Annotated in this window: 55 protein-coding genes and 1 tRNA gene (2 of these 56 cut by a window edge); 26 read left to right on the top strand and 30 right to left on the bottom strand. The window is 35.3% G+C overall.

All coding sequences use genetic code 11. The annotated features are described in order from the left end of the window. The 7 genes from QY331_06515 to QY331_06485 form a co-directional block, all read right to left on the bottom strand. Nucleotides 1-2,906, bottom strand: the 5' portion of a protein-coding gene (locus QY331_06515; protein ID WKZ70901.1) for an efflux RND transporter permease subunit. 190 nt of this gene lie to the left of the window's left edge; the window shows 2,906 of its 3,096 coding nt (coding positions 1-2,906); its start codon is at nucleotides 2,904-2,906; its stop codon lies off the left edge, out of view. An 11-nt stretch (nucleotides 2,907-2,917) separates the two neighbouring features. Beyond that, entirely contained in the window at nucleotides 2,918-4,021 is a 1,104-nt protein-coding gene (locus QY331_06510) for an efflux RND transporter periplasmic adaptor subunit (GenBank protein WKZ70900.1), read from the bottom strand. A gap of 17 nt (nucleotides 4,022-4,038) precedes the next feature. After that, nucleotides 4,039-5,376, bottom strand: a complete 1,338-nt coding sequence (locus tag QY331_06505; protein WKZ70899.1) for a TolC family protein — start codon at nucleotides 5,374-5,376, stop codon at nucleotides 4,039-4,041. Nucleotides 5,377-5,389: 13 nt separating this feature from the next. Beyond that, nucleotides 5,390-5,992 (bottom strand): TetR/AcrR family transcriptional regulator, encoded by a 603-nt coding sequence (locus QY331_06500; protein WKZ70898.1) that lies wholly within the window; start codon nucleotides 5,990-5,992, stop codon nucleotides 5,390-5,392. A 155-nt stretch (nucleotides 5,993-6,147) separates the two neighbouring features. Further along, nucleotides 6,148-6,690 carry a hypothetical protein gene (locus QY331_06495; protein WKZ70897.1) on the bottom strand — a complete coding sequence of 181 codons (543 nt, stop codon included), beginning with the start codon at nucleotides 6,688-6,690 and terminating at the stop codon, nucleotides 6,148-6,150. A gap of 71 nt (nucleotides 6,691-6,761) precedes the next feature. Further along, complete coding sequence (locus QY331_06490; protein WKZ70896.1) at nucleotides 6,762-7,538, bottom strand: hypothetical protein; 777 nt, start codon at nucleotides 7,536-7,538, stop codon at nucleotides 6,762-6,764. Between the two features lie 29 nt (nucleotides 7,539-7,567). Continuing rightward, a complete protein-coding gene (locus tag QY331_06485) occupies nucleotides 7,568-8,767 on the bottom strand; it encodes a T9SS type A sorting domain-containing protein (GenBank protein WKZ70895.1) in 1,200 nt (399 codons plus the stop codon). A gap of 201 nt (nucleotides 8,768-8,968) precedes the next feature. Between QY331_06485 and QY331_06480 the strand changes: the two genes are divergently transcribed. After that, a complete protein-coding gene (locus tag QY331_06480; protein WKZ70894.1) occupies nucleotides 8,969-9,265 on the top strand; it encodes a hypothetical protein in 297 nt (98 codons plus the stop codon). A gap of 18 nt (nucleotides 9,266-9,283) precedes the next feature. Beyond that, the gene (locus QY331_06475) at nucleotides 9,284-10,114 is read left to right on the top strand and encodes a patatin-like phospholipase family protein (GenBank protein ID WKZ70893.1); all 831 of its coding nucleotides are present in this window, start codon (nucleotides 9,284-9,286) and stop codon (nucleotides 10,112-10,114) included. On the opposite strand, the gene QY331_06470 is transcribed toward QY331_06475, so the two are convergent. From QY331_06470 to acs, 4 genes are all read right to left on the bottom strand, one after another. Next, nucleotides 10,100-11,584 (bottom strand): PEGA domain-containing protein, encoded by a 1,485-nt coding sequence (locus tag QY331_06470; GenBank protein WKZ70892.1) that lies wholly within the window; start codon nucleotides 11,582-11,584, stop codon nucleotides 10,100-10,102. The two genes, QY331_06475 and QY331_06470, sit on opposite strands and share 15 nt — an antisense overlap. A 2-nt stretch (nucleotides 11,585-11,586) precedes the next feature. After that, on the bottom strand, nucleotides 11,587-12,546 hold the full coding sequence (locus QY331_06465) for a DUF4249 family protein (protein WKZ70891.1): 960 nt from the start codon (nucleotides 12,544-12,546) through the stop codon (nucleotides 11,587-11,589). Continuing rightward, the gene (locus QY331_06460; protein ID WKZ70890.1) at nucleotides 12,543-14,765 is read right to left on the bottom strand and encodes a TonB-dependent receptor; all 2,223 of its coding nucleotides are present in this window, start codon (nucleotides 14,763-14,765) and stop codon (nucleotides 12,543-12,545) included. Before QY331_06460 ends, QY331_06465 begins: the two co-directional genes overlap by 4 nt. Nucleotides 14,766-15,308: 543 nt before the next feature. Continuing rightward, nucleotides 15,309-17,201, bottom strand: coding sequence for an acetate--CoA ligase (gene acs, locus QY331_06455; protein ID WKZ70889.1), 1,893 nt, complete (start codon nucleotides 17,199-17,201; stop codon nucleotides 15,309-15,311). Between the two features lie 118 nt (nucleotides 17,202-17,319). On the opposite strand from acs, the gene QY331_06450 reads away from it, so the two are divergent. Next, nucleotides 17,320-17,565, top strand: coding sequence for a hypothetical protein (locus tag QY331_06450; protein WKZ70888.1), 246 nt, complete (start codon nucleotides 17,320-17,322; stop codon nucleotides 17,563-17,565). A 119-nt stretch (nucleotides 17,566-17,684) separates the two neighbouring features. Here the strand turns inward: QY331_06450 and QY331_06445 are convergent, their stop codons facing one another. Next, complete coding sequence (locus tag QY331_06445; protein ID WKZ70887.1) at nucleotides 17,685-18,341, bottom strand: hypothetical protein; 657 nt, start codon at nucleotides 18,339-18,341, stop codon at nucleotides 17,685-17,687. A gap of 217 nt (nucleotides 18,342-18,558) precedes the next feature. Between QY331_06445 and QY331_06440 the strand changes: the two genes are divergently transcribed. The 8 genes from QY331_06440 to QY331_06405 all read left to right on the top strand — a co-directional run bounded on the left by QY331_06440 (nucleotide 18,559) and on the right by QY331_06405 (nucleotide 23,227). After that, on the top strand, nucleotides 18,559-18,819 hold the full coding sequence (locus QY331_06440) for a hypothetical protein (protein ID WKZ70886.1): 261 nt from the start codon (nucleotides 18,559-18,561) through the stop codon (nucleotides 18,817-18,819). A gap of 354 nt (nucleotides 18,820-19,173) precedes the next feature. Next, entirely contained in the window at nucleotides 19,174-19,644 is a 471-nt protein-coding gene (locus tag QY331_06435) for a hypothetical protein (GenBank protein WKZ70885.1), read from the top strand. A gap of 246 nt (nucleotides 19,645-19,890) precedes the next feature. Continuing rightward, on the top strand, nucleotides 19,891-20,565 hold the full coding sequence (locus tag QY331_06430; GenBank protein ID WKZ70884.1) for an SIMPL domain-containing protein: 675 nt from the start codon (nucleotides 19,891-19,893) through the stop codon (nucleotides 20,563-20,565). A gap of 264 nt (nucleotides 20,566-20,829) precedes the next feature. Further along, the gene (locus tag QY331_06425) at nucleotides 20,830-21,198 is read left to right on the top strand and encodes a hypothetical protein (protein ID WKZ70883.1); all 369 of its coding nucleotides are present in this window, start codon (nucleotides 20,830-20,832) and stop codon (nucleotides 21,196-21,198) included. Between the two features lie 132 nt (nucleotides 21,199-21,330). Beyond that, entirely contained in the window at nucleotides 21,331-21,771 is a 441-nt protein-coding gene (locus QY331_06420; GenBank protein WKZ70882.1) for a helix-turn-helix domain-containing protein, read from the top strand. 145 nt (nucleotides 21,772-21,916) lie between these two features. Further along, nucleotides 21,917-22,216 (top strand): DUF1330 domain-containing protein, encoded by a 300-nt coding sequence (locus QY331_06415; GenBank protein WKZ70881.1) that lies wholly within the window; start codon nucleotides 21,917-21,919, stop codon nucleotides 22,214-22,216. A gap of 157 nt (nucleotides 22,217-22,373) precedes the next feature. Beyond that, nucleotides 22,374-22,817 carry a GNAT family N-acetyltransferase gene (locus tag QY331_06410; protein WKZ70880.1) on the top strand — a complete coding sequence of 148 codons (444 nt, stop codon included), beginning with the start codon at nucleotides 22,374-22,376 and terminating at the stop codon, nucleotides 22,815-22,817. 321 nt (nucleotides 22,818-23,138) lie between these two features. After that, nucleotides 23,139-23,227, top strand: a tRNA-Ser gene (locus tag QY331_06405). Nucleotides 23,228-23,297: 70 nt separating this feature from the next. Here the strand turns inward: QY331_06405 and QY331_06400 are convergent. The 12 genes from QY331_06400 to QY331_06345 all read right to left on the bottom strand — a co-directional run bounded on the left by QY331_06400 (nucleotide 23,298) and on the right by QY331_06345 (nucleotide 33,938). Beyond that, a complete protein-coding gene (locus QY331_06400; GenBank protein ID WKZ70879.1) occupies nucleotides 23,298-24,752 on the bottom strand; it encodes a class I SAM-dependent DNA methyltransferase in 1,455 nt (484 codons plus the stop codon). Between the two features lie 53 nt (nucleotides 24,753-24,805). Continuing rightward, nucleotides 24,806-25,801, bottom strand: coding sequence for a PD-(D/E)XK nuclease family protein (locus tag QY331_06395; protein ID WKZ70878.1), 996 nt, complete (start codon nucleotides 25,799-25,801; stop codon nucleotides 24,806-24,808). Between the two features lie 21 nt (nucleotides 25,802-25,822). After that, entirely contained in the window at nucleotides 25,823-27,460 is a 1,638-nt protein-coding gene (locus QY331_06390; GenBank protein WKZ70877.1) for a DUF262 domain-containing protein, read from the bottom strand. 69 nt (nucleotides 27,461-27,529) lie between these two features. Further along, nucleotides 27,530-28,723, bottom strand: a complete 1,194-nt coding sequence (locus QY331_06385; GenBank protein WKZ70876.1) for a restriction endonuclease subunit S — start codon at nucleotides 28,721-28,723, stop codon at nucleotides 27,530-27,532. Between the two features lie 4 nt (nucleotides 28,724-28,727). Then, a complete protein-coding gene (locus QY331_06380; protein ID WKZ70875.1) occupies nucleotides 28,728-29,231 on the bottom strand; it encodes a hypothetical protein in 504 nt (167 codons plus the stop codon). Between the two features lie 9 nt (nucleotides 29,232-29,240). Continuing rightward, complete coding sequence (locus QY331_06375; GenBank protein WKZ70874.1) at nucleotides 29,241-29,444, bottom strand: hypothetical protein; 204 nt, start codon at nucleotides 29,442-29,444, stop codon at nucleotides 29,241-29,243. Beyond that, nucleotides 29,425-29,652, bottom strand: coding sequence for a hypothetical protein (locus QY331_06370; protein WKZ70873.1), 228 nt, complete (start codon nucleotides 29,650-29,652; stop codon nucleotides 29,425-29,427). The genes QY331_06375 and QY331_06370 overlap by 20 nt, the downstream gene beginning before the upstream one ends. A gap of 15 nt (nucleotides 29,653-29,667) precedes the next feature. Then, entirely contained in the window at nucleotides 29,668-30,471 is an 804-nt protein-coding gene (locus tag QY331_06365) for a DUF2240 family protein (protein WKZ70872.1), read from the bottom strand. 7 nt (nucleotides 30,472-30,478) lie between these two features. Then, the gene (locus QY331_06360; GenBank protein ID WKZ70871.1) at nucleotides 30,479-30,703 is read right to left on the bottom strand and encodes a hypothetical protein; all 225 of its coding nucleotides are present in this window, start codon (nucleotides 30,701-30,703) and stop codon (nucleotides 30,479-30,481) included. 1 nt (nucleotide 30,704) lies between these two features. Beyond that, nucleotides 30,705-30,917 (bottom strand): hypothetical protein, encoded by a 213-nt coding sequence (locus QY331_06355; protein ID WKZ70870.1) that lies wholly within the window; start codon nucleotides 30,915-30,917, stop codon nucleotides 30,705-30,707. Continuing rightward, nucleotides 30,914-31,144, bottom strand: coding sequence for a hypothetical protein (locus QY331_06350; GenBank protein WKZ70869.1), 231 nt, complete (start codon nucleotides 31,142-31,144; stop codon nucleotides 30,914-30,916). Before QY331_06350 ends, QY331_06355 begins: the two co-directional genes overlap by 4 nt. A gap of 28 nt (nucleotides 31,145-31,172) precedes the next feature. Further along, the gene (locus QY331_06345; GenBank protein ID WKZ70868.1) at nucleotides 31,173-33,938 is read right to left on the bottom strand and encodes a type I restriction-modification enzyme R subunit C-terminal domain-containing protein; all 2,766 of its coding nucleotides are present in this window, start codon (nucleotides 33,936-33,938) and stop codon (nucleotides 31,173-31,175) included. A 689-nt stretch (nucleotides 33,939-34,627) separates the two neighbouring features. Here QY331_06345 and QY331_06340 point away from each other — a divergent pair. Both QY331_06340 and QY331_06335 read left to right on the top strand, forming a co-directional pair. Then, nucleotides 34,628-37,252 (top strand): FISUMP domain-containing protein, encoded by a 2,625-nt coding sequence (locus QY331_06340; protein WKZ70867.1) that lies wholly within the window; start codon nucleotides 34,628-34,630, stop codon nucleotides 37,250-37,252. Between the two features lie 5 nt (nucleotides 37,253-37,257). Further along, the gene (locus QY331_06335; GenBank protein ID WKZ70866.1) at nucleotides 37,258-38,604 is read left to right on the top strand and encodes a thioredoxin-like domain-containing protein; all 1,347 of its coding nucleotides are present in this window, start codon (nucleotides 37,258-37,260) and stop codon (nucleotides 38,602-38,604) included. Between the two features lie 70 nt (nucleotides 38,605-38,674). On the opposite strand, the gene QY331_06330 is transcribed toward QY331_06335, so the two are convergent. Continuing rightward, nucleotides 38,675-39,814 (bottom strand): hypothetical protein, encoded by a 1,140-nt coding sequence (locus QY331_06330; GenBank protein WKZ70865.1) that lies wholly within the window; start codon nucleotides 39,812-39,814, stop codon nucleotides 38,675-38,677. A gap of 328 nt (nucleotides 39,815-40,142) precedes the next feature. Here QY331_06330 and QY331_06325 point away from each other — a divergent pair, with 328 nt between their 5' ends. The 13 genes from QY331_06325 to QY331_06265 all read left to right on the top strand — a co-directional run bounded on the left by QY331_06325 (nucleotide 40,143) and on the right by QY331_06265 (nucleotide 49,514). Next, entirely contained in the window at nucleotides 40,143-40,694 is a 552-nt protein-coding gene (locus QY331_06325) for a DUF4287 domain-containing protein (protein ID WKZ70864.1), read from the top strand. Between the two features lie 319 nt (nucleotides 40,695-41,013). Further along, nucleotides 41,014-42,120 (top strand): transglutaminase-like domain-containing protein, encoded by a 1,107-nt coding sequence (locus QY331_06320; GenBank protein WKZ70863.1) that lies wholly within the window; start codon nucleotides 41,014-41,016, stop codon nucleotides 42,118-42,120. Nucleotides 42,121-42,283: 163 nt separating this feature from the next. After that, complete coding sequence (locus QY331_06315; protein ID WKZ70862.1) at nucleotides 42,284-42,631, top strand: metalloregulator ArsR/SmtB family transcription factor; 348 nt, start codon at nucleotides 42,284-42,286, stop codon at nucleotides 42,629-42,631. Between the two features lie 58 nt (nucleotides 42,632-42,689). Further along, entirely contained in the window at nucleotides 42,690-43,991 is a 1,302-nt protein-coding gene (locus tag QY331_06310; protein ID WKZ70861.1) for a permease, read from the top strand. An 80-nt stretch (nucleotides 43,992-44,071) separates the two neighbouring features. Continuing rightward, on the top strand, nucleotides 44,072-44,314 hold the full coding sequence (locus QY331_06305; GenBank protein ID WKZ70860.1) for a thioredoxin family protein: 243 nt from the start codon (nucleotides 44,072-44,074) through the stop codon (nucleotides 44,312-44,314). Between the two features lie 72 nt (nucleotides 44,315-44,386). Beyond that, entirely contained in the window at nucleotides 44,387-45,472 is a 1,086-nt protein-coding gene (gene arsB / locus QY331_06300) for an ACR3 family arsenite efflux transporter (protein ID WKZ70859.1), read from the top strand. A 38-nt stretch (nucleotides 45,473-45,510) separates the two neighbouring features. After that, nucleotides 45,511-46,065 carry a thioredoxin family protein gene (locus tag QY331_06295; protein ID WKZ70858.1) on the top strand — a complete coding sequence of 185 codons (555 nt, stop codon included), beginning with the start codon at nucleotides 45,511-45,513 and terminating at the stop codon, nucleotides 46,063-46,065. 20 nt (nucleotides 46,066-46,085) lie between these two features. Then, on the top strand, nucleotides 46,086-46,325 hold the full coding sequence (locus QY331_06290; protein WKZ70857.1) for a thioredoxin family protein: 240 nt from the start codon (nucleotides 46,086-46,088) through the stop codon (nucleotides 46,323-46,325). Nucleotides 46,326-46,329: 4 nt separating this feature from the next. Continuing rightward, nucleotides 46,330-46,755 (top strand): thioredoxin family protein, encoded by a 426-nt coding sequence (locus QY331_06285; protein WKZ70856.1) that lies wholly within the window; start codon nucleotides 46,330-46,332, stop codon nucleotides 46,753-46,755. 56 nt (nucleotides 46,756-46,811) lie between these two features. Beyond that, nucleotides 46,812-47,177 (top strand): four helix bundle protein, encoded by a 366-nt coding sequence (locus QY331_06280; GenBank protein ID WKZ70855.1) that lies wholly within the window; start codon nucleotides 46,812-46,814, stop codon nucleotides 47,175-47,177. A gap of 106 nt (nucleotides 47,178-47,283) precedes the next feature. Beyond that, a complete protein-coding gene (locus tag QY331_06275) occupies nucleotides 47,284-47,985 on the top strand; it encodes a cytochrome c biogenesis protein CcdA (protein ID WKZ70854.1) in 702 nt (233 codons plus the stop codon). Nucleotides 47,986-48,006: 21 nt separating this feature from the next. After that, nucleotides 48,007-48,630, top strand: coding sequence for a hypothetical protein (locus QY331_06270; protein ID WKZ70853.1), 624 nt, complete (start codon nucleotides 48,007-48,009; stop codon nucleotides 48,628-48,630). Nucleotides 48,631-48,665: 35 nt separating this feature from the next. Continuing rightward, nucleotides 48,666-49,514 carry a UbiA family prenyltransferase gene (locus QY331_06265; GenBank protein WKZ70852.1) on the top strand — a complete coding sequence of 283 codons (849 nt, stop codon included), beginning with the start codon at nucleotides 48,666-48,668 and terminating at the stop codon, nucleotides 49,512-49,514. A gap of 73 nt (nucleotides 49,515-49,587) precedes the next feature. Here QY331_06265 and QY331_06260 read toward each other — a convergent pair whose 3' ends face one another. The 5 genes from QY331_06260 to QY331_06240 form a co-directional block, all read right to left on the bottom strand. Then, nucleotides 49,588-50,718 carry a T9SS type A sorting domain-containing protein gene (locus QY331_06260; GenBank protein ID WKZ70851.1) on the bottom strand — a complete coding sequence of 377 codons (1,131 nt, stop codon included), beginning with the start codon at nucleotides 50,716-50,718 and terminating at the stop codon, nucleotides 49,588-49,590. 340 nt (nucleotides 50,719-51,058) lie between these two features. Next, nucleotides 51,059-53,908: a T9SS type A sorting domain-containing protein gene (locus tag QY331_06255; GenBank protein WKZ70850.1), complete on the bottom strand. Its 2,850-nt coding sequence runs from the start codon at nucleotides 53,906-53,908 to the stop codon at nucleotides 51,059-51,061. A 306-nt stretch (nucleotides 53,909-54,214) separates the two neighbouring features. Then, nucleotides 54,215-56,164 carry a cellulase family glycosylhydrolase gene (locus QY331_06250; protein WKZ70849.1) on the bottom strand — a complete coding sequence of 650 codons (1,950 nt, stop codon included), beginning with the start codon at nucleotides 56,162-56,164 and terminating at the stop codon, nucleotides 54,215-54,217. Between the two features lie 11 nt (nucleotides 56,165-56,175). Beyond that, nucleotides 56,176-57,201 carry a glycoside hydrolase family 5 protein gene (locus tag QY331_06245; GenBank protein WKZ70848.1) on the bottom strand — a complete coding sequence of 342 codons (1,026 nt, stop codon included), beginning with the start codon at nucleotides 57,199-57,201 and terminating at the stop codon, nucleotides 56,176-56,178. A 17-nt stretch (nucleotides 57,202-57,218) separates the two neighbouring features. Then, on the bottom strand, nucleotides 57,219-57,671 hold the 3' portion of the coding sequence (locus tag QY331_06240; protein ID WKZ70847.1) for a DUF418 domain-containing protein. It continues 702 nt past the right edge of the window; 453 of the gene's 1,155 nt are visible here — the last part of the coding sequence; the start codon falls outside the window, past its right edge; its stop codon occupies nucleotides 57,219-57,221.

Genomic DNA, 57,671 nt, shown 5'->3' with positions numbered 1-57,671 from the left:
ATTGTTGTCATAGCAGTCATTAAAACAGGGCGCATTCTTGCAAGACTTGCTTCCATCACTGCATCCATCAATTCAAAACCTCTTTCTCTAACTTGGTTTATGTAATCCACCATAACAATTCCGTTATTAACCGCAATTCCAACCAACATAACTAAACCAACAAGAGCCATTACACTTATTGCAGTTCCAGTAATGAAGAGAAAACCGAATACGCCGATAACCGAAAGCGGGACTGTAAACATTATAATTAACGGAGAAATAAGCGACTCAAATTGTGATGCCATAATCATATAGACAAGAAGAATAGCAGCAAGAAATGCCAAGCCCAAATAGAAGAAAGCTTCTTGTTGATCTTCAGCCGTACCACCGATTATTACTTGATATTCTGATGGTATGGGTGTCTCTGAAATAATATTGTTGACAATTTCAACAGCTGCAGAAAGATCAACACCCGAAAGAGCAAATCCAACAGAAACATATCGATCTTGGTTCTCTCTAAAAATAGTAGGTGAAGATTCTTCCTCTAGAATAGTAGCCATATCTTTTAATTGGACCAGCGATCCATCGAAAAGCGGAATCTGCATTTGTTCCAAAACTTCTTTTTGATTTCGATATTCTTTTGCGAATTGAACTCTGATATTGTACTCATCTCCTTCTTCACGAAATTGAGAGACTACCTTGCCTTGTATTGCTGTTGAAAGATTACTTGCAACCGATAAAGTAGATAAGTTCAAGTCATTGAGTACATCTTTGTTTAAGTGAACCTGGAGTTCAGGAGTAGACTCCTTAATATTCAGAGTGATATCTACAAACCTGGTAACTTTTTCGAATTTAGCTTTCAATTGATTAGCAATAGTTGTGGCACCGGCAACGTTAAAACCAATTACTTTCACCTCAATATCTTTTTCTGTGGTGAACGCCCCGCCTTCTTGGAAAAAGTATGTAACGCCGGGAATATCATCAAGACGTTTACGAAGCGAATCTTGAATTTCAAACTGTGTTATACTTCTTTCTTCTTTTGGTTTAAGTCTGATAAGTGTTTCAATAGTACTTGATGTAGTTCCGAATGCACCAATTCCCTCTCTTTCACCGTAAAAAATAGCCATTGATTCAAGAGCTTCTTCCGGAACAATATCATTTATAATATCTTCAATTTGATAAGCATATAATCGTGTTTTTTCAATAGGGGTTCCGGATGGTGATTCCATCATGAAATTTATAAATCCTTGATCTGTCTTAGGTAAGAATTCACCGCCTAAAAATGTTGTTAGTCCTAAAGAAATAAAAAACATTAACGTAACCGAACTCATAACCGTTTTACGGTGAGATAATGACCATCTTAAAATCTTACCATAATTTACTTTCAAATTTTCAAGCCAATCACCAACTTTCTTTTTAAGTCTATTAAATAATCCATTGCCTGTCGATTTTTCAATTTGTAATATTCTTGAAGACATCATCGGAACTAATGTTAGAGCAACAAGCAAAGAGACAATTAAACTGAACGTAATTGTCAAAACAAGATCTTTAAAGAGTTGTCCGGTAATATTCGGCACAAACAAAACCGGAATAAACACACTTATAGTCGTTAGTGTTGAAGCAGTAATTGCCATACCAACTTCGGAAGCGCCTTTTTCGGATGCGATGAAACTATTGTCGCCCATTTCACGGTGACGATAAATATTTTCGAGAACAACAATCGAATTGTCAACAAGCATTCCAATTGCCAGAGCAAGTCCTGCCATGGATATAATATTCAAAGTGATATCGAATGCAAACATTGCCGCAAATGTTGCTAGAACCGACACAGGTATTGAAATTCCCATAATTATACTTCCGCGGAAATTTCTCAAGAAAAAATAGATTACAATGAAGGCCATGACAAAAGCAATTACGGCAGTGTTGCTTAAATTGCTTACTGATAATAAAATGAAATCAGTTTGATCCCACATATTAGTTAGTCTTGTCCCTTGCGGTAATCTTTCAATTATATCCGGTAATACTTCTTTGACTCGACGAGATGTTAGAACGGTATTGGCATCGGATTGTTTCATGAGAAACATCATCACACCTTCACCATTATCAACTCTTACCTCTGACGCATTCTCTTTATATCCATCTTCAACTTTTGCAACGTCTTTCACTTTTACAGGATGATTACCTCTCATCGTTACGATTGTATTCTCGACTTGATCTATTGTTCTATACTCACTAAAGACTCTTAGGTTATAACTTTTATCCCTTGTTTCGATCGTGCCCGCGGGTAAAAGTCCGCTTCCAAGTTGAATAGCATTTACAACATTATCAGGTGATAAACCGTAAGAAGCCAACAGTGTTGGATTTATATTAACATTGATTTGTCTTTGCAAACCCCCTTGGGTTTGAACAGAAGCAACACCTTCGACTCTTTCCAAAAGTGGTTCAATTGTTTCTTCGGCAAGACGTCTTAGTTCAGCCGAACCAAGATAATCGGAACTAAGATTTAAAAACAAAATTGGCATCATTGAAGGATCGAAAACAAATACGAGTGGTTCACCGGCATCCTGTGGCAGTAAGTCTCGGATGTAATCAATATTTTTTCTAACATCAACTTCCGCTTGGTTCATATCGGTACCATACTTAAACTCAAGCGTAACTATTGATGCCCCTTTAAATGATTGGGAATTCACTTTCTCGATATTTTTTACGGCGGATACACTTTCTTCGAGAGGACGCGTAATGAGATTTTCTATATCTTCAGGTCCAACTCCTGAATAATTAGTTACAATTCCCGCTATCGGGAATGTGATATCAGGGAAGAAATCAATTTTAAGTTGAGAAAATGAGAAGAAACTAAATCCGATCACAATTGCGTAAATCATTATTAATGTGATCTGACGACGTAACGAAAATTTACTAAGTATCATTTACAAGCTTCCTATTCGATAATTTTTACCAAGTCTCCATCTTTGATAATATTTTGACCAACCACTACAACTCTATCGCCTTCACTCAATCCATCAGTTATTTCAACTCTTCCGTCACTATTGATACCAATTTTTATTTCAGTCAAAACGGCTCGGTCATTATCAATTTTATAAGTGAAGTGTTTTTTTACCGACTTTTGTACGCCGGTTTCCCTATCAATTTTAACTTCCGTTTGCTGTTGAACCGCGGTTTCGGGAATAATAATTACGTTATCTTTTGTTACCAACTCAAGATTAAATTTACCGAATATACCGGACTTAACTCTTTCGTCGGCATTCAAAATAATAACTTCAATTTCAAGAGCATTTGTAACCGGGCTTAAAGCTTTATTAATTCGGTTTACTTTGCCTTGATAAACCGCTTCCGGTATTGATGGAAATTCAATTTCAATTAACTGACCAAGTGCAACATGATTTGCATCCGTTCCGCTAACCATTAATTTTGCTTTCATGGATTTAGAATTAACGACTTGTGCAACCGCTTGACCGGCAGTTACCATTTGATTTTCATCAAAATTAATTGCTGCGACAACGCCGGCAAAAGGTGCTTTAATGAAACTATTTTCGTAATTCTCTTCGGCTTGTTTTAGCTGACTTTTTGCAAGATCAAAATTGGCTTCTAAAGTTTTCATTTGAGATTCAGCTTGATCAAATTGCTGGGGACTTACAGCTTTTTGTTCGAACAATTTTAGCATTCTTTCATAATTCTGCTTAGCTAATATGAATTGAGACTCAGCGGATTTCAACCCGGCTTTTGCCATTTCTAAATTCTGTTTTAAAATTTCATTGTACTGTTCGGCAATGACTTCATCTTTTTTAACATTCTGCCCAACTTTAACATAAATCTTTTCTATTTTTTCATTCAACTTGGCAAATACAATAGCATCATTTTCAGCTTCGACACTTCCTGTCAAGCGTAGATATTGTGAAATTGTATTTGGTTTCACATTATATACTTTTACAGGAATAACAGTCTCGTTAACTGTGTCATTCTGTTCGTCACATGCAATCAATATCAAAAGTGACAAGATAATTATTGAGATTTTCTTTATCATGATTTCCCCGTTAAAACTTAATTCCAAATTGTGTTTAATTTTCCGATTGACTGCAATAACTTTAACTGACTAATATTGTAGTCGTATATACCTTGTTGATAATCAATTTTGCTATTAATGTATAATAATTGCGCATTCAGTACATCGAGTTGAGTACTCATCCCCTGTTCATAAAGTAAATTTGATATTCGTAAACTTTCATTTGATTGTTTTAGTGTCTCTTGCAAGCTTTCAAGATTTGAAGATGCTTCATAATATTTAAAGTAACTATGTTCAATAAACAACTCACTCTGATCTTCAAATTGTTTTAATGCCAGTTCCATTTGATCGGAACGAATCTTTGCTTTCTGCCATTCAATAATTTTGCTTCCTCCTTCAAATATCGGCCAATTAACTGCAAGGGCAATTGATTTCGAACGAATGTAATCATTCCATGAAACATTGATATCTTCCATTTGAGCTTGATGATCAACACTTGCGGATATTGCAATTTTCGGAGCAAAATTTGCTAATGCTAAATTTTCGCCTTGATTGGTTGCATCTAATTGGTGCCTCAGTGCAAGCAATTCATGCTTGTTTTTAAGACCAAGCTGTTTTAATTCTGTTAAAGTTATGTTGTCGATTTCTTTCAAAAATTTTTTGGTCGTCAAAGAATCAACAACTACAAGCGAATCTTCAAGTGACAGATTTAAGAAACTTTTCAATTGCTGCTTCGAAATTCTCAAGCTGGATTTTGCAGATTCAAGTTTAGGCAAAGTGCTATAATATTGTGCTTTAGCTCTTTGAAGATCGAGCTCGGTTGCAACTCCCGCATCATATTGGTTCTGTACTTGAGTTAAATTTTGTTCAGCCACTTTGACTGCTTCGCTTGCAATTTCAAAAAAAGATTGAGCTAGAATTATTCCGTAATAACTTTGCATTCCATTTAATACTGTCTCAGCTTCTTTACCTTTTAATTCTTCGGCTAACGATTTCTTTATACTTTTTTGTGCGCTGATATTAAAAATTCTAGCACCACCTGTAAAAACCGGCAATGATAAACTTAATGAATGTTGAAAAGTGTAGGGAGTTCCGACTGTAAAACTTTGTCCCATAAAAACAAAAACGGGTAACTCGACATTCTTTACAAACATACCTTGATAAGAGAATGTGGGTAAAAAAGTAGAATAACTTTTTAATACTTCCAGATTCTGAGATTCATAGTCAAGTATTTTTGATTTGAGCGATAGATTTTCATTGAGTGACTGAGTTACAACTTCATCCAGACTCAAATAAATAATATTTTTTTCATTCTGCGCAACCAAAGAACCAAATGAAACGGTAAAAAGGAAAATGATAATTGAGATTTTTCTCATTCAAATCTCCGTACTAATTTTTATTAATTACGAATTGTTGTTTCCAAAATTTTAGATAATTGTGCATGGCATCAATAAATTCTTCTTTATTTAAAATTCCTGAGGTATATTCTGTTAAAGCAATAATAAGACCTCCCAAAAAATTTCTTGCAGCGGATTCGATTTCAATATCTTCTTTAAGTTCACCTTTTTTGCGAGCTTCTTTAAAAATACCAAACAATACTATCCAATCATTTTTTGAAAGTTCATTCTTGAAAGCTTTCACTCTCTCCGGTACAACCATAAATTGAATGAAAGCCGAGAACTTCACAAGGTACGGATAGTCACTAATAAACCTGATGTAGAATTCAATTATCCCATCAAGTTTTTCAGAAAAATTTGATTTAATTAAGACGTATTGCTCTAGGTATTGTTCAACAATTAATCTTGTCTCTCTCATCATTTCGAATAAGAGATTTTCCTTATCGCCGAAATAATAGTAGAGTACAGGTTTTGTTACTTCTGCCGCTTCGCAAATTTCTCTTACAGATACGTTGTGATAACCTTCATTAGAAAATAATTCAGCGGCGGCTTGAAATATTTTTTCTTTTGTCGCTTTTTTTAGTTCTTTTGACATTATTTTGCATATTTTATACTTACCGGTCGGTAAATTTACCAAGAAGTTCAATATTTTGTCAAATAGATTTTAAACAAAGGGATTAACACAAAAAAGTCCCCTACCTAATGGGCTTAAGATAAGGGACTTTGAGGATTTATGAAGAAAGCAGCATTTTATAAATTAAATACTAATGCGCCGCTTATGTAAGGATAATATCCGGCTCTCAATTGGAAAGCCATTGAGTTGCTGAACCAGTAATTAAAACCAACTTGACCACTATAGAAAAAACCACCTGCGCTTGCAGAAGGTTCAGGCATATTTGTGTTACCATCCCACTCCCAAGAAGCACTGGCAACGTTATAACCTAAGGCAACACCAGCAAACGGATCAAACTTTGCACCCGGAGAGAAGTGATAATTTGCCTGAGCAGCAACAATTATATTTGTGTAGCTCCATTCACCTTTTGCCGTGAAGAAATTCATTTCTTCCGAAGTACTCGCATACGAAGCAAATATACCACCTTGAATATTGTCGCTAAGCTTTAAGAAATTAAATTCAAGAGTAAAGGGAATTGCATTGTCACCATCAAGACCACCACCACCATATCCTGCACCTAAACCTATATTACTTCTGTTGATATCAAATTGGGCCATTGTTGCTGTCGTAAAAAGTACAATTAATATTGCAAAGAATTTTATTGAAGATTTCTTGAACATATGCCGCTCCTTTTTGTTTATGGGAAAAAAATTATTACTAAAGTTTATTTCTGATTTCTCTATTCATTTTGCTAGTTAACAGTTATAGTTACACTCTTAACTACCTCAGCAACAGCGTAATACGTTTTGCCACCTGCACTAACTGGGGCATAATTATATTTAACTACTTGCAGCATTGCTTGACCACTTATTCCGCTAATGTCACCTGCCGGGATTGTATAACTTCCATTATCGCTTAACCCCTCGGCTGCGTAATAACTTCCGGAATTATCCAAAGCGGCAAGAACTACCAATACATTAGAATTATTTGAAGCATTACTCCAAGTAATGTTAATGCCACCGGATTTACTTACTGTTGCATTATTTGCTGGACCGGTTAATGAGAAATTGCTGGGGCTTTGAACTCCACCACTCATTTGAGGAACTGATCCGTTACCACTTACCTGCCAGTTATGATTAGAACCGTCAAAACTTACACCTGTCAAAGTTTGTGTCGGATTGCTTGGAGATGGCGTCATATAAAACGTTGTACTTCCTTGAGAAGTTTTACCCAACGAATTTCCGTTTACAGAAACATTACCGCCATCTATACCAGTACCAAATTGTGCAAATGCCATGGACAATTGAGCTGCCGGAAATCCTGGCATTGTTTGAAATTCATAATTTATGGTCGCCAACACACCATCAGAATTTCCACCGAAGTCTGGCATTGGTTGTCCGCTTGCATTAGTGTTTCCGCTTCCCCCGCCATCTTCAGGTTCGGTTGGACTACCATCCTCTTTGTTACATGATATTAACAGAAACATTGAGAATAACATCATTATTAATACGATTTTACTTAGCTTCATAACACCCTCATATATTTTGGTTAGTTTATTTATTTGATTAGCATTAATTTTTTGGTTTGAACGAAATTACCGGACTCGAGTTTGTAGAAATAAATTCCACTTGATAAGTTTTGTGAGTAATTATTTGCATCAAATATTGCCGAGTAACTTCCGGCTGCTAGTTCATTGTTTACAAGAGTTGCAACTTCTTTTCCAAGAACATCATAAACTTTAAGAGAAACAAAACCACTCTCTGGAATCGAAAATTTTATTGTAGTAGATGGATTAAATGGATTTGGATAGTTTTGAAGTAATTCAAAACTATTTGCTAATTCTTCTGTTTGTTCAACTGAAGTTGTAATTCCTAAATCCGAAGCTTTTATTTTATACAGCCCGGTTCCATCCAATCCGATCAAAATAAATTCGCCATCAAATAGTATTGACAAAACTCTGTCAACATTATCTATTCCATCGTTAAAATCTGTAAAGTTAGAACCACCATCCGTACTATATGCAAACCCTTCTTTACCTTGGAAAATGTTATTACCATCTACAATTAACGAAGCTGTTAAATACGGATCTTTTTCTTGCCATGTTTCACCTTGATCCTGACTTAGCCATAATTTACCGGCGCCTGCCCAGATTCCATCTTGATTTTCTGCATATGCATATATTCCGGAACCATCTCTATCATACCCGGTTTTAGTCCAAGTTTGTCCGTCATCATCGGAATGGTAACCACTTATGTAAAGTCTACCAGAATTAGATTTATAAATCTCTCGAGTTGTAGAAAATGGCCAGCCGGTGACTTGAGTCCAAGTCTCGCCACGGTCAGTACTTTGAAAGAAAACTTGAAAATTTGAATAAGCATACATGAGATTCTGATTTATAACTTCAATGGAGGAAACCTGACTTTGGGTAACATTTGTATTGTTCCATGTCTCGCCATTGTCATCAGAATAAATCAGCGTTGATCCACCGAGTGATATTATTGCACCGGCAAATAATCTGCTTCCATCGGATTCAAGTGAAACTATCCCCATTGCGTTTACCGGTAAACTTGTCCAAGTTTCACCTTTATCATCACTTTTTAATAGATGACCGTTTGTTCCGGCAAAGAAACTACCTTGATGAATTATCATATCATGAACAATTGTATTGTTCACGTTCGTGCCATAGACTTTCTTCCACTCTGCTTGAGCAAATAGTATGGGAGTTAGTAGAAATAAAAAGAAAAGTACTTTTTTCATATGATATCCTTTCATTGGTTTTTCGATTTTAGGACATGGTAGCGATTTTTGTGCCGAAGTATTTTTCAAGAAAATAAGCCACAATAACCGATTATGTGTTGCTTGTAAGCAACAGATAAAAAATATTAAGTCGCTTTTAACCGACTAAACTAATTTTCTGATTTAGATTTTGTATTTTTACATAAACAAAGGAATGAGATCATGGAAAGTTTAACACAAAAATTAAAAAACAGTCTGAATTTTACTTTAGTATTAGGTTTTCTGTCTCTTACCTGGTTAATAATTGATTATTTTGTAATCGAAACCATTTTAGCGGAAGGTTTAGGGAAATTCAGTTTAGAATGGATTTTACTTGTTGCCAGCGGGATAGCATTTATAGTTTTTCACATTTCGGTTTTTATAACTATTTACTATGGTTATAGAGTTACCATGAAATTCAAAAGTGAAATGAAGAAAAGCGGTAATAATATAACAAAACAGCTTGAACAAGAATCTTAGAAGCGAGTTATTGAATAAATGAAAAAAATCGGTTTAGCATTAGGAGCAGGAGGAGCACGTGGGTTAGCCCACATTGTTCTTATTGAAGCTTTAGAGGAATTGGAAATACAACCGACAATTATTACAGGTTCGAGTATCGGTGCGATTGTGGGAGCATTTTACGCTGCCGGATTTAAAACCGATGAAATGAAACATATCCTACACCAGATTATTCATGGTACAAAAAGTAAATTTTGGGAAATTCACAAGAAATCCGATTTTATTAAATACTTTGACTTACTTGATCCCACCATAAAAATCGGTGGTTTACTCAAAGGAGATAAACTAGCCAATTTCTTGTCAACACAACTTAAGATTAATGATTTCAATAAGTTACAAATTCCGCTTAAAGTTGTCGCAACTGATTATTTTTCCAAGAATCAAGTAGTTTTAGACAAAGGTGATTTAATTTCAGCTGTTAGGGCTAGCTATGCGTTACCATTTTTATTCTCACCCGTTAAGAGAGAAAAAAAGCTACTTGTTGATGGTGGCATGGTAAATCCACTCCCTTATGACATACTCTTTAACGATTGTGATTTAACGATTGCAGTAGATGTTTCAGCTTCGAACGGAGCACGCACTAAATTAGACATTCCCCCGGCATATGAAGTTTTCTTTTCGGCGTTTCAAATTATGCAAGGTTCTATCATTAACGAAAAGACTAAAAATATTGCTCCCGATATTCACATTCGAACAAACATCGAAGATGTGAGAGTACATGAATTTATGAAAGCAGATACTATTTTGGAAAGTGCCCGACCATATAAAACTGAGTTGAAGAAAAAGCTAACAAAATTACTTAGTCTCTAAGTACTTTTTATATTTAGCTAAGCCGTCCTGTGTCGCAATCCAAAGTGTACCCCTGCTATCTTCAACTAATCCATTGATGCTTTGACTAAGAATTCCGGAGTTATTTGGTCTGAAAGCGATTGATGTATTTAGATCGAGAAACCTGAACAACCCACTACTAGTTGCTATCCACTTGTAACCATCTCTATCAACATATAAATCGTTCATAGTTAGAGAAAGATCACCAATAAAAACAGATTGCCACTGAGAATTATTATAAACTCCTAATCCCCCGATGATTCGTTCTGTGGTTAAGTTCGGGTATGTGATTACTTGAGCCGAAAATGCTGCCCAAGTATTACCTTCGGCATCAATCTCAACACCTATAGTGTTTGAATTGGGTATATTATTATTCTTGCGTCCAAACTTTTGGAAGTTGGTTCCGTCAAATCTAGTTAAAAATGTATCCGCAACAACCCATATATCAGTTAAACCACAATCAACTTCTTTTATAAGATTAGAAGGTAAGTTTGAATTTTCAGTTCTCATTACTTCCATGGTTTGGTTTACCATTTTAACCAATCCGCCCCAACTCCCTATCCAGATTGTACCGACACCATCACCCGTAATAACGTTTATCCTATTATTTCTCAGCTCAGAATTTGCAGTAGTATAAACCTGCATGTTATTCGGGTCATCAAAACGAGCGAAACCTCCTTCAGTTCCAATCCATTTAGTATCATTTTCATCCACAAATACATCGGTAACTCTATCATGCGGCAACAATGAGTTTGATTTATCAAACGTCTGGAAAACATTATTTTGAAATCTGACAATACCTTTGTCAATCGTACCTATCCAGACAATTCCCGATGATTCAACGGCAACAGATGTTAAAATATCTGTTGGAAGCGGTGAATTAAGTTTACGATAATCAACCCAGATTGAAGTATCACGCAATGCAAGATTTACATTTGTCACCTGACTACTTTTTACTGCAACAATCGCTTGATTATCTCTATGCTGCTCAAAACTAAATCTTACATTATAACTTCCGGGCAGCAAACCTTTGATAACAGTTGGACTAGTTTCGGTTAACAAAGAGTCATTTATATAAATTTTCGCATCTCGTGGAGATGAAACCAAATTTAGACTACCGCGCATTGAAGGATTAACTAGATAATTTACATCAATTTGTGGTGGCTGAACACTACTTGCTTCTATAAAAACAGATGTATCTTTCCAAAGATTACGTTTTAATCCAACCTCAAAAAGTTTTTCTTCAATAAAAGGAATGCTATCGGGAGTAAATCTTCCGGTGAATCTTCCATCAAGATAAATTTTAAATCCCGCCGGTTCGGAATCGACAAAAATCATACCTTTCGGCGGTTCAGGTTCTGACGGTGAAGTCGATACTTCCTTATCACAGGAAACGGTAATTAGAAGAAAGAGTATAATCAACACTAACTGAAGTAAATTTTTTCTTTTCATAATTAATTCTCGAACAAAACCTTATATCCAAAACTTGTTATATAATCTGATTGAATAGTAATCCTTTTTGTTTCTCGATTGAGACTTCCAAAAACACCAAAACCACCGTCAACATTTGAATAATCTGATTCGTTGACTCTAACTGTATATTTATTATCCTCTAAAATGGAAGCATAGTACCGCGAGAGGTTTTCATCCAATGATAGAACTTCAACTATTCCGTATGTAGAAATAGTAATATTCTCTTTAGCAATATTTTCCGATAAACTTTGAAACGCATGATTAATTGCATTCATTGAATAAGATACAGCACGGGATTTTGACGCAACGGGATAAATAGGAATTAATTCACCGTTGTTATCTACCAAACGAACAGGAAGATGTAACCATTTTTGAGTTGATGTTCCCCCGATATTTTCAAAGTATTTCACCTTTATTCTGCCTACATAAAAATTGTCCGTATCTTCGGTTGTCCAAACAATATTTACGTTACTAGTATTCACAGGCGGAATTGTATTTGAAGTTTCTTGTGTATTATAATTGAATCTACCCGGTGTATAACAAGATGCTCGCAATCTTTTACCGTTTCTAAGAGTTGCTTCTATTTCTAATAGTTCACCTTTACCAGTTGGTTTGAATTTATCCAAATAATAAAAATGGAAAAGTGAATCCGGATTTGTAGGATTAAATACGGTGTTCTCTTCAAAAATGTAAACTGTATCTTGATACCACAATCTGATATCCGCACCAAGGTATGCCGGATTCTCGTCATAAACCGAAGGATCGTAACCATCGACATCATAGCTGCTAAACAATGAAGCGATTTGTAATGCAGTATCTCCCCTTACAACGCAAGTCAGTGCAAACTTTTCTTCGAAGTCCCCTTTTGGACTAAAGTTTTCTTCGCAGCCCAAAAGAATGAATACAGTTAAAGCAAAAAATAGTATTTGTAATTTTTTCATATAGCCACCTTCACAGTCGCAGTCGGTAAAAACGGCAGCATGTTCACCCTTTCACCCGTGTCCCTTTTGAAATAGAAAATGTTAGCGCGATCATAAACGTTGATAATACTTAAATCGAGTTCCATCTTAATAAAACTGAAATCGAATTTCTTTGAAAGTGTAAAATCTAATCTATGATAAACCGGAAGCCGTTCGATATTTTTATCCCCGAGAATTGTATATGGATTAAAAGAATAACCACCGGGATCAACATCAAAGAAATTACCGGTATAATATTTATCATAGAAACCTACAATCGGAGTAAACGGTAATCCGGAACTATAAGACCAAATTGCATTAGCGCTCCAACCCGCTCCAAAGTTATACTCAAGTCCAAAATTGAAAGCATGTCTGGAATCAAATTTAGGATAATATAACCAGCCATCGACTTCCTTGAATGCCCAGCTTAAAGAATAAGAAGAATTTATTTTGAATCTATCGATTGCATAATTAAGAATAAATTCGGAACCATAAGCCTCACCGTCGCCATTAACCAGGTCATCGTCATAATCAAAAACTTTCTTTTCATTTATTGCGGCTAGGTTAGTAATTTTTTTGTAATAACCTTCATACTTGAGTAATAGATTTTCGGTCAAGAAGAAATCTGCTCCAAAGATTAAATGTACAGCTCGTGAAGGTTCAAGGTAATCGGGAAGAATTGTCCAAGGCTCAAATAATGAGATGACTTCATTTTCATCAGAAACCGTTGCAACTTCTTGTTGATAAAGACCAGCAGCTGATTTAAGAGTAAGAAATGGGAACAATTGATATGTCATGCTAATGCGAGGTTCAGGATAAAGTCCGCCGCTTTCAGTTAAGCCGGTTAAATTTAATCGTGATCCAATATCAATCCCCAAAGATTCCCATCGTAGTAGTTTGTATTTTAGATAGATACTAAAGTTACCAGAGAACTCTTCGATATCAGACAATGCACCTTGACTATTTGATTGAATGAGTTTTGTATTAAGCGCTTTAAATTCAATACCAAAACCCAGTTCATCTTTTGTTGGCCATACATAATTGAAATCAAGACTAAGAGTCATATCATCAACTTCGTTTCTGCGAGGTTTGAAATCAGATTCATTTGGAATAACTTCACCTTCAAATTTGCTAACGCTAATACCTAGTCTGGAATACAACGGCACATCATAAATTTGAATCCATTCAAAACCGAATAAGTTATTGCTCCATTGATAATCTTCGGCAAGAGGATCTTCATCATCAAGTTTATCACTTGAAAAGAATCCGAAGAAATAAAATCTTCCGTTTTCAATAATTGCCGGGTCAGAGTAGTTCAATTTAAAAGAGAAATCATAAAAATCGATAGGAACACTTTGATCATTCAAGAAATTCTTCAAGACATCATTTGATAAACTCTTTCTTCCCGTAGCCATAAATGAACCATTTGGAATAGGTCCTTCAACCATCATTTTACCCGTCAATAAACTTGCGCTTGCACTTGCACCGAATTGATTTCTATTACCATCCTTAGAAACGATACTTAAAACAGAAGAAAGTCGTGAGCCATATTCTGCTGTGAAGCCGCCTTTATAAAACTCAACACTATTTATCATTTCGGGATCGATAACGCTAAACAAACCTAGTGCATGGAAAGGATTATAAATTGTGACACCATTGAGCTTTACTAAATTTTGATCGCTTGTACCACCGCGTACATAGTATTTAGCGGAAACATCACCTGTAGTTCTTACACCGGATACATATTGAAGTGATCTCAGTACATCAGTCTCAACACCTTTTGGTAATGATTGCAATGTCTTAACCGAAATTCGTTCCAATCCGATATCAGTTTGATTCTTTTGAATTATTCGTTCGCCAATCTTTTCAATTGCACCAAGTTCAACACCTTCCGGAGATAACTTAATATCAAGCTGTGTTATTTTACCAGGAGCAATAAAAATGTTAACAGTTTTTGTCTGATAACCGACAAATGATACTTTCACTAAATAATTTTTATTGGCCGGAATTTGATTGATGAGATACAATCCGCGTTCATCAGTTGAGGCGCCGGTTTGAAGTTCATCGATATAAACATTAGCGTAAGGTAAAAATTCACCGCTTGTTGAATCGGAAACAATACCTCTTAATCTACCGGTCTGCTGTGCACTTAAGGAAAGGCAAACGAATAGGAATAAAAAAACATAATAGAATAATTTCATTTGAAAACCATAAGGAAGGCAATAACAGTCTTCCCCCCGTTATTAGAATAAATTACTAAATCGACCGGTTAAAATAATAAATGAGATTTAGAATTTCATGATTATTTTTAAATGATGGTTGATATAAATTGAATCAACTTTATTGAATAGATAAGGTCACAAAGTTTCACGAAGTAAGCACAGAGTCTCACAAAGAAGACATTTCAGTTATTGATTCCCGCTTTTGCGGGAATGTCAAAAAAAAGTCGATAATTCCGTGATGCTTATACACGGAATCTATGGATAGATGGATTGGATGAATGGATGAGTGGATTGTTGGATCATGGATTAATGAATTATAGATTGGATGGTTGGTATAGTGGAATAATGGAATTTTGGGTAATTGGTTGATTGAAGGATTATGGTCACAAAGTTACACGAAGTACACACACCAGAGGCGGGCACAAAGTTACTCAAAGAAAACAAAATAGTTATCGATTCCCGCCTTCGCGGGAATGACAATTTTCAATGATTACTTAACAACCCGGATTAATAGTTATATGATTAATCTTCCAACGTTGATAAGTTACCGGGATCTTCACCCATGGCTTTAGCTTTGAGTACACGTCTCATAATTTTTCCCGATCGAGTTTTAGGTAATGAATCGACAAACTCTATCTGTTCCGGTTTTGCAATCGGACCAACTTCATGTGAGACATGCTGTCGTAATTCCTCAGCTAATGTTGTACTGCCGGACTGCCCAGCTCTCAAAATTACATAAGCGTAGATAGTGTTTCCCTTAACTTCATGCGGGACTCCTATTGCCGCGGCTTCGGCAACTGCACTGTGACTAACAAGTGCACTTTCGATTTCAGCTGTACCAAGTCTATAACCGGATACTTTGATAACATCATCAACTCTTCCGATGACCCAGAAGTAACCGTCCTTATCTTTCTTTGCACTGTCGCCAGTCATGTACATCCCTTTATACTTTCTCCAGTATTGCTGAACGTATCTTTCATCATCACCGTAAATTGTTCTAATCATTGCAGGCCAAGGAGTTTTAATAACAAGATAACCTTCTTCATTAGGTTTGACCGGTTTACCTTTTTCATCAACTACATCCATTTCAATTCCTGGGAATGGTCTTGTACCGGAACCGGGTTTAAGCGGAACGCAAGGCATCGGGGTAATCATAAACATACCGGTTTCGGTTTGCCACCATGTATCCATAATCGGACATTTTTCATTTCCAACAACTTTGTGATACCATTTCCATGCTTCGGGATTGATCGGTTCACCAACCGAACCAAGTAATCTTAATGAAGAAAGATCATGACGTTTAACCCAAGCTTCGCCAAAGCGCATTAATCCTCTTATTGCCGTAGGAGCAGTGTATAAAATATTAATTCCGTAATTCTCAATCATCTTCCACCAACGATTCGGATACGGATAATTCGGAGCACCTTCATACATGAATGATGTAGCGCCATTGAGTAATGGACCGTAAACGATATAACTATGACCCGTAATCCACCCAGGATCGGCAGCACACCAATATCTATCTTGTTCTTGAATATCGAAAACATACTTGAGAGTCGTGTAAGTACCGACCATGTAACCGCCGTGTGTATGCAAAATTGCTTTCGGTTTGCCCGTCGTACCGGATGTATATAAAATAAACAACGGATCTTCCGAGTCCATTTTTTCTAATGCACATGAATTACTTGCAATTGGAAGTTCTCTTAATTCGTGATACCACATATCACGACCGAATTCCATTTTGATTTCTTGTCCGGTTCGTTTAACAACGATAACATGTTCGATACCTCCGGCACGCTGTAAAGCTTCATCGGCAATATCTTTTAGCGGAACGATCTTCCCTCTTTGATATGCACCATCGGCTACAATAAGAACTTTTGATTTACTATCCTCTATTCTTTCATGAAGAGCTTCAACGGAGAAACCACCGTAAACTACTGAGTGAATTGCACCGATTCGTGCGCAAGCTAACATTGCTATCATTATCTCGGGAATTCTTCCCATATAAATTGTTACACGGTCACCTTTTTCAACTCCCATACTTTTCAATATATTGGCAAACTTGCAGGTTTCTCTATGCAAACGGAAATATGACATTGCTTCAAAGTCGCCATTCTCCCCTTCCCAAACCAGTGCTATTTTATTTCGTCGGTGTGTTTGAACATGAACATCTAAACAATTGTATGAAATATTTGTCTTTGCACCGGTGAACCATTTGTAGAAAGGTTTTTTACGATCGTCAATTACTCTATCCCATTTTTTGAACCAATGTAATTCTTCGGCTCTGTCAGCCCAAAACTTTGCATAATCAGCGTTTGCTTGCTTGTTGAGTTTATCCCAATCTTTAACGTTAGCGTTTTCGATTACTTCTTTCGGTGGGTAGAAAACTTCGCCTTGCAATTTCTTCTTTGCCATCAATGCCTCCCTTAAATGAGATTAAGTGTATGTTATTTTGAAATGAAATTAAAGTTTGTCTGATTGAAATGCAATAAGTGGAATGGAGTGATGGAGTAATGAGTGGAAAGATGGAAAAATGGAAGATTGGATTATTGGAAGATTGGATGAATGGATGAATGGATGGATGAATGAAGGATTTAGGTCACTAAGTTACACGAAGTACGCACAAAGTCACACGAAGAGAAAAATTTATAGCTTGGATTCCCGCATTAGCGGGAATGACAAATTAAGAGTCGGTCATTCCGTGATGTGGAGAGCCTTACCACCTACTTTGATCCAACAGCGACATCCCGCGCTGGCGAGAATTTTACACGGAATCTGATGACTTGCATGGATGAATGGATTGGTGGATGATTGGACGAGAGGATGAGAGGAATGATGGAGAATTGGAATGATGGAAGATTGGGTGAGTGGTTGAGTGGAATGAGAGAATTCTGGGTACTATTTATATACTTTCCCGTTTGAAGTGGACCAAGTTAGTATTGCGCCGGATTGATCTTGTACTATTAAACCAAAATAAATTATAACCTTGCCGGATAAGTTAATGAAGTTTATCGCGCCATTGTTCAGTTCTATATTAAGAAGTGTTCTTTGATGTATTTCCGGTTTTTCAATCTCGCCTAGTTGATGCATAAATTGATTATGATGTTTGGAATAAAAAACCAATACATAATTATAAATACAATTTTCTGCTTTATAATCTGTGAGAAAATCTATGTAAGCGTAATTCTGCTCTACTTCGGTTTTGAAGATTAATATTTGCTTGTCGGGTGGATCCGGGATGATGCGAAATAATTCGGATATTTCAACGGATTTAATTTGAGATTTATTATGACTGAAAATCTTATTGTACGCGCGGTTTCCTCTAATGGTTTTACTTCCCCACACATTTTTGATAAGCGGAATAGAGTTTAGATATGCAGAAAACATGATAAGATTCTTAAAACCGTTTTTTACTAATTTCGATTCTTCTGTGCCGGTAATGTTATATTTTTGCGGTCTGTTGGAAACGAATGTTTTACCGTTCACTCTTCTGAAAACGAGGTTACCAATCTTACCGTTAATAACGCCGAGTAATTGTTGATCTACTCTTGCCATAATACCTCAATATTATTACTTAAAAGACTGATTGTCTAAAATATATTAAAAAAATTATGGAAAAGGTACTCAGTTGAGGCTGGATTGTGTATGATTTGGACGGCACCGGAGCGGTACTGTATCGAGACTGTAACGACACTGATAAGTTTTCAAATAGGTTTCAGATAGGGTTGAAATATGGAGTTGAAGATATCATGACAGTAGAAATTAAGGAAAAATGGAATGGTGGAATATTGAATTTATTTCATGGATTCTCGCTTTCGCGGGAATGACAAAAAGAGTCGGTCATTCCGTGATGTGGAGTGCCTTACCACCTACTTTGATCCAAAAGCGACATCCCGCGCTGGCGGAAATTTTACACGGAATCTCTTGCATGATACGAAGACTGGAAGATTGGATGAAAGAATGCGTAAATGGATGTATGGAATTATGGAATGCTGGAAAAATGGAATGGTGGAAATTTCTCTGTGTTTTTTAATTAAGTTTTGTATTTTGTATTTTAACTATAACAGTTTAGGTTGTTATGGATTATTTGTATTCCCAAATATTATCTATCCCCTGCCAACATTCGCAATCGAATATTTTAGATTCATTAGAATATAGACCGAATAGTTTTCTACATAACAAAATTTTATCATGCACATTATTAAGATCAAATAGTACATCCTTAATAAATAGGTTAGCATTTGTTTCAGTATAAGAAGTAGAAGTAATAAGTTCTTTGTAAATCATTATAAAAAAAATATAAAGCGACGTTTCTTGTTATTAAACAACTTCGTCCAGTTGCGGACTAACACGCCGTTATGCTGCTTAATTACAAGGTAATCATGTTATGAAGAAAATACCGATAATTTCCATAATTATAATATTTACACAATTATATTTTGCACAAACTCTAGAAATGCCAAATATAGAGGTTGAACCAATTTATAAAGGTGAATACAGAATACCAACTGCTAGTACAAGATATTATTCATCTCATTATGCAGGCGGCAAAGTCGTTGGATATGATTACCAAATTAAAATTAGATTATTATTTTCTGAGAATTATCAAATGACTGATTCATTATATGGAATAGTCTGTATACTCCCAAATTATGATTTTAAAAAATTATCCTTTAAGAGTGATAAAATTATTCAGATTTCACCTGGCAAATACGAATACTCATTTAACTTAAGAACAAAGGGAAAAGGTTGGTTAAAAATATTCATTGCACAAAAGAAAGACTTTTTAAAAGATACTGATCCGACATTTTATAAAAACACAAGTAATAAAGTAAGTCATTATCTGGATAATTCTTAAAAGCAACATAACATCTTTAATCAGCCCAAGAGATGGCGGATCATTAAGTGAGAAGTCCCCGCATCAAAAAAATACGGCGAGGTGAACAAGCGGATATAGTTATTGCATGAAATAAGTTTTGTGGGATAAGTTCATAATAAATAATTATAAAAAAAATACACGTCGGCGTTACTGGATATTTTACAACTTGTCCGCCTCTAGCGGATAATACACCGTTAAGTAATTCAAAAAGGAAGAGAAATAGAAATGAAAAAAATAATTGTAAGTGTAATACTAATTTTATTGACCACGGTAAATTATGGTCAATTGAATGATGAAACTGTTTTTAAATATACTGCCATTTCTGAAATTGCTGTTCAAGCAGATCAAATAATATTTCAGATAACAATCACTGAAGAAAATACAGAACCTGAAACGGCTTACAAGACACACAAAGAAAAGGAAAGTAAACTTGCATCTTTAATAAAAGAATTAGGGATAGCTGATAGTAATATAGTTTATTCATTATTGAGTATTTCTCAACCTCGAATACCGAGAGATGGTAAAAATTATATAACGAATCAGAAAATCAGATTGAAAGTAGATGATTTTACACTATATGAAAAAGTCCAAATAGAACTATTAAAAATGGGTATTAATGAATTTAACAGCATATTTTCTTCAAAAGAAACGGATAAAATACGAGAGAAAGGCATAAAAGAATTAGTAAGGACGGCACGGAAGGAAGCAGAAATGTATGCTGAGGAATTGGGTTTAAGTGTCGAAAGAGTAATAGAAATTGAATCAAGAATGACTAGATTAGATGGCGGGGAGCCGGTTTTTTTTACAGCGAGTCCAAAGGTTGATTATTCTTTGATGGATATTCCACAATCATATAGTGTAAAGCTTATTGCAAATATCTCTTTTCAGCTAAGTAAATAATTGGCTAAAAAGATGCTGGACAGGTCCGACTTCGTCAAAAAGCAACTTCAGAGGACAAGTAAGAAAGAAGTTCCGCAACAAAAAAACTGCGGGGTGAATTAGCGGTTATAGTTCTTTCTCAGAATAAGTTTTATAGTAAGATAGTTCTCAATAAATGTTTATAGAGTTAAGTTCGGCGTTACCGGTTATTTTCCCGGTACTGATGGTTATGCAAAGCAACTTGCTAGTCTTTGGTAGATAAAACAACATTGTACGGCAAATAAAATGAAGAAATATTTAAACACACTATTATTTTTTTGTCCGATAATATTTATTGCAGGATGTTCAGCTAGAACCATCATTGTAGATAGTCAGACTAAATTAAGTGAATCTTCAAAAGTCGATTGGGTAATTACAAAGAAAGATTCAACGATTGATTTTAGAACGAGTATTGATGGCTATGCCAAAGTACAAAATGATCACTTACTTTTTGCAACGGAAAATGATTCCGTAAATAAACTTGATATCAATGAATTAAAAATTATTTATCTGAGAGAAGATGATGGTTTAGCAACTTATTTTATTGGTGGAGCAGTTGTAGCAATAGTGGTAATATCATATTTACTACACAACGTCAATTTAACCGGTGGTTAAAGAAGTGCAGCATCTTTAATCTAGCAATGAACTAGGTTGACAAGTAAGCTAGTAGTCCCGCATCAAAAAACTGCGGGGTGAACAAGCGGATATTTATATTCGTCATATCAGAACGCATCAGGAATATGATACATGAAAATGGAAGGAGCAAAAATGATAAAAGGGAAAAATGAAATAAAAAGAGCTGTTAAAGTTTGGCCGACAGTTTCAAAAGTTGTTTCAACAATACATACTGAACGACATTATAATCGAGCGGTAAAAATGCTTGATCAATTGATAGATGATGTTAATGAAAAAAGTGACCCGGTTAAAGAATCATTAATTGATACACTTGGTACATTAATTAAAGATTATGAAGATAACAATGTTGAAGAACGAAAAGGAGATCCAATAGGTGTATTGAATTATTTATTAGAAGAACACGGATTGACTCAAAATGATTTAAAAGAGATCGGCAGTCAGGGAGTTGTGTCAGAAATATTAAACAGAAAAAGGCAACTGAATTTAAGGCAAGTAGTTGCACTAAGTAAAAGATTTTCGGTCTCGCCGGCAGTCTTCATTGAAAGTGTATAGTACGCAAAAATTGTCACTGCTTTATAAAGGCTTTGATATGCTTAAAAAGTGAACTGCGGTTATGCACTAAATCCACTTCTAAATAATGAGAGCTACAAAATTCATAAATACTAAGTTGATATAGAAATTATCAGAGAGAAAATAAATGTACGAATACCTAGTAGGCTTAAATGTAACAGATGATGCAAGCTACCAAAAATACAGAGAAGGAATGACTCCGATATTAAAATCATACGGCGGAGGATTTAATTATGATTTTAAGGTATCGGAGGTGTTTATCACTCAATCACAAAACAAAATAAACAGAGTGTTTACCTTATTTTTCCCGGATAAAGAAACTTCAGAGAGATTTTTTTCCGATCCCGAATATTTAGAGATAAAGAAAGCGTATTTTGAAAAAGCGGTGGAATCTACAACAATAATTTCTCGATATATGAAATTATAAATCTACTGCATTGTGAACAGGTTAAATTTCAGATCACTTATTCCCCAATCCAATAAATAATCCTTTATTACGAGTGCAAGATTTTTGTACGGGAAGTAATGTAAAATTATCTTCTAAGAATTATATTTTAAAATCAGATTAAATATCCGGGTATAAAATGTTAATTCGAGAAGTCAGCTACACCGATATATCGGAATGGTCAAAGATGAGAACATCACTCTGGCCGGATACCGAGGATAATCATATAACTGAATTGGAAGAATACTTTGCCGGTAAATCAATTGATATCGTTCAGGTATATGTTGCCGAAGAAGCTAAAGAAATAGTTGGTTTTATGGAACTGAATATCAGAAATTTTGCCGAAGGAAGTCGTCATGCAAAATTGCCTTACATTGAAGCTTGGTATGTTAAGCCCGAAGATCGAGGGAAAGGTTACGGCAAAGCTTTAATTAAAAAAGCCGAAGAGTGGGCGATATCTCTTGGTTATACAGAATTAGCAAGCGATACCGAAATAAATAATCATAAAAGCATTTCGCTACACAAAGAACTAGGTTTTATTGAAACCGAACGAATTGTTTGTTTTCTTAAAAAATTAAGATAACCGGCTGTATCGATAAATGATTTCTGCTAACTAGTATTTTAAAATTATTAGAGTAGATTATTAAGTGTGGGCTAATTGTTTAAGATAAAGAATTTGTTTTAAAAGAGATAAAATATTTCTATCTTTGTAACTCGTTTTGAAAATGAAAAATTCAACTTACGGCGAGGTGCCCGCCTTCGTTAAAACTACGGCGTATAAAGGTGAGTGGCTGTCATCGCCTTCGGCGAGATCCCGCCTTGAGTCGGGAAAACCAACGGTTTGCTAAACAGATGTAATTTTGTTCTTAATACTTAGAAATATAGATTAAATTTTTCAGCTAATGGAGAGGTGGGTGAGTGGCTGAAACCAACGGTTTGCTAAACCGTCGTAGTGGGAAACTGCTACCGAGGGTTCGAATCCCTCCCTCTCCGCTCTTAAAGGGAAGTCATATTTTTTGACTTCCCTTTTTTTGTTATACAAAATAAATGTTCAATACAAATCTTATTCTTTACCAAGTCTTTGAATTATCTCTTTAAAACTATCTAAACCGGCCTCGATATTTTCAACTATTTCTGCTGCAAGAATATCGGGGTCGGGCAGGTTGTCTGTATCGCCGAGACTTTCATCTTTAAGCCAAAAGATGTCAAGATTGGTTTTATCGCGGGCGATTATTTCATCATATGTGAATTTCTTGAATTGCTCTGATTCAGCTCGTTTATTTCTATTCTTTGGATTATATGATTTTACAAAATCTTCAAGATGATCAAATTTCATTTGCTGTGTTTTTAAAGTGAAGTGCTGATTAGTTCTTAGGTCGTATATCCAGACTTCCTTTGTCCAAGGTGTTTTACTAGCTGGTTTGTTATCGAAGAAGATTACGTTTGCTTTGACTCCTTGCGCATAAAATAAACCGGTTGGCAATCTTAGGATAGTATGAAAATCGGTTCTCGCTAATAAATTCTTACGGACAGTTTCTCCTGCGCCTCCTTCAAAAAGCACATTGTCCGGCACAACTACAGCCGCGCTACCATCCGGCTTTAGCATTGATACTATATGCTGAACAAAATTCAATTGTTTGTTGGAAGTAGTTACCCAGAAATCCTGTCTTTCATAAGAAAGTGATTCTCTTTTTTGTATGCCTTCAACGTTTGTGATTGTTATACTACTCTTTTTACCGAATGGCGGATTGGTCAGTACATAATCATAATTTGTCTTGGGCTTACTGAGCAAACTATCTTCCCGCATAATTGGCGGATCACTTTCTATATCACTTATGTTGTGGAGGTATAAATTCATCAAACATAGTCTTGCAGCACTAGGCACAATTTCCCATCCACGGAAGGTATTGAACTTCAGAAATTCTTTCTGCTCTGAATCTAGTTTTAATTTACTTAGATATTCATAAGACGATAAGAAGAAGCCGCCAGTACCGCAAGCCGGATCGGCAATGGTCTTCATTGGTTCGGGTCTGATGCATTCAACCATAGCTTTAATTAATGCGCGGGGCGTAAAATATTGTCCGGCACCGCTCTTTGTATCTTCCGCATTTTTCTCTAACAGCCCTTCATATATATCTCCCTTGACATCTGTTTCCAGTGTAAGCCAATTCTCTTCATCAATCAGATCAATAAGCTTTTTTAGTTTTGCCGGATCTTGAATTTTGTTCTGCGACTTAAAGAATATTTCGCCTATCATCCCTTTCTTTTTGCCGAGTTCATTGAGCAGTGTTACATAGTGGACTTCAAGCTCAGCACCGGTTTTATTTTTAAGAGATTCCCAATCATATTTTTTGTCGATTATTGTTTGCCTATTAAACGGCGGCTTGGAATATTCATAAGCCATTTTAAGAAAGAGCAGATAAGTAAGCTGTTCAAGATAATCGCCGTAACTTACGCCGTCATCGCGAAGTATGTTACAATAATTCCAAACTTTTGAAACGATTGATGATGCTGTCATTTTGATATACCGTCTATGATTAAAAATTTTTAGATGTTTTTAAATAATCGCCTTCAATTGAATATTCCATAAATAGTGCGAAGATCTACCTCTAGCATATCTGCAAGGTGACCAGCATTAAGTTCATCCTCTTTAAGTGGATATCTTTTTATCCAATACAATTGAGAATGTATATTAAAATTCAATGGTTCTAATTCATTGCGTATTTTGTCAGCAGCCATTGAATTCGAAACGGAACTTTTCTGTATCTGGATACCAATTGGCGAAATAAAATCGTCGCTCATCTTCCATAGATCAGTACCGAAACCGAACCAGACTTTTACCTTATTGAGGTCAATGTAAAAACCCCACCATTTATAAGACGACCGGATCGAAGTGGCTACAAATCCCCGTTTTGTAATCTCATCTCTTACTTGACTAATGAGCTTATAAAATTTGTCCAGCAACTCAGGTACGTTTTGATCTTTTAAGAGCATGATTTCCTCGCTGCTAAAGTTAATTTCTTTGATGTATAGATCATAGATATATTCTTGAAGAGCGTTGATTATACAATCGTCTGACTTCCATAGCTCAAGAATATCTTCCCAAAATATGAATTCAAAAAGATCACTGAATTTTTTATCCTCTCTCGATCCACTATCAAGAAGTGAGTCAATTAAATATTCGTAGTACTTTTTACGTTTTTCAATTGTAAGCAGATACACTTTCTTAATACTACATTTCTTAAAACTATCATTGTTCTGAAGTAAAGTATGATATCGAATCAGTTGATCCTTGCTTGAGAAATCAGCATAAAATTTATTTTCTAGACAGTAAACCTCCTCATCGTTATAAATAAGTAGGTCCGGTCTTCCTTCTTCAAATACATTCTGACTTTCGACTTCAAACAGAAAGTCCTCTGTAGATTTAAACTCGGTTTTCTGAAGAAAGCGATTGTAGAATAATTTCTGAAATGGAGAATATTTTTTATCTGTTAAAATTATCTTTAAAAGTTCAGTGGTAAGATCTTCACCCGTTATACCTGCTGTATCTAAAAATAGTCTACTCATTCTGATATATATTATTAGTGATTAATCCTCAAATATTTCCGCGCCGGCTAATTTTTCAAACTGATCACAGATTAAGTTTATTCTTTCCTCTAAGAATAACTTATAGCCCTTTTTAGTATCTCTCATCCATAAGCCATATTCATTTGTATGCGGGATGAGGTGACTATTTAAGACTTTTCTTAAATATCCGTTGTTCCTATACTCTGCAAGATATTTATAGGGCGGATTACTACTGACTCTTATATTATCCTGCCAAGTAAAGTAAGTGATATTACCGATACTATTATAATAATTTCGACTGAGCCCCTTGACCCTCAGATGTGCCCTTGGAAAAATATGATGTCTGTTCTTTTTATTCGCGGAAGAATTATGTTGAGCCAACGGAATTTCGCCGCCGCCGTCAAGATATCTCGGTTTCTTGGATGCAAGCATGCAGAGAAATGCTTTTGTTAAACTGGAGCCTCCAGAATAGTCGGAAAATTTCATTTTTATAAAACTAACTTTTTCCTCTATCTTAAATGGTTTCTGTTTACCTTCGCTGAGTTTCAAAAAGTAATTGTAATCCTCCATGATATTTTTATGATACCCAGCACCTGAGTACCTTCCGGTAATTCCAGTATACCAAAACCACTTTTTGATCTGTCTCATCTGGTATGGGTCAGGTTGAGATCTATTATAATGATAAAAGAATGTCGCCAATAAGGGAATCATATTTACTGATGGTATCATCGAGTAATCATAGACGCAGAAGTTCTTCTTCAAATAATCTATTGCTTTTCCATAAGCCGGGCCCAGGTATTTCCAGTCATTATCAAATTCTTTTTGCAACTCTTCCGAAGATTCAATTTTATCTATAACAGAACTGATGCCTCTTTCGCTAATTTGAGGTGCGTCATATATTAATGCAATTGCTCTTAATAAAAAGATCCGGTCCATATTCTCAAATCCGTTTTTAAAATCCCTTCTTATAGCATTGATTCTATTTTTGAGATTAAAACTTGCTGCTAAAGTAAATGCTTTGTCGGCTGAGCTAAGACGCGTTCCAGTTGAATTTATTCTAACGAAGGTCTCTCTTACCTCACCTAGATTATCTGTCTCGATATATTCAAACGGGACCTTATAATTTTTAATACGTTCCCGACACTCTTTGATTTTTCTCATTTTATATGCAGGATAATTCTTAAAAATTGTTTTCCATCTTGGGGAAAGTATATCAGAAACTCGTAGATGCTGATCTTCATCGTGTCGCCTTAGGTAGAGGAACTGCGGCTCAGCCTTCTTATCCAGATTGAGATAGATTCTTGAGAAATCAATCTCCTTGCCGTTTGAATTTTCGATCTTATCTCCGCACATTATTCTATATAATACAGAAAGCCTCTGTTGTCCGTCAATTATAAAATAGACTTTATTATTATTATTCGGATTATAAATCGGTAATGCAGTAAGCTCTTGATTTAGGTTATATTGCATTGCTTTCTTTGCCCTCCATATCAGCACCGTTCCAATAGGGAATCCTTTATAAATCGAATCGAGCAGATCACATGCTTTTTTTGCATTCCATACAAATTCTCTCTGTAGTCTTGGTATGGCAAATATTCTTTTTGCAAAAAAACTTTCTAATGAACGAATTTTAAAAGATTTTGTTTCTCTTCCTTTCATATGTAACCATCTATTTGTTTAACAAGATTATTAGCGAACATCTATATACTTCTTAATATTATGAATAATCTATACCAGCTTCCCTTCAAACGCTTGCTTTAATATTGACTGCCGCAGTGCTTCTGATTTTTTAAGACTTTCATCTATCGCCGCTTCCAGTTTATCCGCAACCGAAAAACGCCTTTCGATTTCTTCTACTATTTGGATTTGTTTTTTTAATGGTGGTAAAGGAATTTTTTGAGAAAAAACATCTTTATCTCTTACGGCAGGATAACTCGAACCTGTTTGAAGTGCGTTTAATGGTTCAAGAAATTTTTCATACAAGGTAAGGTGGAAAATATATTCTGATAAAAGTAAATGCTTTTTCGGTCTAATTACGCAAAAACCTGTTGAAGCAATTTGACCGCTGTACCTTGGCGGAACTAGTGCAATATTTTTAAGATAAGTTCTTACAGTAGAGAAGAGTAAATCGCCTTCATGTACCAGCTGTTTAGCTCGCGAAGGAGCGTCTTTCCACTGGTATTCTTTGTGTGAGACAATTTTATTTATCTTGTTATCAATTCCACCAATATCCAAATAGAGAAATTCAAAATTTGGATCAAGATCTTTAGCATTTGAAACTTTATCACAAAATTCCCCTAGTGCAACTAACTCCCAACCTTCCGGCAGCTCCCTATTTTCACTTTTACCCTTTACCTTTTTCCCTTCACCTTGAATCAGCTTTCCTTCAAACGCAAACTTAAGTACCGCCTGCCGATAAGTCTTAATCTGCGCTTTTGCTTTTTTGAGGTTCTCAATTCCGTTGTCGAGTTCGCTGAAAAGTTCTTCTATTTTATCTACTATGCGGTGCTGCTCTGGGAGGGGTGGGAGAGGGATATGAGATTTCTCAACATATTGAAAATGCCTTGAATAACCTTTATCGGGAATTGGTAAAACATGCAGGAAATAATAAAATAGTTTGGTGTCAAATTCTTTATTTGGCTTAATTACTTTGACGCCATCAGCTCCCGGTATAAAATTAAATGGGATAAGTTTTTTTGCTTTTGTGTGATCCCCAAATACAATTACAGGTAAATTACAGTTTAAGAGAAGCTCTTGATCATTTGAGAAGCCTCCGACTAATTCTTTCCCTTGGTCAACAACTGGATATTTGCCTTCTATTAGATACTCTTTTTGTTTTAACTTCTTTCCTGTCGTAGGAATCTTTTCAATATAGTCACCAAGTTTAACCCAAGACCAGTTGGGAGGGAGTTTCTTGTTCATAGTTTTAATTTAGTTTTGAGTTGAGATGATCACACAATGTTAATATATCTCTTTTCGCAACCCTAATGTCTTTCTTAGTTATACAGGGATACATATGTGCATATAAGTTTCTAACACGCTTTATTATTTCTAAGTGGCCACTAAAGAATTCCCAATTAGGGAAAAGTTGTGGAATACAGTCTGATTTATATTCTTTTACGATTTCAGCAAGTTGGCCAAGAGTTATTGAATGAATTGGGAGTATTGGAACTCTCGCAGAATCACCTATCCAAGGCATGTACGTTTGTTTCTGTTTAACTTTCGCTACATAATCATAAATATCTCGTTTTCTAATCTTTAATGATTTTTCCCACCAATCATTGCCATAACAGACAACCATGAAATCATTTAAAGCAATTCTTAACCCATTTTCGAATTGGAAAAAATGCGAAAAAACTGGTTCTGCAATGTCTATCGCCTCAATATATTCTTTCGGTATGTTTACTATCCGCCTTCTTCTTTTTTTCATTTCACATAATTATTTTTTCTTTTTCGTATGTCTTGCATTTCTTACAGTTTGTAAGCCACAATTACAAATTATTGCTATCTCTTTATCTTCTAGACCAAATCTATCAAGGATCTCAACTTTTCTAGATATACTTGATTCAATTTCTGTTGATATGCACAAATACCCTAGCATTAATACTGCTTGTCTTTCAGGATTAATTTGACTTTTTGCCACTTTTACCTCCTTTATTTTTTTTCTTTCTAAATCTTTTTACCCTGACCATGTTTGGAGTTAGCCCGCAAATTTTTGAAATTTCAGTATCGCCATAACCTAACCGAGTAAGTATTTCAATCCGATCACTATCGTCTTGTAATTCTTTTATTGCAATATATCCAAAGACGAGCGCCAGACTTGGCAAAGCTGATTCTATCTTTTTTGACATTATTTTCTCCACCCTCTATTTATTTAATTTTTCTTTTAACACTGGTAACTGACTGTTCCAGTCCCTGCAAATAACTTTTATTCTATCAATGTCATTCTTTGATAAAGGATTATTGTGAGCTAAAATATTTCGTGAAGGATAGATTTCCTTTATTTTGATTCTGAGCCAATCTAATTGGTGCGGAAGGTTTTTAAAATACGGTGTTAATACTTGAGTATTTCTATATATTATGGCTTCAAGCTCATCCAGATCAACATAATCTAACATGCTACTTTGCCCTCTTTTGCCATGCCATAAATTTTCACCCTCTTTTGTCTTCCTCGAATTTGCATTTCTAAATGGAGTGTTAGTAATTCGGTTTTCACTCCACCACCCATCCGGATATTCTTTGTCAAAAACTAATCGAAGAAAATTTCTTATAGAATTTTCAAACACATAAATCAACGGATAAATTTCACTCATGGCTTTAGCATCATTCAAAATTCGATTTGGTAGAAGTGGATCGCTCACAGTCGTTTCCTTTATCTTCAGTATCTTTTGTACTGTCGTTTTCCTCTTGGTTGAGGTTTCCTTTTTGCCTGAAGGTTTCGTAGAGCTCCTATCTCTAGCAAGCTCAAAAATCTTCTTTTGCAATTCATGATCATCTTTTAAATATTTATGGACGTCAATTCCATTTCTCGAAGCTAATATAAAAGCAGCTTCCTCTTTTGAAATCCAGCTGTCAAATTCTTTTCTAATGCCATTTATTGCATTATAAGTCGCTTGAACAGATGTGTTTCGTTTTTTTTGTATTGCATCTAATAAATTTTTATCAATCATGACTCACTTACTTTTTTTTTGCGTATAAATAAGGTGATATTTCAGTAGCTTTCTTTTTCCCCAATAAAGGCGCTATTTCTGATGGTTGAAAACCAATGGAATGCAAAAATCTAGCTACCGCACCTTTATTAAGCTCCTTTTTATCTGTTGAGAAATTGTCGTTCATCTTGAGAATTAATAGTGCCTTAAGATACATCTTAATTTCATTTAATTGACTTGATTCGATTTCCATTTTACTTCCCCTTTTTCTTTCTTTTTGATTTAGCTCTACTTAATGCAACACTCACTGTGTTTGGTGTTGTATTACAAATATCAGCAATTTCTTTTGGTTGAAATCCTGCATTACTCAATAGCTCGAATTTTTCATCCGTTTTTAATTCACGAGTTAAATCTATTGCCAATAATTTATTCATTTTTTTTATTTCAGATAATATTTCTTCATTCATTTTTTATTTCTCCTTTTTTTGGATTTATATAGGAGTTTAGATACTTGACGAGATGTCTTACCTAAAATTTGCGCCACCTCATCATTAGTTAATCCGCATTCACTCAATTTAGCAACCTTCTCAACTTCTGTTGAGAGCTTATCTTCCTCATACTTTAAGATGAGCAAAGATATTATTGAATTCATTTTCCTACTAATTTCTTCCAACGTTTTTTGGTTATTATCCATATTAACTCCTTATTATTAGTTAATATAATTATGCTGCCAATTCCTCATTTATTTCTTCAAGAATATTTTCGGTTTCGTTACCGAATACCTTCCAGAATTTTCCGAGTCCGCCTTTGTCAACAAACGGCGAGAAGTCAAAGTCTTTTTTATCTATTCTAACGGAAGTAACAAGATGTTCTTTTATCATACGCAGCCATTCAACCTGCTCATTTGTAAACTGTACCGGACCGGCATTTTTCTTAAACATCCAATCGCGGTAGTTGCGGTTAATTATATCACCGTAAGGTATAAGCATATCATCAATCTTTAGTTCAAAACGGATCAAGGAAATGATATCGGTTAACATTCTCTGTGCGGTTGTTCCTTTTACTTTTGCCGGATAAACTCTTTCGTATGCATTCCAAATCTGTTCGGTTGACAAATGATAAGGTGCGTTGTTAAGAACATCTCTCAATTCTCTGATCATTTTGTAATTGAGTTCTTTTCTTCGCTCGGGCTGACTGTATAAAATCTTAAGAGCAATAATTTCATCTTTGTTCTCCTCAATAAACTTTCTGAAAGATCCGATGACTGCCTCAGCATTTTCTTTTGCCTGCGCATCGAAACCGGAGAAAGTGACTTTATCAATATTAACCGTATCTATTACTTGGTAAATCTTCTGCCGGACTGTTTCTACAAAGTCTCTAAGCTTTGGGTTATCAAATGGTTTAACGGAAGATTGAATGATTGGCTGAATGGCTGATTGAATTTGTTCTTCGGTTGGTTCTGCATCATCAGGTAAATTAAATTTCTCAACAGCAACATCGTATTGAAAATCGGGATCGTAAAGGTCGGCTAATTCATTTGCTACATCTTCGATTGATTTACCGCCGCTTAGTTCTTTGAACTTTTCATTGTCACTATCGGATATTTGTTTTGCTAATCTTGTTAATCTAGATGAAAGTGAAGTAACCGTTTCTTCATCCGGCTGCAGCATAACCATTTTCATTAAATCTTTGAGAGGGACAGTAGGTTTTTTATCAACAACAGGATAATCAACTTTAACAGATTTGAAAACACCGACTGCATCTATTATATAGAACCGTTCTTTATTTACCCTTGCACTGTTGGTAACTTTTCTTAGATCATCTCTTGAAAGAGATCGAACACCACGACCTATCATCTGCTGGAAATAATTTCTTGAACGGACATCGCGCATAAAAATGAGAACTTCAATCGGCTTAACATCCGTACCGGTTGCAATCATATCAACAGTAACGGCTATACGTGGATTATAAGCAGTTCTAAACTGTTGAAGTACGGATTCAGGATCTTCTCCTTGTACCCTGTATGTTATCTTTTTGCAGAAGTCATTTCCTTCGCCGAATTCTTCTCTAACAATATGAACAATATCTTCTGCGTGACTGTCGGTTTTAGCGAAGATAAGCGTCTTAGGTACTTCCTTGTCTTCATCGCGTTCCGGGAAGAATACATCTTTCTGAATTCGTTTGAACTCGCGGATAATATTTCTGATCTGACTTGGATTAACTATATCCCTATCTAACTGAGTGCCTTCATATTTTATTTCATCTTCAAGCTGCCGCCATTCTTTTTTGCGGGTTTGCTTATTGCGCAAATCAACATATTCTTTAGCCTTTATCTCAGCACCTTTCTGAGTAATTTCTGTCTCAATGGTATAGACATCATAACCAACGTTTACTTTATCTGATATGGAGTCCTTGAGTGTATATTCGCTTACAACATTTTCATTAAAGAAAGCGAATGTTCTTTTATCCGGTGTCGCTGTAAGCCCTATCATAAATGCATCGAAGTAGTCAAGAACCTGCTTCCACAAATTATAAATTGAGCGGTGGCATTCATCGATGACAATGAAGTCAAATGTCTCTATGGGAACTGTTTCGTTATAGACGACCTCATCAATTTTATTCTTTATCAGTTTGGATTCATAAGGCGAATCATCTTCTAAACTTTCATCGAGCTCTTTGCCTTTGAGAATTGAATACATTCTTTGAATTGTGCTTATACATACTTGCGCGGATGGATCAATAAAATTTGATTGCAGTCGCTGCACATTATAAAGTTCGGTAAATAATCTTTTATCGTCGTTTGGTTTATATGCCTGGAATTCTTGTTCTGCCTGTTTGCCTAGATTTCTTGTATCGACAAGGAATAAAATTCTCTTAGCCCTTGCAAATTTTAGTAATCTGTATACTGAAGTAATTGCCGTAAAAGTTTTACCTGCACCGGTTGCCATCTGCACTAACGCGCGTGGGTGATTTTCTGCAAATGAATTTTCTAAATTATTAATAGCCCTAATCTGGCATTGACGTAAACCATCATAATTTAATTGCGGAAATGTTTTTAATCTTGATCGCAGCGAAGTACCTTGAGTAAACATTTCATAGAGAGTTTCCGGTTTATGGAAGTGAAATATTTCTCTCTGCCTTGGTGATGGGTCACGAGCATCTGTAAAGTAAGTTTCCGTTCCGGTTGATTCATATTGAAAAGGAAGATCTTCTTTTTTGCCGATATACTTTAATGTATCGGTCGCATATCTTTCGGTTTGATCGTGGACTTGACTAAGTGTTTTACCTTCTGCTTTAGCTTCAATAACTCCAATTGGTTTTCGATCAACGAAGAGAAGATAATCCGCATTACCGGATTGAGTTGGATATTCGGTTACAGCAATTCCAAAGTTTGATGAAGGATTAAAATCTTTAAGCGATTGAACAGCCCAGCCAGCAGATTTAAGTTGGTTATCAATATTTTGACGTGCTCTTTGTTCCGGCGTCATTAATATCCGAGAATCAAAATTTAGATATTAAAGTAAGGAAAAAAAACTTAATAATCAGCATTATCCAGCAATAAAAAAATGAATCAGCCGCACCTTGGACAAAATTTAGACAAATAAATTTAAGATGCTACAATACTAGTTAAAAAATGAGTTGTGGTGCGAGTGAGGTATTCTAAGCCCTAGGTAAGATGGGAGATTAAAATTGATTCCCAGCTAGCAATGATTAATATCTAGATAGCAAGAAAATAAAAATAAGTACTAAACATAATCAAGTTTTTTATTGCTTAAGAAGTATCACTACTCTATATTTATCTCAATATTAAATTATTCTAGTCGTATTTATGACTGAACATTTTATAATCCTCCCTATCTGTTCGATTATCTCAACTATCTCAAAATTTGAACTCAAACCAATTACAATATATGTGCGTCCTCTAGAAAAATTATTCTCAATTTCGGCCAGAGTAATTCTTATTATGAATTTCTATTCATCACTCCAGAAAAATAATCTTGTCCCAAATGTGGTAAAGAGTATCGGTAGAATGTCAGAAAACAATTGCATTACTAAATAGAATTTTGGTTTTGATATTTGAGCATTCCGTATATCAATTGCATGGGTAAGTATCTTACGTAAAAAGAAGTATAGATTTGTTTCTACCGTTACTAAAATAAAGTCAATGGAGATGGATATGAAAAAATGTATAATCATTACCATGGTAATATTTACATCATATTTAAATGTCACATCACAAACCATTACCGGAAGACTGATAAATCAATATACTGCAGGTATACCAAATGCAGAATTGAAACTCTACATGTACCCAAATGAATATTCTACCAGTTCTTCCTTGGATGGTTCATTCACTTTTTCAGGATTAACTTCTGTTGACGAGGATGAACAATTACCAAAGGGTTACGGTGTATCAAACAATTTTCCCAACCCCTTCAATCCGGAAACCAGAATCATTGTAACTCTTCCCCAAACGAGTAAAGTAAAAGTTGACGTTTATAATATAATTGGACAAGTGGTTCTTGATAAACCTGCAGAAATCTTAAGTGCAGGGACAAATCAAATTGACTTGAAGCTTAATGGTCTGTCTAATGGAATTTACTTGGCAAGAATGACCATTGATGACAAGTATACAGTTATGCGAAAGCTTTCACTGGTATACGGAAGTCAACATTTATCAAAAGTAGGTCCGAGTTCCAGTTCTCTCATACCCAAAATTAATAAAAGTAGTCTTGTCAATATTGATAGTCTGGTTGTGACAGGTGCAAATGTAGTGAAAACAACTTTTGTAAATCTGCCTCCATATACTGGTAGCAATCTAAACCTTGGTACTTTAACGGTGAATATAGCGATGGAATTGACGGAAGAAACCTTTCTTGCGGACTCTTCTACGGCGAACAAATTGATTGAGCACGATAGTACAACCTTTACATTTAGTTCTGATGCAGATCAACTTGAAGATTTGGATGTTGGTAAAATACTTGTGCTTGGAGTTGACGATGGATATTTGAAAAAGGTAACAGCAATTGAATGGGTTGATGATAAAATTATTGTTTCAACAGAAAATGCTAAACTTGATGAAGTAATAGAAACTGGATCTATTAACTTTGAAGGTAGTTTTGATGTTTCAAATGCATTAATAACGATTGGATCAGGCGAAGCGATTACTTTGAATAAAGCAATGGGGGAAATTAAATGTTCTTTTAGTGGAGTGAGCTTTGGAGCAATCGGGGATGTTGAGGTTAACTCTGGAACAACTTTTCAGTCGCCAGATTTTATTTTTGATATTGAATTTGATAGAGGAGTAAAACGAGCGGAAGTAGGTATTTTAATAGAAGCAAATTCTTATGTTGAAATACTGACACATCAAGCAGTGAATATTGGTGGCAGTTATTCGCCACCTTGGGCTACATTAAAATTTTATCCTGGAATACCAACTGGAATTCCGTTTATCAATATCATACCGGTGGTTAAAATTACTTTATCTGCAAATATAGAAGTTGGCAGTATACAGTCAGAAAATAGGGTCGATGTAAACACATTTATTGAAACCGGTCTTATATATGAAAACTCAGCATTCCAAGGATATTCAAATGTAGAGGAGACTTTCGAAAAGTCAAGTAATCTAACGACATATGCTGAAATCAGAGGCAAATTAGCCATCCCTAGAGCAGGATTATATTTAAATGGAATTATTGGAGCATTTTTAGAACTAAGTGCTGGTGGTAGTTTTAAAGTTGCAGATGATAATTCTGGAAAGTATTTAGGAATATATGGTTCGGTTGGGATTGATGGAGGATTTGAAATTGATGTATTCGGATCGGGACTTACATATCGTGAAGACATTTTTGAGAAAGAATGGGAATTATCAAAAGTATATTTAAGCGATCCCAATCAGCCGCCGTCTTCTCCTTCAAATCCAACTCCGGCTGATGGAGCTATTAACCAATCTATTAATTCAAACTTATACTGGGATTGTTCGGATCCAGAAGGTGATCCATTAACGTATAGAATTTATTTTGGGACTACTCCAAATCCTCCACTTATAGAAAGCAATCACTTAACTAAAAATTATAATCCTGGCATATTAAGTGAAAATACAATTTACTATTGGAAAATAATATCTGAAGACAATCATGGAAATGCAACTCCGGGAGATGTATGGGATTTTACAACTGCAAGTGGAGATGGTATGGGCGAACCATGTCCCGGCATACCAACTGTAATTTATGCGGGCAAAACTTATAATACTGTGTTAATAGGAGAACAATGTTGGTTGAAAGAAAACCTTGATATTGGAACGGCAATATATAGTAATGGGGGTGGGCAGTTACAAACCGATAATGGGTTAATAGAAAAATACTGTTATGATAATGATGAAATTAATTGTGCAACATACGGAGGTCTTTATGAATGGAAGGAAGCGATGCAGTATACAGCACAAGAGCAAGCAAGAGGTATATGTCCTATTGGATGGCACATTCCAACCTTAACCGAATTTCTAACACTCAAAGATTATTTAAACAATCATGGTGAGGTCCTCGTCGACGAAAGTCAAAATCTGACTTATAATTTTTCTGGGATACAAAACGAAACTGGCTTCTCTGCCTTGTTAACTGGAATCAGGAGTCATATTGATGGAGTATTCATGTATTTCACAAACTCGACTAACTTCTGGAGTTCCACTTCTAATGGAAACGATAATGCAAGCGACCTTTACCTACTGTTCAATCAAGGTGACATTTTCTTGGATAACAATGATAAAAATACTGGGTTTAGTGTAAGGTGCGTCAAGGATTGAAATATATGCTAAAATACAGCATCATAATTCTCATCTTTTGTAGATTGTCTATTGTAAGCTGGGGCGAGGAAATAAATATTACAATAGAGAATACAAAGGAAAACACAGCAATCTTATTATTGCTACAAGGTGAAAAAGTTACTTTTGTTGATTCATTGTTTTCCGATAAAATTGGTAGATTTATTTATAATAGTAAAAATCTCTCCATGGGGTTTTATCAAATTAAGATCTATGGCAAGAGTCCTATAACCTTTCTTTATACTGGTAATGATGTTGTGCTGAAAGCGGATGCAGAGAGTATTGATGAAACTATCGAAGTTGTAAAATCAGAAAGCAATGAAATATATTATGACTTTGTTAACTTAAATAGAGATTACAAAATCAAGATAGAACTTCTGCGGCTTATCCTTGCCCGCTATCCTAAAAATGATGAATACTACCAAACTACATTAAACAAGGCAAGTCAAATTCAAAAAGAATACATAGCATTTATTGATAGTGTTGTAAGTATGGATTCCTCTTCTTTAATTTCAAGATATGTTCGATCTTCACAGCTTCCGATTGTAAATTTTACTTTACCGATTGAGGAACAGATCTCTTTTCTAAAATCACACACATTGGATAAAGTTGATTTTGGTGATGCCGAACTCATTTATTCTGATTGCTTTACGAATAAGTCCATCGAATATCTTATGTACTACCAAAATCCGCAATTACCAAAAGGGTTATTGGAGAAAGAATTTCAAAATGCGGTTGATACATTATTAACTAGAGCAAGCGTTAACATTCTAGTATATGAACATATAGCGGACTATTTAGTTGACGGTTTTAAGCAGTTCGGATTCGACAACGTTGTCGACTACATTGTGGAGAATTATGTTGTCAAAGATGATCTCTGCTTAGATGAGCTGACTGAAAACTCAATTGAGAATAGAATCAACCAAAGCAATCTGTTAAAGGTTGGAGCTACTGCACCGAATATTATTCTACAAGATACTTCCGGGAATATGATTGACCTCAGTAAGATTGAGAAGGAAAAGGTGCTGCTCCTTTTCTACGCAACCTGGTGCCCTCATTGCCAAGATATGCTGCCGGAGATACATAAAGTCTATAAACAAAGAAAGGACTTTGAAGTAGTTGCAATTTCCTTAGATGAGAACAGAGATGATTGGATAAATTATCTCAGAGATAATTCCTTTGAGTGGATTGATCTTTCCGATCTTAACGGCTGGGAAAGTAAAGCGGCACAAGATTATTTTATTTATGCTACACCGACTATGTTTTTATTGGATCAACAAAGAATTATACTCGGTAAACCAATTACACTTAAAGAGCTGTCAGACTTACTCTAAGTTTTGACAGCTCTATGAACATAAGATGATAAAGAGTAATTGATATAAAATTTTAGAATCTGCACTTATATTAGTAAATAAGATTCAGTCTTCGGATGAATTTGCCTTTCTCTTCAATATTAAGATGAATACCTTCTTTTAGAGGATCCTTCCAATCAGCAATTCTATTTGCCCATTTTACCCACTCATTAATTGACATGTTTTGGAATCTCGCATCTTTCCTATCAGCATATTTATTTTCAACCGCTTTGATAAAATTTCTAAGATTTTGACATTTATTCCATTCTAAAACCATATTCTGAAAATCATTAATTTTCTTCTCTTCATTGGTGATTCGATTTATCTTCCTTTGAAGAATTTCTATTTTTAGTTGCTTTATCTTTTCTCTATTTTCATGCTGGATTTGTCGCTGTCTTCTGATAAAAGCAAGTTTGGTTAGACTGGCAAAAAAATCATTGATCTGCTCTAGAAGTTGAATATTATTTTTATCCTTAAAATTCAGTTTCACTCCTGTACCTTCAGACCAAGACTTAATCTCTAAACTTAAAACTCCGGTTGGTATGTAATTTTTCTCATAGCCTCTCCAATCTGAGTTTGATTTTACCCTCTCCGTTTTTTGTTTTTCTCTGAGAAGGAAATCAACCTCACTTCCATTAATTATAAATCCGGTCTTATCATAACCCGGATCCTTGATAGTCCATCCTTGATCCTCAGCTTCTTTTAAAATTGTATCCATAATTCTGAGTGCACGATTTAAAGTGTTCTTCGTTACACGTATATCAATAATATCGTTATATTCTGTCGAGAATATACCTTGATAATTTGTACTCTTATCAGCCAATTTTGTTTGAGCATCTTTGACTAAAGGATGAGGATTATGAAGACTCTTCTTTACTCTTATTGAATTTAGTTTGTTAGATGCTATTTCTTTTTCAAGAGTATCCGGGATAGGTATGTGTTCCTCTTCACTTACAGTAATCTCATACTCAGTAATAGTATTTTCATCCGGCTTAGGTAGTTTTAACTTTTCAACACTTTTCCCAAACTCGATCTTAGCCCAATAACCGGGATAAGGTTTTGGAATATTCATCTTCTTGCAAATTTTACCTAATCCAACATCAGAGATACCATACTTCTTGGCAAGTTTAATCATTGGTTTGGACCATACTTGCTCATATAGCTTTTCTCGGTTAAGTTTAATCCGTTTCATTATTACCTCCTCATTAATAGTTACCACTTTTACAGAAGATAGTGATAAATGATTATTTAGTGGAGATAATATTTTTGATAGGTTATGACAAAAGAAAGACAAAAAGTTATTGAATTATTACAAAATGAAGGGAAATCAAAAGAAATGCTTTAAATTTTCGGAATCCCTCCCTCTCCGCTCTTAAAGGGAAGTCATATTTTGGCTTCCCTTTTTTTATATTTGGTTGGCAGTGTGTGTTTGTAATTAGGTTTTACCTACTTTACTGACTTTAATTACAGAAGAAAGAGAACTATCATTCATAATTCAAACATAAAAAAAGGTGAACTCCATGGATAAAGCTACATTAACAATGATAGAAAATCTGCATAAGAATACCGGCAAGACTTTAGAACAGTGGGTTGAAATTGTTAAGAAGGAAAACTTCGTCAAGCACGGCGATATGTTAAAGTTTCTGAAAGAAAAACACGGACTTACCCACGGGTTTGCAAATCTTGTTGCACACAAAACACGTGGATCAGATGCCGGTTCTGCCGAAAATACAAGCGACTTGATCACGAAGCAATACCAAGGCAAGGAACACCTCAAACCCATTTATGATAAATTGATTTCCGAAATTCAAAAATTCGGAAAAGACGTTGAAATAGCGCCAAAAAATGCTTACGTAAGTCTTAGAAGAAAAAAACAATTTGCAATATTAAATCCGGCAACTAAAACACGATTTGAAATTGGTATTAATCTAAAAGGAGAAGAAGCAAAAGGTAAGCTTGTCACCGAAAAGCCAAATTCAATGTGTTCACATAAGATAAATATTGCTGATATATCAGAGATTGATAAAGAAATTATTGCATGGATGAAAAAAGCTTATGATAATGCAGGCTAGACTATTGTTAGGCAAAATTTTTTTATAAAAATACTCTACCGAATTCGAGATAAAAAGAAAATATTAATTGCGGAGTGAGAGTATCGCCGTGCAGTAAGAGAGTCCGATCAATTGGTAAACAAAACTAAATCCCAAACCTACTCAACTGACTTTTCATGTCTGATTGAATTCTGCCAATTATAAAATGTAATTATACACGATCCGATCATTCACAAACTTCATCATCAATAGAAACAATTATGAATTATTTGCTTACAACTTTTACCATTGAGGCGAGTCTAACTTATTAATTATATCTTTCGTTAAATAAGGAGGAATGATGAAGCATCTGCTGCTTAGTTTTATTTTGCTATTGAACTTTAGTTTTTCTTTTACACAACCAAAAATGACAGATTATCCGGTAATTCAAGCGACTTCGGAAATGGTTGATTATAAGATTTCAGAAGATTTGGTAAAAGGCGCTTGGAGAATTTCACCACATGTAGAATTCGACACAATGTTTGTCACATGTTTTAACGATGTAGAAAAATTTGTTTTCTATACTGATTTGGACAGCATAAGTTTTGATGTTAGACCCGGTGACAATCATTCTTTCTATGTAATGCTCGACACTGCAAAAGCATTTACGATAATATGCGGTATTTTACCAAATTATGAAGAAGCCAAATATAGTGCCGATACGAGAAATGATGAAGTCAAATTCTTATATGAAGAAAATAATGACAATCAATACCTAACGAAATTGCGTAATCAATATCAACTTGATCAGGTTGTTCAAGAAGATGATAGCGATACGGAACGAGTTCTTAAAATTTTAAACTGGGTTCATAATAGATGGAAGCACGATGGTAATAACGAACCTTCAAAGAATGATGCAATTTCTATTTTGGAAGAAGCAAAAGAAGGCAAAAATTTTAGATGTGTTGAGTACGGTATTGTCGCATCGGCTTGTCTGAATGCAATCGGATTAAAAGCACGAGTATTATCATTAATGACAGAAGATGTAGAGACCAGACAATACGGCGCCGGTCATGTGGTTACGGAAGTTTTCTTAAACGATTTACAAAAATGGGTATTTATCGACGGTCAATGGAATGTGATGCCGGTTTTAAATGGCATACCCTTAAACGGAGTCGAATTTCAAAAGGCAATTGCAAATAATTATAATAAACTTGAGATTAAAAGTTTATCCGAAGTATCAAAAAGGAATTATGTTACTTGGGTTTACCCCTATTTATATTTTTTTAATGTTGGATTCGATAATAGAGAAGGAATCGGTTTTGAGCGATTACTAATCAATGATAAAAGTAGAATAATTTTAGTACCGGTCGGAGGTACAGAACCAAAAGTATTTCAAATTAAACACCCAATAGAATATGCATTATACACAAACTCACTATTGGATATTTATGATTCACCAAACTAAATCAGCTATTCTATAACATTTTATACCGCTAATTCATAAGAGAACAATTATGTGTTAGCGGTTTTTTTATCAACTACACTTCTAACATAAATTAACTATCCATAATTTGATTCTCATTTACCAAAATCATATGTTTCGTTATATAACGAAATGAGTTTCATCAATGTTAAGAGAAAAATCAAAAATATTTAAAGTTCTATCTGACCCCAATCGATTGAGAATTCTTAAGATGCTTCAGACAAAACATCTCTGTGTCTGCGAAATAAAAAGTGTGTTAAATTTAGCTACATCAACCGTATCCAAGCATTTAAGTATTCTTAGAGACAGTGGATTTATTATTGAACAAAAAGATGGTAAATGGGTAAACTTTCAAATTAATCCTACTCCATCGGATCAGCGTGTTTCTGCGATTTTATCTTCTTTGGACTTTTGGATCTCAGATAGCAAAACTATTATTAAAGATCTGGAAATGGTAAAAACAGTAGATAGATACGAAGTATGTGGAAATTAAAATTTTTTTGATTAATAATTCGTCATTTGGCGAAATATAGATGTAAGGTCTTTTTATTATGAACTGGAAAGAACAATACAAATCGTTTTTATGGATACTCGGATTTTTCTTATTTGCATACTTTATGCCGATAGAAGACGAATCATTTTCCGCTGCAATAATAGCTGCTTTTGATCTGGCTAAATGGTACGCTCAAGAGCACGTTTTACTCTGTTTGATCCCGGCGTTTTTCATTGCAGGTGTAATTGCAGTATTTGTTAGTCAAAATGCGGTGATAAAATTTCTCGGCGGGAAAACAAAGAAGTGGGTCGCTTATTTGGTTGCCTCTGTGTCGGGTACAATTTTGGCCGTGTGTTCTTGCACCGTACTTCCCCTCTTCTCCGGAATTCATAAAAGAGGAGCAGGCTTAGGACCGGCTATTGCATTTTTATATTCAGGACCGGCAATTAATATACTTGCGATAATTTTAACTGCCAGAATTCTCGGACTCGAACTTGGAATTGCGAGAGTTATTGGTGCAGTTACCTTTAGCATTGTGATAGGACTTATAATGAGTTTCATATATCGCAAAGAAGAAAAAGAACGAGCAGCAGCACAATTAGCTTTACCGGAACCGGAAGAGATCAGACCGATTTGGCAAACAGCATTTCATTTTTTTGTGCTTGTTGCAATTTTAGTTTTAGCTAACTGGGGGAAACCGGATACAACCGAGGGTTTCTGGTATTTCATGTTCGATTATAAATGGATCTTTGTTGGAATATTCGGAATTCTCTTCTCTCTTTCACTTGCATTCATTCTAAAACTCAACAAATTATATGTAGTTATTGGTTCTGTTGTCGTTTTGATAACAGCAATTATTTGGAGCAGTCAGCCTTTAATTCCATTCACAGTTGCTGTTGTGATCTTAACATTAATTCTTACATTCAGCAAAGGAGAACCAAACGAATGGCTGGGCGAAACTTGGGGATTTACAAAACAAATTATGCCGCTTCTTGGAGCTGGAGTTTTGGTTGCAGGATTCTTGCTCGGTTCGCCTGAAAACGGCAACGGAATTATTCCGAATGAATGGATCGCAAATTTAGTCGGCGGAAATTCATTATTCTCAAATTTCTTTGCATCAATAGTTGGGGCGTTTATGTATTTCGCCACATTAACGGAGATACCGATTTTGCAAGGATTGATTAACAGCGGAATGGGTAAAGGTCCGGCTCTTGCTCTACTATTAGCTGGACCGGCATTATCGTTACCGAATATGATTGTTATTAGAAGTGTTATAGGTACGCAAAAAACAGCGGTGTTTGTATCACTTGTGGTAGTTATGTCAACAATTGTTGGAATGATTTACGGGAGTTTATTTTAATACACTACACAGAGAACCACGGAGAAAGCACAGAGTACCACAGAGAAATTATCTGATAAAATTTTTGATGGAGAAATAAAATGTTAGAAATCAAAGTAGTAGGAAGCGGTTGTGCTAATTGCCTAAAGTTAGAAACACTTTGCAAAGAAGTTGTATCTGAAAGTGGACTCGATGCAAACATTATAAAAGTAACAGATGTAAATGATTTTGCTGATTTAGGAATTTTTATTACTCCCGGATTAATTGTTAATGATAAAGTATTGAGTCAAGGTAAAATACCAACTAAATCAACTCTTGAGCATTGGTTGAAAGAAATAGTATGAAAAAAAATATAATGTGTCACTTTCGCATGTCTGGCAATGAAATTAAGAATAAATAAAAAATAAAGGAAACAGATGAGCAGCCTAACAAAAAGACTCTCGTTTTTAGATAGATATTTAACGTTGTGGATTTTCCTCGCAATGTTAATCGGTGTATTCTCGGGGCATTTATTCCCATCAGTCGCAACATTTTGGGATTCATTCAGTGTAGGTACTACAAACATTCCTATTGCAATCGGATTAATTTTAATGATGTACCCTCCCCTTGCAAAAGTTAAATATGAAGAACTGCCGGATGTTTTTAGAAACGTTAAAATTCTTGGATTATCCCTCGTCCAAAATTGGATTATCGGACCGGTGTTGATGTTCGTACTTGCTGTTTTATTTCTTCAAGATTACCCAGAATATATGGCTGGCTTAATTTTAATTGGTTTAGCTCGGTGCATTGCAATGGTTATTGTTTGGAATCAGCTTGCTAAGGGTGATACGGAGTATGCAGCCGGACTTGTAGCCTTCAACTCAATATTTCAAGTACTCTTCTTTTCTGTTTATGCTTATGTGTTTTTAACAATTCTACCGGAATGGCTTGGTCTTCAAACTTTTGCCGTTGATATAACTATCGGACAGATAGCCGAAAGTGTTTTCATTTATCTTGGCATTCCGTTCATAGCCGGTATGTTGACAAGATTTTTTGCATTAAAATATAAATCCAATGAATGGTATGAAAAGAAATTTATTCCTCGTATTAGTCCCATAACATTAATTGCATTACTTTTTACAATTCTTGTGATGTTTTCACTTAAGGGAGAATACATTGTAAAGATTCCACTAGATGTTGTAAGAATTGCAATTCCGTTGTTACTCTATTTTGTGATTATGTTTCTCGTATCATTTTATATGGGTAAGAAGGTGGGAGCGGATTATTCAAAAACTGCTACACTTTCATTCACTGCGGCAAGCAACAATTTTGAATTAGCAATTGCTGTTGCAATTGCAGTATTTGGGATAAACAGCGGCGAAGCATTTGCAGCAGTAATTGGTCCCTTGGTAGAAGTGCCGGTATTGATTGCTCTTGTGAACGTTGCACTTTGGTTTCAGAAAAAATATTTCAGTCAAGAAGTTGAGAAAGGTAATGTAGAAGCACCGAATGTTTGTCCGTAAATAGAAATGATATCTAAATAAAATTAAAAGGTATTTAAATGAATTGGTTAACAAGCTTAGAAGAGGCAAAAGAAGAATCACTAAAAACTCGTAAACCTATTCTGCTTCAATTTGAAATGGATAGTTGCGGTGGATGTAAAAAACTTTACGAAGAAACATATCCGAATGAGAAAGTGCAAGAAGAAATGAACGAATGGTTTGTGCTTCTAAAACTTGACCTGAAAAAAGATCGTGAAATAAGAAGAGAACTTTCCGGTTATTGGACTCCCTCATTTTACTTTTTAGATCACAACGGAAAATCGTATTATAATTTTAACGGTTTTCTACCGCCGAACGAATTCAGATTGATGTTGCGAATCGGTTTCTCGGAATCGATGATTCCCAAAGGAAAATATGATGAAGTTATTGAAGTTGCCGGTAAAGAAATTGATTCTTTTAAAGATTCAGCTTTAATGCCGAAAGTATTGGTTCAGAAAGGTATTGCTGAATACATAAGAACAAAGGATAACCCGGCATTTCGAAAAATCTTTAAAGAAATTCAAAATAAATATCCCAACTCGGTCGAAGCTAAAATGTATTTCTGGGATGAATAAAATTTAATAAAGGTAATAAAATGATATCGATAAAAATCCTTGGCACCGGATGCAAAAAATGTCAAACACTCGAAGCAAAAGTGAGAGAACTTGTCACACAAAACGGAATTGATGCAAATGTTAAAAAAGTAACCGACTTAAATGAGATGATTAGTTATGGGATAATGATGACACCCGGATTGGTTGTTAATGAAAAAGTTGTTAGTGCAGGAATAATACCTAAAGACGAACAAATCATTAAATGGATAAACGGAGAATAGGAAAATGAAGATTACCTTAACGTTATTAATTATGTTTTTGTTTTTGAATACCGGATGTAAAGCGCAGAGCGAAAAAGTTGTTGATGAAATTTTAAAGGAGAGCAAAGCAAAAGTAACTTTTGTTGAACTAGGTTCTGTAAATTGCATTCCTTGTAAACAAATGCAACCAGTTATGAAAGCGATCGAAGAAAAATACGGCGACCAAGTTAAGGTTGTTTTTCACGATGTATGGAAACCTGAAGAAAAACATTATGCACAGAAGTATGGGATCAAACTTATACCCACACAAGTATTCTTAGATGAGAACGGCAAAGAGTTTCATAGGCACGAAGGGTTTTATCCCGAAGCGGAAATTGATAAAGTGTTGCAGGGAAAAGGATTGGTAGAGAAAGGGGCGAGTGAAAAGGGACGAGGGGCGAGTAAAGAGTGAAAAATGAAAGGGACACATGATGAATTTCGAATTTAATAATTTATCTGAGGTTGCAAATGAAGGATGGATTAGAGAATCTTAAGTTCTATCAAATGGCTCTTGAGATTTATGAACTGTGTTGGAATGATACGGAAATTTTGAAAAAAGATTTTCGCGGTAAAGAAATTGCTAAACAAATTATTAGATCTTGCGGTTCTATCTCGGCAAATATTGAAGAAGGTTATGGCAGAGGTTTTGGGAAAGAATATCCTCACTTCTTGAGAATTTCAAGGGGTTCAGCTCGGGAAACTAAGGGATGGTATCAAAGATCAAAATTTTTATTGACCGAAGAAATAATTTCAAATAGGATTTCAATAATTGATGAAATAATCGCAATGACAACATCAACAATTACAACTTTGGAAAACAGGAAGAAAAGATAAAGGGACGAGTGAAGCGGACGAGTGATGACAACTCATAGAATAATTTCTATTCACAAGTTTTCCCCTCGTCGCTTGTCCCTCTTCACTTTCCACTTTTAGGAGATTTATGTTCGAAGGTTTATTTACTACTCTGTATGAAGCTATGAACGGTGCGGTTTGGATTGCGCTTCTCGCATCTTTCGTTTGGGGGATTTTATCAATACTCCTCTCCCCTTGTCATTTATCAAGCATACCGCTTGTAGTTGGGTTTATCAGCACACAAGGAAAAATTTCCGTCGGAAGAACATTTAATATTTCATTAATTTTTTCAATAGGCATATTAATTACGATTGCATTGATTGGTGTTATAACCGCATCACTCGGAAGATTAATGGGTGATGTTGGTGTTTACGGGAATTACTTTGTCGCTGCAATTTTCTTTTTGGTCGGACTTTATTTGCTCGATATAATTAAAATAGATTGGAACAGTGCTGGGTTGAAAAGAACCAAAGCAAAGGGTTTACTAGCAGCTTTAATATTAGGTTTACTTTTTGGGATTGCACTCGGTCCTTGTACATTTGCATACATGGCACCCGTTCTTGGTGTTGTGTTTCAAACTGCTCAAACCGATTACTTTTTAGCGGTAATGTTTTTGTTATCATTTGGAATCGGACATTGTGCTGTTATTGTGGGTGCCGGAACACTTGCCGGTAAAGTCCAGAAATATTTGAACTGGAGTGAAGAATCAAAAACAATTTTATGGATTAAGAGAGTTTGTGGTGTGCTTGTTATACTTGGCGGAGTTTATTTAGTATATACTACATTTTAATTAAAAGTTGGAAAGGATGTTATGCCGGTTATAAATAAAGTTGAAGCAAAGATTAAACAACTGAAAGATTCTTTCGAATTAATACCTAATGAACGGAAAGAACTATTAAATCAGTTCGCGCAATACATTTCAAGTAAATTAAGAGAAAAGAAGGAACTCAATCTTATTTTCATCTGCACACACAATTCTCGCAGAAGCCACATCAGTCAAATTTGGGCACAGACTGCCGCGGCATATTATAATATACCAAATGTAAAATGTTATTCGGGTGGAACGGAAGCAACAGCATTTAATTCGCGTGCAGTTCAAGCGATGCAGAAAGCCGGATTCAAAATTGAGAAACCAGATGATTCTGATAACCCGGTTTATCTGGTTTATTATTCTAATGACAAAAAACCTGTCGAATGTTTTTCAAAAGTTTATTCGGATGAATACAATCCTCAGAAAGATTTTGCAGCAATAATGACATGCTCGGATGCGGATGAAAATTGTCCGGTTGTTTTTGGTGCGGAAGCAAGATTTCCTATTCGTTACGATGATCCTAAAGAATACGACGGAACAGAACTTGAAGAAGAAAAATATTATGAGCGTGTTGAACAAATTGGTATTGAATTATTATATGCTTTCAGTAAAATAAATATTTAGATTAGCTCATTACTTTTTTCAGTAAAAGTGATTTGATGAAGAAAATCTTTGGTTTGTTCCGCTTAATTCGTTTCGAACTTCCCTTCTCCGCGGGTGTTTGTGTTGTGATGGGTCAATTGCTTGCTTTGAATGAATTTGCTACTCTTTATGGAATTCTTCTCGGTTTCTTCTCTGTATTTTTTATTTCGGCTTCAATACTCGTTTCAAATGATTACTTTGATGTTGAAACCGACAGAATTAATTCACCTGATCGACCAATTCCTTCGAACCTTGTAACTCAATCTGAAGCGTTATTGTTTTCGATCTTCCTAGTCTTACTTGGACTTACACTAAGTTATTTAATCAATCTTACCACCTTTATCTTTGCAATTATTTTAATAGCTATAGGATTACTTTACAATCGTAAGTTTAAGAAGTATGGAATATTCGGGAATTTGTTAGTGAGTTTTTCAGTTGGGATGACATTTATTTACGGCGGGCTTTCTGTCGGATTGCCTTATGAAATCGCCGTATTATTTTTTGGAGTTATAGCTGCGTTGATTGATTTAGGTGAAGAAATCGCAGCCGATGCAATGGATATAAAAGGTGACTTACTAATTGATTCAAATTCCATTGCCATTAAATACGGTAGAACGACAGCGTTAACGATAAGTTCGATGATTTTTTCATTTGTGATTATTCTTACAATTGTACCTTTCGTTTTAAATTGGTTTACATTAGAGTACATTATACCAATCGCGATAATGGATTTTGCGATTGGCTATTCTACTATAAGATTGTTGAAATCCAAAAATGAAGAAGGGAGAAAATATATTCGTTGGATTTATTTGGGTGCCACCGCGGGACTTATAGTTTTTATAATATTTAGAGTGATTGGTTTATAAATTCTGCAATAGTTTTTACAAGCTCAATTTTTAGAAGCCCAACCCCGATTGATCGGGGTTGGGCTTCTGCAGGTCACTTAACCATCAACATCTTCTTCACAGAGTTAAACTTTCTATCAATATTAATCCTATAAATATACATTCCGGTTGATAGATTGCTTCCATCAAATTGTACTTCATGATTACCGGGTTGAAGTTTTTGATTAACAAGAGTTCCAACTTCTCTTCCAAGGATATCGTATACAATTAACTTTGTGTGTAGGGGACGAATATATTCGTCCCCTACATTTGGGACTGTAAATTTTATTGTTGTACTTGGGTTGAAGGGGTTAGGATAATTCTGTTCCAACGCAAATTCATAAATCACTTCATCCTCAACAGAAGTTATAGTTGTCAAATCAACAGTTATTGTTTTTGAATATGCGTATGTGCCGTCATTATCGATTTGTTTGAGTCGGTAATCAAGGCGAGTAAGATTAAGATCAAGATTAAGAGGATCGGTAAATGAATATTGTTTTGGAGAATTGGTTGTGCCGTGTCCTTGTACGAATCGAACTTGTTCCCACTCCGTAAGCGACGAGGATCGGCGCTCTACATCAAAGCCGTAATTGTTTACTTCTGTTGCAGTTTCCCATTTAAGGAGAACGCCGTCTTCAGTTGCTGTTCCTTCAAAGTAGATGAGCTCAACAGGTAAAGCCGATTCAGCCGTTATACGAAAAGCAGCTTGTGGTGCACTTGGAGAATTAATCCAAAAACTCCCATCATTTGAGATTGATCCACCGGTATAGCCTTGATCGTTGAGTCTAATAGTAACTCCATCGGAGAAGACAATATGATAAGTACCCGGAGTTAGATTTAGACTAGAAAAATTAGTCGATTGAATTTCATCTGATGTTGTTACTGTCATGGTACCACTTGCCAAAGGAGATCCAGTGGGACGATTTGATCCATCGTCGCTATATACTTCTATGCTACAACTTCCGTCCAATGAATAATAGACAGCAGCTTCAATTGTAATATTAGTATAACCCGGATCTTCAACTGAAAAGTAGTAGGATATGTGAACAGAGCCAGAAGCATCTGCTCCTTCAGAGTCAACATCCCAGGAATTCTCCGGTCCAAAAGTGGAGTAAATAGTGGTTTGTGCTTGATTTGTAATAAGTAATAAAAATAACATTAAAATAGGAGTTAGTTTCTTGTACATATCTTCTCCGCAGTTATCTCTTATTAAATCAGACTTGACATCGTTTTTAAAAAAATAGCATAATTATGGCTTTTGGTCAACACTTAAAGGAAAATTTGATATGGATGTCTATTGCCCTTATTCCGAAAAATTGAACAGACACTAATTTGATAAGTCAAAGTCATCGCTTCGTGATAAGATTTTTATTCGATGCTGATGTTTATTATAGAGAGTACCCCGAGAGGTGTGGTCACAAATCTTAAATTTCATAAACCAAGTTTCTTTAAGAAACTTGGTTTAGTCATTTTTACGCCATTTGATCATCAATTACGACAAATTGAGAATTTACATAAAATGAATATCACTTTATAATCAACATCTTCTTAACAGAATTAAATTTATCACCAACAGATATTCTATAAATATACATTCCGCTTGAGAGATTATTGCTGCCAAAACTTACTTCGTGGTATCCAGCTCGCAATTCTTTGTTTATTAATCTTGCTATTTCTTCTCCCAAGATGTTGTAAACACGAAGATCAACTAAACCGTTTTCCGGTAAACCAAACTTAATGGTTGTTGTTGGATTAAACGGATTAGGATAATTTTGCTCAAGTGAATAAACATTTGGAATTTCTTCATTTTCAACAGTTGTAATTGTTGTGATATCTACGGTAATTGTTTTTGAATAAGCAAACGTGCCGTCATTGTCTATTTGTTTAAGTCTGTAGTCAACAGATTCAGCATTCGGTAATTCGGAATCCGTAAATTCGTAATGCTTTGGTGAGTTAGTTGTCCCGTAACCTTGCACAAAACCTACATCTTCCCACTCACTTTGTCCTTTATCCTTTATCCTTTGAACTTGAAACCCATAATTGTTTACCTCCGTCGCCGTTTCCCATTTCAGCACAACTCCATCTTCAGTATTGTACCCTTCAAAGTAAGTTAGCTCTACAGGAAGAGGGGCATTGCCGTCTCCAACAGTCACCGGTGAAAATGATGAATAGTAATTTGTTGTTTCTACATAAAAATCTGTGCCTAGATCATCGATATCAACTTCCGGTTCGGTAGGCAGTTCTACCCACTGTCCCCCGGTGTAATGAAAGATTTTTGGCGTACCGGTAAACTGTGATTTTTCATCGGCAGTATAATAGAGTCTTATTTTAGTGTTGCCGCTTAAGCTCATTACATCCCAATATTTACCGACTGATATGCTTCCATCCGGCGCGTCCGGCGGCGTTGTTGAAGCGTAGAATTCAAAATCAACTGTTATTGTTCCGGTCTCGGATTTAAAACCAATATCTCTGAAATCTGAAGTTGAAAAATCCGAGTTGCCGATATTATCCAAATTAACTTCACGCATAACTTTAAGAGTCGGATAATTATGCCCTATCCTTTCCCAAATTGAAGCATCCCAACCCCAATCTGTTATGCTGTTTGAAGCGGTTATGCCTCTCATATCATCAGTAGTTTTTTCTGTTCCAGAAGCCGAAGCGTTTTGTCCGCTTGTTTCAGTATTCCAATAATTCGATGAAGTGGTTCCACCTCCGCGCGAACCTACTAGTCCGCCTGTACTACTTGAACCCGCAACAGCCCCTGCCGAATAACATCGATCTATAGAACCTTCAAATAATCGTCCGATAAGACCACCAACATGAGCTGTTCCCGATACACTAGCGAGAGAATAGCACCTTGTGATTGAGCCGGTAATTGAACCATTCATACTATGACCCGTAATACCGCCTACATAATTTGCTCCATTTACACTTCCGGTTGAATTACATTGTTGAATAACCGCAAAATTTCGACCTGCAATTGCTCCAACAAAGTCTTTGCCGGTTATATTGACATCCACAAGATTTACATTCTTTACGGTTGCTCCATCAAGTAGTCCGAATAAACCCACATTATCACTGCCGGAACGGTCTATAAATAGATTAGAAATTTTGTAACCATTTCCATCATATTGCCCCGCAAATCTACTTGCATCTGCACCTATTGGCTCCCATCCCGCTCCACTATTAAATGGGGAGACATTCAAATCAATATCAGTTGTTTGTATATAATATTTAGTTAATGCATAACGAACCATATTTAAGTTCTCGGCTGAAGCAATTTGATATGGATCCTCAGATGTACCTGAACCACCTGAAAATACATCTGCTTGTAAAGGAGTCCCGGACGGATTTTGCCAAGCTAAAGCCGGATAAGCATTATTAAAATCACTATCCCAATACCACACAGTATTATCCCAGTCGCCAAAAAAATAAATTAACGGATCGGTCATTTCGGCAGTTGATCTTCCCTCAACACCGGTTGATGGACCGCTACCGACGCCGGATACGGTCGAATCTGTATTAAAGAACGAATTTGAAATTGTACCTGGATTCGCTGAATATCTATATCCAACAAACCCGCCTATATTGCTACTGCCGCTTACAGGACTTATGGAAAAACAGTTCTGAATTGTGGATGCTATCAGTGCTCCTGCAATGCCGCCACAATACTCAGAACCACTAACGACACCTGTTGAATAACTGTTCTTTATTTCTATATTGCTTCCCGATACAGTACCAATAAGCCCGCCCACATTAACACCTGTGCTTACAACCGAACCTGTTGAAAAACATCTTTCAATGATCGATGATCCATTACTTAATGATCCGATCAAACCGCCAACATCACTGCCGGTTGCATTTATGGAACCGGAGAAGTAGGAGTTTGCTAAAGAAATATTTGAATTAGAAATCGAACCAACTAATCCACCTACAAAGTTTCTACCATTTATTTCCGCATCCACAATGCCAAGGTTATTTATCTCAGCATTATTACCAGCTTGACCGAAAAATCCAATAAAATCAGTCGCTCCTCTATTGGTATATAGATTACTTATCTTGTATCCATTTCCATCGTATGTACCTGTAAAACCGGTAGAAGAATTACCTATTGGTGAGAATCCAGCACCGCCATTGTAAAAATCACCACCGGATTGGAAATCTGTGTCATTAAAAATTATATCCGCAGTTTGTTCATAATCTGCACTCCAATCCGCGGAAGGATTTTGAGAGAGGTAAAGCAGATTATCTTTTGTTGCAATTTCAAGTCTGCCGTCGCTGTCTGTATCAACCGGTGCAATACCTTGAGCAAGTAAAGTTGTACCGGCAAAAAGAAAACAAAATACTACTGAGTATATGCTTGAAACTTTTATCATGACTTATCCTTTTTAAGAAATTATAAATATTTGGAGAGTTTCCAATCATTGAAACTCTATCATTCTCGAATAAAAATTAATTTATTATAAATTAAAGATACTCGAGAAGCATCACTTTTTAATTTACTCCTTTCGAAATTAAATCAAGAATAATTAATAATAAGAGAATTCGTCTTTTTTTTCAATAGCATTTTTATGCGATAGGAAAGTTTTTTATAGAGATTACTAGGTGAGCTATGTCAACAAATCTTAAATTTAATAAACCAAGTTTCTTTAAGAAACTTGGTTTATTGATTGCATATGGACTTATTTCATCAAAAGTAATTTTCGTGTCTTTATAAGATCAGCTGCTTGCAGTTTATAGAAATAAACACCACTTGAAAGATTACTTGCATTAAACTTAACTTCATGATTACCCGGATGAAGTTCTTTATTTACAAGAGTTGCGACTTCTCTACCGAGTATATCATATACAATTAATTTTGTCTGTAGGGACAAGTCGCGACTTGTCCCTACGTTTGGAATTGTAAACTTAATTGCAGTTGTTGGATTAAACGGATTGGGATAATTCTGATACAAATGAAATTCCGAAGCTAAATTTTCTTCTTCAACATTTGTTGAATTGGGATCGTAAATTTTTATTTCATCAAACCATAATTGTGAGTTTGATAGCATTCCAAATTCGTCCACGATTTCAAAAATTTCAACTGCACTCCAATTAAAAAGTCCTTGAGGATTATACCAGGCATCATCCCAAGAACCAGTCTCATTAAAAGATGATAATGGAATTTCCACATACTGCCATTGATTATCAAAATCGACAACACTGTGATCAACTGTATAACTCATTCGCCATGGATGGTCTTCCTCGTTTTCTTTTGTATCAAGGAATCTAATTTCAAATTTTGAAAGTGGGTTGCTGCCCTTGATCCAAAAGCTAATGAAGTAGTTATTATGACTTAAGTAACTAAAATCCTTAATCGGCATAAACTTAAAACCGATTGAATTATATTGTGAGGGATTTGACCATGATATACAATAATCTCCTGTGTACGAATCAACATTATAAAAATTTAATACTCCACTTGTATAACCCGATGAAACAATTTTCGATTCGATGTAATCGGTATAAATTCCGAAGCCTGCTGAATCGGGTTTTAATTCAAATTCGGATTGAGGAGGGACATTAAATCCCAATGCAGCTAATAAATTTGTATTCAAATCATGTTCAAAAAGACCGTAACCATTTTGTTTGAACAACCCGAATCCACCATGATAATCCCAAGTTGTCCACGCAATACCGTTTAACTCCAGGTAATTTCTTACAACATTATACCAAAGTACTCGATCGGTATTATTTGAGTTCGGGATGTAAACACCAAACTCACCGCAGAAGATCGGGACATTTCTTTCAGTCTTGAAATCAATCGCAATATCCAACATCTCCCTAACTTTGCCAATCGTACCATCGTTATTATAGTTATTGAATGCACCTTCAACCCAAGTACCAACCAAGTCATTAGGAAGTTGAGGCATATTTGCAGCATTGTAAGGGAACGGCATTCCGCTTAATGAAACTAATGAAGGATCGGTCCAACTTGCACCTTGATGCGTAAATAAAAACGGATCGTAAAAATGAAATGTATAAATTAAATTATCGTCTTCGTAAACAGGCATGTATTTGAGATTGTTATAACTGTTCCATCCAGCCGGACCAACAATTATTGTATGAACAGAATCAATTTCTCTTATTGCGGTTATTACAGATTGTTGAATTGTATTCCAAGTATTATCAGCTATTCCGTGCGGTTCATTAAGTATTTCATAATAAATTAAATTAGACCTATTCTTAAAGTGCTCAGCCATGTTCTGCCAGACCGGGATTAAGATATCACCAATGTTGGGGTCGGTTGAAGTTGCGGGATCGAATGTGTGATTATCTAAAATTAGATGTAATTCTAATTCTTCCGCCCAATCGATTGCTTGATCAAGAAATTTCAGGAATAACGGATCTAGTTCATAATTTGGTGAACCGAGTGTCATGCTGTGTAAATTAATCGGCAATCTTATTACATCCGCACCGAGACTTTTAATATTCTCGAAATCTTGTTTTGTATATTTTGTGAAATGAATTTCGGTCGGACTATTAACTTGAAACCACCCGGTAAGATTAACCCCTTTGTTGAATGGAGTTATTTGAGATAAAAATGATTGCTGTAAAATTATAATGACAAGAAGATACAGTAGTTTTTTCATTAAGAAATTTCCTATTTATCAAGTTCTTCGAAAATCGGAGAATTCATTTGAATGAGATAGTCGCGAATAATTTTCCCGGATTGAGATAGTTCACTAACAGACCAACCCGATATTTTCACTGTTGTCGGAAGAAGTGCAGCGGAAGTTTCATCTTTGTTTACAATCGACCAGTTACACCAGCTCAAATTGTTGACCTCCATAAAATCAGCCCATTCATTTAGACTAACGTTATCAATAATTCCGCTTCCATTCGCCTCACTCATTCCCCATTCGGTAACAAACAAAGGAATGCCGGCATTTATTGCTTGAATAGCTTTATTTCTCAACTCCTGCTTGTGTGTGCTCGAATAAAAGTGTAACGAGTAAGCAATGTTATTTCCTTCAATCTCATTTCCAATTACATCTTGAACATCCTGCGACCAGTTACGAGTACCGGCAACAATTATATTATCGGAATCATTTGCTCGAATCACATTAATTACTTCTTGCGAATATGGTTTGAGAACGTCATTCCAAGATACATTTAAAGGTTCGTTATAAATTTCATAAATAATATTGGGATAATTTCCGTATTCGGATGATACACGATTAAAAAATGTTTTGGCTTCTTGCAGATGATCTTCAGCGTGATGATCATGCCAATCGATAATCACATAGATACCAAGTTCGATGCAGGCATCAATTGCGGTTTTTACTTTTTGATATTCTGCTTCGGGATTATCGAGATAACCGCCGTTCTCAACTCCCATAGCAGCACGTATGACCGTGCATTTCCAATCATCACGAAGCCATTTAATAGTTTCCCTATTATAATAATTTGCTCCCCACTGGCTCCAGAACAAACTCATTCCTCTGAGTGCGACAATATTACCATTTTTATCAACGATATTTTTTCCGTTCACTTGAAGCTGTCCGAAAAGTTCAACTACTGTTTGTGCCTCTTGAATTGGTTCGGTTGGATTTTCATCCTGATTTTTACAAGATACAATGAAAGGAAATATTAGCAACACAATTAATAATCTGGTTATTTTTTTCAATTTTTCCTCTTTGTTTGTCAAGCTTTTTTGAAGGCAATATCTCTTCGAAGATAAGTTGCCGATCTCCAAACCCATTCAAGTGGACCGAAGTGATACTTTTGAATCCAATAATGAGCAAGAGCGACTTGTATTATCCAAAATAAAATTCCCAAAAAGAAACTGGCTGTCTGCCCGATAAAATCATAAGCACCAAAACCGAAACCATAAAAGAAAGGAACGAAAAAAAGTGATTGAGAAACATAAATCGTTAGACTCATTCTTCCGCAAGGTGCCAGCAAGCTTAAGAATTTTCCAAAATAATTTAATTGATAAAGTAAAACGAATCCGGATACTCCGGCTATAATAAATGAAAGGTTTATATAGTTACCGATAACAGTTGATATAAACCAATTTTCAGTTGGATTAATAAATTGATTGATAAAGTTTTTTTGTGTCATCAATAATATTGTTAAAAGAAGAAAGTTTCCGAA

The organism is Melioribacteraceae bacterium, assembly GCA_030584085.1.
In the GTDB taxonomy this organism is placed as follows: Bacteria; Bacteroidota; Ignavibacteria; order Ignavibacteriales; family Melioribacteraceae; genus SURF-28.
The sequence above is the reverse complement of the archived record's forward strand: the minus strand, read 5'-3'. Positions and strand labels throughout refer to the sequence as shown.

Excerpts from the sequence above, each read along its gene's own strand:
- acs (WKZ70889.1), bottom strand. The coding sequence starts at position 17,201 with ATGGCAAAGAAGAAATTGCAAGGCGAAGTTTTCTACCCACCGAAAGAA.
- QY331_06340 (WKZ70867.1), top strand. The coding sequence starts at position 34,628 with ATGAAAAAATGTATAATCATTACCATGGTAATATTTACATCATATTTA.
- QY331_06280 (WKZ70855.1), top strand. The coding sequence starts at position 46,812 with ATGAAGGATGGATTAGAGAATCTTAAGTTCTATCAAATGGCTCTTGAG.
- QY331_06250 (WKZ70849.1), bottom strand. The coding sequence starts at position 56,164 with ATGAAAAAACTACTGTATCTTCTTGTCATTATAATTTTACAGCAATCA.
- QY331_06330 (WKZ70865.1), bottom strand. The coding sequence starts at position 39,814 with ATGAAACGGATTAAACTTAACCGAGAAAAGCTATATGAGCAAGTATGG.
- QY331_06385 (WKZ70876.1), bottom strand. The coding sequence starts at position 28,723 with ATGAACAAGAAACTCCCTCCCAACTGGTCTTGGGTTAAACTTGGTGAC.
- QY331_06360 (WKZ70871.1), bottom strand. The coding sequence starts at position 30,703 with ATGGAAATCGAATCAAGTCAATTAAATGAAATTAAGATGTATCTTAAG.
- QY331_06345 (WKZ70868.1), bottom strand. The coding sequence starts at position 33,938 with ATGACGCCGGAACAAAGAGCACGTCAAAATATTGATAACCAACTTAAA.
- QY331_06365 (WKZ70872.1), bottom strand. The coding sequence starts at position 30,471 with ATGATTGATAAAAATTTATTAGATGCAATACAAAAAAAACGAAACACA.
- QY331_06430 (WKZ70884.1), top strand. The coding sequence starts at position 19,891 with ATGAAAAAAATAATTGTAAGTGTAATACTAATTTTATTGACCACGGTA.
- QY331_06355 (WKZ70870.1), bottom strand. The coding sequence starts at position 30,917 with ATGAATGAAGAAATATTATCTGAAATAAAAAAAATGAATAAATTATTG.
- QY331_06510 (WKZ70900.1), bottom strand. The coding sequence starts at position 4,021 with ATGATAAAGAAAATCTCAATAATTATCTTGTCACTTTTGATATTGATT.
- QY331_06265 (WKZ70852.1), top strand. The coding sequence starts at position 48,666 with ATGAAGAAAATCTTTGGTTTGTTCCGCTTAATTCGTTTCGAACTTCCC.
- QY331_06485 (WKZ70895.1), bottom strand. The coding sequence starts at position 8,767 with ATGAAAAAAGTACTTTTCTTTTTATTTCTACTAACTCCCATACTATTT.
- QY331_06335 (WKZ70866.1), top strand. The coding sequence starts at position 37,258 with ATGCTAAAATACAGCATCATAATTCTCATCTTTTGTAGATTGTCTATT.
- QY331_06270 (WKZ70853.1), top strand. The coding sequence starts at position 48,007 with ATGCCGGTTATAAATAAAGTTGAAGCAAAGATTAAACAACTGAAAGAT.
- QY331_06325 (WKZ70864.1), top strand. The coding sequence starts at position 40,143 with ATGGATAAAGCTACATTAACAATGATAGAAAATCTGCATAAGAATACC.
- QY331_06305 (WKZ70860.1), top strand. The coding sequence starts at position 44,072 with ATGTTAGAAATCAAAGTAGTAGGAAGCGGTTGTGCTAATTGCCTAAAG.
- QY331_06460 (WKZ70890.1), bottom strand. The coding sequence starts at position 14,765 with ATGAAATTATTCTATTATGTTTTTTTATTCCTATTCGTTTGCCTTTCC.
- QY331_06400 (WKZ70879.1), bottom strand. The coding sequence starts at position 24,752 with ATGACAGCATCATCAATCGTTTCAAAAGTTTGGAATTATTGTAACATA.
- QY331_06310 (WKZ70861.1), top strand. The coding sequence starts at position 42,690 with ATGAACTGGAAAGAACAATACAAATCGTTTTTATGGATACTCGGATTT.
- QY331_06290 (WKZ70857.1), top strand. The coding sequence starts at position 46,086 with ATGATATCGATAAAAATCCTTGGCACCGGATGCAAAAAATGTCAAACA.
- QY331_06315 (WKZ70862.1), top strand. The coding sequence starts at position 42,284 with ATGTTAAGAGAAAAATCAAAAATATTTAAAGTTCTATCTGACCCCAAT.
- arsB (WKZ70859.1), top strand. The coding sequence starts at position 44,387 with ATGAGCAGCCTAACAAAAAGACTCTCGTTTTTAGATAGATATTTAACG.
- QY331_06275 (WKZ70854.1), top strand. The coding sequence starts at position 47,284 with ATGTTCGAAGGTTTATTTACTACTCTGTATGAAGCTATGAACGGTGCG.
- QY331_06380 (WKZ70875.1), bottom strand. The coding sequence starts at position 29,231 with ATGAAAAAAAGAAGAAGGCGGATAGTAAACATACCGAAAGAATATATT.
- QY331_06320 (WKZ70863.1), top strand. The coding sequence starts at position 41,014 with ATGAAGCATCTGCTGCTTAGTTTTATTTTGCTATTGAACTTTAGTTTT.
- QY331_06440 (WKZ70886.1), top strand. The coding sequence starts at position 18,559 with ATGGAATGGTGGAATATTGAATTTATTTCATGGATTCTCGCTTTCGCG.
- QY331_06390 (WKZ70877.1), bottom strand. The coding sequence starts at position 27,460 with ATGAAAGGAAGAGAAACAAAATCTTTTAAAATTCGTTCATTAGAAAGT.
- QY331_06505 (WKZ70899.1), bottom strand. The coding sequence starts at position 5,376 with ATGAGAAAAATCTCAATTATCATTTTCCTTTTTACCGTTTCATTTGGT.
- QY331_06470 (WKZ70892.1), bottom strand. The coding sequence starts at position 11,584 with ATGAAAAGAAAAAATTTACTTCAGTTAGTGTTGATTATACTCTTTCTT.
- QY331_06260 (WKZ70851.1), bottom strand. The coding sequence starts at position 50,718 with ATGTACAAGAAACTAACTCCTATTTTAATGTTATTTTTATTACTTATT.
- QY331_06420 (WKZ70882.1), top strand. The coding sequence starts at position 21,331 with ATGAAAATGGAAGGAGCAAAAATGATAAAAGGGAAAAATGAAATAAAA.
- QY331_06445 (WKZ70887.1), bottom strand. The coding sequence starts at position 18,341 with ATGGCAAGAGTAGATCAACAATTACTCGGCGTTATTAACGGTAAGATT.
- QY331_06490 (WKZ70896.1), bottom strand. The coding sequence starts at position 7,538 with ATGAAGCTAAGTAAAATCGTATTAATAATGATGTTATTCTCAATGTTT.
- QY331_06500 (WKZ70898.1), bottom strand. The coding sequence starts at position 5,992 with ATGTCAAAAGAACTAAAAAAAGCGACAAAAGAAAAAATATTTCAAGCC.
- QY331_06495 (WKZ70897.1), bottom strand. The coding sequence starts at position 6,690 with ATGTTCAAGAAATCTTCAATAAAATTCTTTGCAATATTAATTGTACTT.
- QY331_06480 (WKZ70894.1), top strand. The coding sequence starts at position 8,969 with ATGGAAAGTTTAACACAAAAATTAAAAAACAGTCTGAATTTTACTTTA.
- QY331_06285 (WKZ70856.1), top strand. The coding sequence starts at position 46,330 with ATGAAGATTACCTTAACGTTATTAATTATGTTTTTGTTTTTGAATACC.
- QY331_06255 (WKZ70850.1), bottom strand. The coding sequence starts at position 53,908 with ATGATAAAAGTTTCAAGCATATACTCAGTAGTATTTTGTTTTCTTTTT.
- QY331_06450 (WKZ70888.1), top strand. The coding sequence starts at position 17,320 with ATGGAAGATTGGATTATTGGAAGATTGGATGAATGGATGAATGGATGG.
- QY331_06425 (WKZ70883.1), top strand. The coding sequence starts at position 20,830 with ATGAAGAAATATTTAAACACACTATTATTTTTTTGTCCGATAATATTT.
- QY331_06295 (WKZ70858.1), top strand. The coding sequence starts at position 45,511 with ATGAATTGGTTAACAAGCTTAGAAGAGGCAAAAGAAGAATCACTAAAA.
- QY331_06465 (WKZ70891.1), bottom strand. The coding sequence starts at position 12,546 with ATGAAAAAATTACAAATACTATTTTTTGCTTTAACTGTATTCATTCTT.
- QY331_06475 (WKZ70893.1), top strand. The coding sequence starts at position 9,284 with ATGAAAAAAATCGGTTTAGCATTAGGAGCAGGAGGAGCACGTGGGTTA.
- QY331_06395 (WKZ70878.1), bottom strand. The coding sequence starts at position 25,801 with ATGAGTAGACTATTTTTAGATACAGCAGGTATAACGGGTGAAGATCTT.
- QY331_06415 (WKZ70881.1), top strand. The coding sequence starts at position 21,917 with ATGTACGAATACCTAGTAGGCTTAAATGTAACAGATGATGCAAGCTAC.
- QY331_06350 (WKZ70869.1), bottom strand. The coding sequence starts at position 31,144 with ATGGATAATAACCAAAAAACGTTGGAAGAAATTAGTAGGAAAATGAAT.
- QY331_06410 (WKZ70880.1), top strand. The coding sequence starts at position 22,374 with ATGTTAATTCGAGAAGTCAGCTACACCGATATATCGGAATGGTCAAAG.
- QY331_06435 (WKZ70885.1), top strand. The coding sequence starts at position 19,174 with ATGAAGAAAATACCGATAATTTCCATAATTATAATATTTACACAATTA.
- QY331_06370 (WKZ70873.1), bottom strand. The coding sequence starts at position 29,652 with ATGTCAAAAAAGATAGAATCAGCTTTGCCAAGTCTGGCGCTCGTCTTT.